At 61.4% G+C, this 57,671-nt stretch carries 46 protein-coding genes (1 of these 46 only partly in view); 25 read left to right on the plus strand and 21 right to left on the minus strand.

Annotated elements, in window-relative coordinates:
- Positions 1 to 1,770, plus strand: partial view of a GAF domain-containing protein gene (locus tag ACFOW7_RS04305; RefSeq protein ID WP_378161408.1) — the 3' portion only. The gene continues 1,026 nt to the left of window position 1, outside the view; 1,770 of the gene's 2,796 nt are visible here — the last part of the coding sequence; its start codon lies beyond the left edge, outside the window; it ends in the stop codon at positions 1,768 to 1,770.
- Positions 1,771 to 2,061: 291 nt separating this feature from the next.
- Here the strand turns inward: ACFOW7_RS04305 and ACFOW7_RS04310 are convergent, their stop codons facing one another.
- Both ACFOW7_RS04310 and ACFOW7_RS04315 read right to left on the minus strand, forming a co-directional pair.
- Entirely contained in the window at positions 2,062 to 2,547 is a 486-nt protein-coding gene (locus ACFOW7_RS04310; RefSeq protein ID WP_378161410.1) for a GNAT family N-acetyltransferase, read from the minus strand.
- A 353-nt stretch (positions 2,548 to 2,900) separates the two neighbouring features.
- Entirely contained in the window at positions 2,901 to 3,686 is a 786-nt protein-coding gene (locus ACFOW7_RS04315; protein WP_378161412.1) for an inositol monophosphatase family protein, read from the minus strand.
- Positions 3,687 to 3,866: 180 nt separating this feature from the next.
- On the opposite strand from ACFOW7_RS04315, the gene ACFOW7_RS04320 reads away from it, so the two are divergent.
- From ACFOW7_RS04320 to ACFOW7_RS04330, 3 genes are all read left to right on the plus strand, one after another.
- Positions 3,867 to 4,607 carry an RNA methyltransferase gene (locus tag ACFOW7_RS04320; RefSeq protein ID WP_378161414.1) on the plus strand — a complete coding sequence of 247 codons (741 nt, stop codon included), beginning with the start codon at positions 3,867 to 3,869 and terminating at the stop codon, positions 4,605 to 4,607.
- A gap of 172 nt (positions 4,608 to 4,779) precedes the next feature.
- Positions 4,780 to 5,310, plus strand: a complete 531-nt coding sequence (locus ACFOW7_RS04325; RefSeq protein ID WP_378161416.1) for a hypothetical protein — start codon at positions 4,780 to 4,782, stop codon at positions 5,308 to 5,310.
- Between the two features lie 192 nt (positions 5,311 to 5,502).
- Positions 5,503 to 6,066 (plus strand): hypothetical protein, encoded by a 564-nt coding sequence (locus tag ACFOW7_RS04330; protein ID WP_378161418.1) that lies wholly within the window; start codon positions 5,503 to 5,505, stop codon positions 6,064 to 6,066.
- 92 nt (positions 6,067 to 6,158) lie between these two features.
- On the opposite strand, the gene ACFOW7_RS04335 is transcribed toward ACFOW7_RS04330, so the two are convergent.
- Complete coding sequence (locus ACFOW7_RS04335; RefSeq protein WP_378161420.1) at positions 6,159 to 7,076, minus strand: SMP-30/gluconolactonase/LRE family protein; 918 nt, start codon at positions 7,074 to 7,076, stop codon at positions 6,159 to 6,161.
- 412 nt (positions 7,077 to 7,488) lie between these two features.
- On the opposite strand from ACFOW7_RS04335, the gene ACFOW7_RS04340 reads away from it, so the two are divergent.
- The 6 genes from ACFOW7_RS04340 (at position 7,489) to ACFOW7_RS04365 (ending at position 13,503) form a co-directional block, all read left to right on the plus strand.
- On the plus strand, positions 7,489 to 7,953 hold the full coding sequence (locus tag ACFOW7_RS04340; protein WP_378161422.1) for a hypothetical protein: 465 nt from the start codon (positions 7,489 to 7,491) through the stop codon (positions 7,951 to 7,953).
- 90 nt (positions 7,954 to 8,043) lie between these two features.
- Positions 8,044 to 10,305, plus strand: coding sequence for a M14 family zinc carboxypeptidase (locus ACFOW7_RS04345; protein WP_378161424.1), 2,262 nt, complete (start codon positions 8,044 to 8,046; stop codon positions 10,303 to 10,305).
- A gap of 316 nt (positions 10,306 to 10,621) precedes the next feature.
- Entirely contained in the window at positions 10,622 to 11,107 is a 486-nt protein-coding gene (locus tag ACFOW7_RS04350) for a hypothetical protein (protein WP_378161426.1), read from the plus strand.
- 343 nt (positions 11,108 to 11,450) lie between these two features.
- Positions 11,451 to 12,383 (plus strand): ZIP family metal transporter, encoded by a 933-nt coding sequence (locus ACFOW7_RS04355; RefSeq protein ID WP_378161428.1) that lies wholly within the window; start codon positions 11,451 to 11,453, stop codon positions 12,381 to 12,383.
- 51 nt (positions 12,384 to 12,434) lie between these two features.
- Positions 12,435 to 12,935 (plus strand): Dps family protein, encoded by a 501-nt coding sequence (locus tag ACFOW7_RS04360; protein WP_378161430.1) that lies wholly within the window; start codon positions 12,435 to 12,437, stop codon positions 12,933 to 12,935.
- Between the two features lie 97 nt (positions 12,936 to 13,032).
- Positions 13,033 to 13,503: an OsmC family protein gene (locus tag ACFOW7_RS04365; RefSeq protein WP_378161432.1), complete on the plus strand. Its 471-nt coding sequence runs from the start codon at positions 13,033 to 13,035 to the stop codon at positions 13,501 to 13,503.
- A 197-nt stretch (positions 13,504 to 13,700) separates the two neighbouring features.
- Here ACFOW7_RS04365 and ACFOW7_RS04370 read toward each other — a convergent pair whose 3' ends face one another.
- Positions 13,701 to 14,468, minus strand: coding sequence for an SDR family NAD(P)-dependent oxidoreductase (locus tag ACFOW7_RS04370; RefSeq protein ID WP_378161435.1), 768 nt, complete (start codon positions 14,466 to 14,468; stop codon positions 13,701 to 13,703).
- Between the two features lie 106 nt (positions 14,469 to 14,574).
- Here ACFOW7_RS04370 and ACFOW7_RS04375 point away from each other — a divergent pair, with 106 nt between their 5' ends.
- From ACFOW7_RS04375 to ACFOW7_RS04390, 4 genes are all read left to right on the plus strand, one after another.
- On the plus strand, positions 14,575 to 15,486 hold the full coding sequence (locus ACFOW7_RS04375; protein WP_378161438.1) for a LysR family transcriptional regulator: 912 nt from the start codon (positions 14,575 to 14,577) through the stop codon (positions 15,484 to 15,486).
- 726 nt (positions 15,487 to 16,212) lie between these two features.
- A complete protein-coding gene (locus tag ACFOW7_RS04380; protein WP_378161440.1) occupies positions 16,213 to 16,812 on the plus strand; it encodes an acyl carrier protein phosphodiesterase in 600 nt (199 codons plus the stop codon).
- Positions 16,813 to 17,197: 385 nt separating this feature from the next.
- A complete protein-coding gene (locus ACFOW7_RS04385) occupies positions 17,198 to 18,022 on the plus strand; it encodes an RNA ligase family protein (protein WP_378161442.1) in 825 nt (274 codons plus the stop codon).
- A gap of 63 nt (positions 18,023 to 18,085) precedes the next feature.
- The gene (locus tag ACFOW7_RS04390; RefSeq protein ID WP_378161444.1) at positions 18,086 to 19,303 is read left to right on the plus strand and encodes an AAA family ATPase; all 1,218 of its coding nucleotides are present in this window, start codon (positions 18,086 to 18,088) and stop codon (positions 19,301 to 19,303) included.
- Between the two features lie 233 nt (positions 19,304 to 19,536).
- Here ACFOW7_RS04390 and ACFOW7_RS04395 read toward each other — a convergent pair whose 3' ends face one another.
- The 11 genes from ACFOW7_RS04395 to ACFOW7_RS04445 all read right to left on the minus strand — a co-directional run bounded on the left by ACFOW7_RS04395 (position 19,537) and on the right by ACFOW7_RS04445 (position 29,157).
- Entirely contained in the window at positions 19,537 to 20,154 is a 618-nt protein-coding gene (locus tag ACFOW7_RS04395; RefSeq protein ID WP_378161446.1) for a DNA-3-methyladenine glycosylase family protein, read from the minus strand.
- A 1-nt stretch (position 20,155) separates the two neighbouring features.
- Positions 20,156 to 21,334, minus strand: coding sequence for an O-succinylhomoserine sulfhydrylase (locus tag ACFOW7_RS04400; protein ID WP_378161448.1), 1,179 nt, complete (start codon positions 21,332 to 21,334; stop codon positions 20,156 to 20,158).
- 136 nt (positions 21,335 to 21,470) lie between these two features.
- Positions 21,471 to 22,076: a LysE family transporter gene (locus ACFOW7_RS04405; protein ID WP_378161450.1), complete on the minus strand. Its 606-nt coding sequence runs from the start codon at positions 22,074 to 22,076 to the stop codon at positions 21,471 to 21,473.
- A gap of 116 nt (positions 22,077 to 22,192) precedes the next feature.
- Entirely contained in the window at positions 22,193 to 23,731 is a 1,539-nt protein-coding gene (gene purF, locus ACFOW7_RS04410) for an amidophosphoribosyltransferase (RefSeq protein WP_378161452.1), read from the minus strand.
- Between the two features lie 80 nt (positions 23,732 to 23,811).
- Positions 23,812 to 24,303: a CvpA family protein gene (locus ACFOW7_RS04415; RefSeq protein WP_378161454.1), complete on the minus strand. Its 492-nt coding sequence runs from the start codon at positions 24,301 to 24,303 to the stop codon at positions 23,812 to 23,814.
- The gene (locus tag ACFOW7_RS04420) at positions 24,300 to 25,076 is read right to left on the minus strand and encodes an SPOR domain-containing protein (RefSeq protein WP_378161457.1); all 777 of its coding nucleotides are present in this window, start codon (positions 25,074 to 25,076) and stop codon (positions 24,300 to 24,302) included. The genes ACFOW7_RS04415 and ACFOW7_RS04420 overlap by 4 nt, the downstream gene beginning before the upstream one ends.
- Before the next feature lie 6 nt (positions 25,077 to 25,082).
- Positions 25,083 to 26,351, minus strand: a complete 1,269-nt coding sequence (folC, locus tag ACFOW7_RS04425; protein ID WP_378161460.1) for a bifunctional tetrahydrofolate synthase/dihydrofolate synthase — start codon at positions 26,349 to 26,351, stop codon at positions 25,083 to 25,085.
- The gene (locus ACFOW7_RS04430; RefSeq protein ID WP_378161462.1) at positions 26,348 to 26,863 is read right to left on the minus strand and encodes a disulfide bond formation protein B; all 516 of its coding nucleotides are present in this window, start codon (positions 26,861 to 26,863) and stop codon (positions 26,348 to 26,350) included. The genes folC and ACFOW7_RS04430 overlap by 4 nt, the downstream gene beginning before the upstream one ends.
- A gap of 43 nt (positions 26,864 to 26,906) precedes the next feature.
- Positions 26,907 to 27,428: a FlgO family outer membrane protein gene (locus tag ACFOW7_RS04435; protein WP_378161464.1), complete on the minus strand. Its 522-nt coding sequence runs from the start codon at positions 27,426 to 27,428 to the stop codon at positions 26,907 to 26,909.
- Positions 27,425 to 27,976, minus strand: coding sequence for a hypothetical protein (locus ACFOW7_RS04440; RefSeq protein ID WP_378161466.1), 552 nt, complete (start codon positions 27,974 to 27,976; stop codon positions 27,425 to 27,427). Before ACFOW7_RS04440 ends, ACFOW7_RS04435 begins: the two co-directional genes overlap by 4 nt.
- Complete coding sequence (locus ACFOW7_RS04445; RefSeq protein ID WP_378161468.1) at positions 27,973 to 29,157, minus strand: patatin-like phospholipase family protein; 1,185 nt, start codon at positions 29,155 to 29,157, stop codon at positions 27,973 to 27,975. The genes ACFOW7_RS04440 and ACFOW7_RS04445 overlap by 4 nt, the downstream gene beginning before the upstream one ends.
- Positions 29,158 to 29,287: 130 nt before the next feature.
- On the opposite strand from ACFOW7_RS04445, the gene guaB reads away from it, so the two are divergent.
- Positions 29,288 to 30,751, plus strand: a complete 1,464-nt coding sequence (gene guaB, locus ACFOW7_RS04450) for an IMP dehydrogenase (RefSeq protein WP_378161470.1) — start codon at positions 29,288 to 29,290, stop codon at positions 30,749 to 30,751.
- Between the two features lie 320 nt (positions 30,752 to 31,071).
- Here the strand turns inward: guaB and ACFOW7_RS04455 are convergent, their stop codons facing one another.
- Positions 31,072 to 31,581 carry a hypothetical protein gene (locus ACFOW7_RS04455; protein WP_378161472.1) on the minus strand — a complete coding sequence of 170 codons (510 nt, stop codon included), beginning with the start codon at positions 31,579 to 31,581 and terminating at the stop codon, positions 31,072 to 31,074.
- A 203-nt stretch (positions 31,582 to 31,784) separates the two neighbouring features.
- Positions 31,785 to 32,594, minus strand: a complete 810-nt coding sequence (locus ACFOW7_RS04460) for an alpha/beta fold hydrolase (protein WP_378161474.1) — start codon at positions 32,592 to 32,594, stop codon at positions 31,785 to 31,787.
- A gap of 160 nt (positions 32,595 to 32,754) precedes the next feature.
- Between ACFOW7_RS04460 and ACFOW7_RS04465 the strand changes: the two genes are divergently transcribed.
- The 4 genes from ACFOW7_RS04465 (at position 32,755) to ACFOW7_RS04480 (ending at position 41,888) form a co-directional block, all read left to right on the plus strand.
- Entirely contained in the window at positions 32,755 to 36,447 is a 3,693-nt protein-coding gene (locus ACFOW7_RS04465; protein ID WP_378161476.1) for a bifunctional diguanylate cyclase/phosphodiesterase, read from the plus strand.
- A gap of 566 nt (positions 36,448 to 37,013) precedes the next feature.
- The gene (locus ACFOW7_RS04470; RefSeq protein ID WP_378161478.1) at positions 37,014 to 37,619 is read left to right on the plus strand and encodes a hypothetical protein; all 606 of its coding nucleotides are present in this window, start codon (positions 37,014 to 37,016) and stop codon (positions 37,617 to 37,619) included.
- Positions 37,620 to 37,957: 338 nt separating this feature from the next.
- Positions 37,958 to 41,395 (plus strand): transcription-repair coupling factor, encoded by a 3,438-nt coding sequence (gene mfd / locus ACFOW7_RS04475; RefSeq protein WP_378161480.1) that lies wholly within the window; start codon positions 37,958 to 37,960, stop codon positions 41,393 to 41,395.
- Between the two features lie 337 nt (positions 41,396 to 41,732).
- The gene (locus ACFOW7_RS04480) at positions 41,733 to 41,888 is read left to right on the plus strand and encodes a hypothetical protein (RefSeq protein ID WP_378161482.1); all 156 of its coding nucleotides are present in this window, start codon (positions 41,733 to 41,735) and stop codon (positions 41,886 to 41,888) included.
- A 76-nt stretch (positions 41,889 to 41,964) separates the two neighbouring features.
- On the opposite strand, the gene ACFOW7_RS04485 is transcribed toward ACFOW7_RS04480, so the two are convergent.
- The 3 genes from ACFOW7_RS04485 to ACFOW7_RS04495 all read right to left on the minus strand — a co-directional run bounded on the left by ACFOW7_RS04485 (position 41,965) and on the right by ACFOW7_RS04495 (position 44,777).
- Entirely contained in the window at positions 41,965 to 43,005 is a 1,041-nt protein-coding gene (locus tag ACFOW7_RS04485) for a hypothetical protein (protein ID WP_378161484.1), read from the minus strand.
- Positions 43,006 to 43,116: 111 nt separating this feature from the next.
- The gene (locus ACFOW7_RS04490) at positions 43,117 to 43,545 is read right to left on the minus strand and encodes a response regulator (protein WP_378161486.1); all 429 of its coding nucleotides are present in this window, start codon (positions 43,543 to 43,545) and stop codon (positions 43,117 to 43,119) included.
- Positions 43,542 to 44,777 carry a GAF domain-containing sensor histidine kinase gene (locus ACFOW7_RS04495; protein WP_378161488.1) on the minus strand — a complete coding sequence of 412 codons (1,236 nt, stop codon included), beginning with the start codon at positions 44,775 to 44,777 and terminating at the stop codon, positions 43,542 to 43,544. The genes ACFOW7_RS04490 and ACFOW7_RS04495 overlap by 4 nt, the downstream gene beginning before the upstream one ends.
- Before the next feature lie 330 nt (positions 44,778 to 45,107).
- On the opposite strand from ACFOW7_RS04495, the gene alaS reads away from it, so the two are divergent.
- The 6 genes from alaS to ACFOW7_RS04525 all read left to right on the plus strand — a co-directional run bounded on the left by alaS (position 45,108) and on the right by ACFOW7_RS04525 (position 54,036).
- Positions 45,108 to 47,729, plus strand: coding sequence for an alanine--tRNA ligase (gene alaS / locus ACFOW7_RS04500; RefSeq protein ID WP_378161490.1), 2,622 nt, complete (start codon positions 45,108 to 45,110; stop codon positions 47,727 to 47,729).
- A 320-nt stretch (positions 47,730 to 48,049) separates the two neighbouring features.
- Positions 48,050 to 49,612: an L-piperidine-6-carboxylate dehydrogenase gene (gene amaB / locus ACFOW7_RS04505; RefSeq protein ID WP_378161492.1), complete on the plus strand. Its 1,563-nt coding sequence runs from the start codon at positions 48,050 to 48,052 to the stop codon at positions 49,610 to 49,612.
- 92 nt (positions 49,613 to 49,704) lie between these two features.
- Positions 49,705 to 50,526, plus strand: a complete 822-nt coding sequence (queF, locus tag ACFOW7_RS04510) for an NADPH-dependent 7-cyano-7-deazaguanine reductase QueF (protein WP_378161494.1) — start codon at positions 49,705 to 49,707, stop codon at positions 50,524 to 50,526.
- Between the two features lie 364 nt (positions 50,527 to 50,890).
- Positions 50,891 to 52,150: a hypothetical protein gene (locus ACFOW7_RS04515; protein ID WP_378161496.1), complete on the plus strand. Its 1,260-nt coding sequence runs from the start codon at positions 50,891 to 50,893 to the stop codon at positions 52,148 to 52,150.
- A gap of 12 nt (positions 52,151 to 52,162) precedes the next feature.
- Complete coding sequence (locus ACFOW7_RS04520) at positions 52,163 to 52,615, plus strand: hypothetical protein (protein ID WP_378161498.1); 453 nt, start codon at positions 52,163 to 52,165, stop codon at positions 52,613 to 52,615.
- Between the two features lie 224 nt (positions 52,616 to 52,839).
- Positions 52,840 to 54,036: an RES family NAD+ phosphorylase gene (locus ACFOW7_RS04525; RefSeq protein WP_378161500.1), complete on the plus strand. Its 1,197-nt coding sequence runs from the start codon at positions 52,840 to 52,842 to the stop codon at positions 54,034 to 54,036.
- A gap of 96 nt (positions 54,037 to 54,132) precedes the next feature.
- Here ACFOW7_RS04525 and ACFOW7_RS04530 read toward each other — a convergent pair whose 3' ends face one another.
- Positions 54,133 to 57,414: a M60 family metallopeptidase gene (locus ACFOW7_RS04530; RefSeq protein ID WP_378161502.1), complete on the minus strand. Its 3,282-nt coding sequence runs from the start codon at positions 57,412 to 57,414 to the stop codon at positions 54,133 to 54,135.
- Between the last annotated feature and the right edge of the window lie 257 nt (positions 57,415 to 57,671).

A 57,671-nucleotide genomic window follows, 5' to 3' on the forward strand; every position in this document is an offset into this window, starting at 1 on the left:
GAGCTGCTGATCGTGGCGCGCGAACTGAACCGGATGCTCGACCTGCGGGCCGCCCAGCAACTGGCGCTCAAAAGCAGCGAAATACGTTGCAGTGGCATTATCGACGCTGCCATGGACGGCATCGTCGCCCTCGACGAACAATGGCGCATCGTGCTGTTCAATGCCGCAGCCGAAAAGATCTTCGGTTATGCCAGCACAGCGGTGGTCGGCATGCCGTTCCAGACCCTGCTCTCCGGCGACCATAACGCCATGCTGCGGGCTTTCGAGCTGTCGGGTGAGGGCCATCGGCGGCTGCCGGGCGACCTCAATGGCCTCAGGGCCGATGGCGAAATCTTCCCGCTCGAAGCCTCGATCACCCGGCTGCCCGATGCCGGCCAGACCGTCTATGCCGTCACCCTGCGCGATATCGGCGACCGCCGCCGCGCCGAAGAGGCGCTGTACCGGCATCTGCAACTGCTCGAATCATTGCAGGACCTGGCCCAGGCCATTCTGGCCGCCCATCTGCCACAGCAGGTGGCGCAGATCGGTCTGCAACGGCTGCATACTCTGGTGCCATTCTGGGATGGCTCCGTCACCGTATTCGATATGGAGGACGAGGAAGCCACGGTCCAGGCCCGCGAGCATCAGCCTGGCAGCCCTTCTTCAAACAGTAAACGGATTTCCTTCGACAACTACGGCCGCGACGATATCGAGCGGCTGCGCGAGGGCCGGCCATGCCGGGTGGCCGATCTCGACAGCCTGGCGCAGCGGCCGCCGCTGCTTGAGCAATGGCGCCGTCAGGGCGTGCGCTCGTATCTGCGCCTGCCCATCGTGGCCGAGGGACAGTTGCTGGGCGCACTCAATCTTGCTTCCGACCAGTTGGGCGGCTTTACCCAGCACCAGCTCGGCATCGCCCAGGCCTATACCGGCCTGATGGCGATTGCCCTGCAACAGGCCCTGCTGCGTCAACGCATCGAGCGGCTCAACCATGTCTATGCGGTCCTGAGCGGCATCAATGCGCTGATCGTGCGCTGCCACGACCGCGAGGCCCTGTTTGACGGCACTTGCCGGATCGCCGTCGAAGCAGGCGCTTTCCGCATGGCCTGGGCCGGGGTGATCGATCCGGCCACCGGCGAAGGCCAGGTGGTGGCCTGTTATGGCGGCGATCAGGAATATATCGATGCGGTTCATCTGACCATCCACCCCGACACGCCGTACAGCGAGCGCCCCGCCTGCCGGGCGCTGCGCACCGGCCAGCCGGTGGTATGCAATGATCTGACCGTTGACCCGTCGCTGGGTGTCTTGCGCCATCCGCTACAAAAGATGGGGATCAATGCAGTGGCCTGCCTGCCTTTGCGGATCGGCGACGAGGTGCCTGCCGTATTCACCCTGTTCTCGGGCGCCCCCAATGCCTTCGACCATGAAGAAATGCGGCTGCTGGGCGAGCTGGCCGACGATATCGGCTTTGCCCTGGCCCATATTGCCGCCACCGAGAAGCTCGACTATCTGGCCAAGCTGCCGGTACAGGCACTCAAGATCGACCGCAGCTTCATCACCGCCATGCTGGAGCAACCCGATGCGATGACCCTGGTGGCAGCCATCGTGTCGCTGGCCCATTCACTGCGTCTGGCCGTGGTGGCCGAAGGGGTGGAAACCGAAGAGCAGGCCCAGGCCCTCAGCCGGCTAGATTGCGATGTGATGCAGGGCTATCTGTTCAGCCAGCCACTGTCGGCCGAGGCGATGCGACAGTTGTTGAAGCAGCACCAGCATATTGCGACGCCGATCTGGTGATACTGTTTCGCCTTGAAAAAGGCGTCCAGACCAGGTCTATTGGAGCGTGCGGTCCGAAGCCAGCAAAGTCTCCACGCCCGCCTCTGTACCGAGAGCAACCGTAGTGCCTCACACCATGTTTCGGCTGATGCAATCTATTGATTTTTACGGTTTTGAGGCTGTTTCTGAACAGAAGCGAAGCATGGGGCTTATTTGGCGTCCGAGCCGAATGCGGACCCGCCTCAGTCGCTGTGTAGAGGCATAAGGGCTGGGAGGGTTTGGACGCCAAGTGAAAGGAGCATTGCTCAAGCCCTAGGGATTGCCATCCCCCAGCGACTTTTTCATTTTCATGCTGGTCGGCACATAGCCGAGTTTTTCGTACAGGGCGAAAGCGCCTTTGTTGTGACCAAAGACATGCAGGCCAATGGCATCGAGCCCCATCTGGCGCACCCGCTGCTCCAGTGCCAGGAAAGCCTGGGTGGCGTAGCCCATGCGGCGCCATTTCGGGTCGATGGCGATATCGTAGACAAACGCCTCGCGCTGGCCGCCCTGCTCGCAGATGCCGAACCACAGCATTCCCACTTCGGTCTGCTCTTCCTCGGCATAGAGGTTGAACAGATAGTGATCAGGTGTGGCCAGCCCTTGCGGCAGCAGTGCCCGGTGTTCCGAGCGGGCCTTTTCCAGCGCTTCTTCCTTGCTCCACACCCCGGCCTTGAGCTTGTCGGTGGCGTAATCGACCACTGCGGCATCGAGATAACGCCGGAAATCGTTTTCCTGCATCGCTCGCAATACAACCATTTTTTCCTCCGAATGCCTGCCGTCGGTTTGTCCGTTTTGGTGCAGCAAACGTGGTGCCCGGTTCAATTACATCTTTCGAGCCAAGTCGCTGCTAGCAGGGGGGCGATATTTGAACATATTAGAAAATAATATCCAAGAGTCTTTTTATTCCTGGCGGTTAGATGCGACACATTGCACTGGCTGAGGGGGCAAACTGGGTCTCTGGCAGAACAGGCGTCAGGATAACGCAAGCCAAGGGGGAAAAATGGTCGATACTAAAATTTTGCGCAAAATACTAACAAGGTACAGAGCCAATAAATGCACATTAATACAAAAAACAGGACAGACCACCCAAGCAGCCTGTCCCGAGACGCTTAGCCCTCGCGATGGGCCTGCACGGTTTGCAGCAGTTGGTAGAACACCTTGGGGGTGCCGGCCACCAGATTGCCGCTTTCCAGATAGTTGGCCTCGCCTTCGAGGTCGGTGATCAGGCCGCCGGCTTCGAGCACCAGCAGGCTACCGGCCGCGATATCCCACGGTTGCAGGCCCAGCTCCCAGAAGCCGTCGAAGCGGCCACAGGCGATATAGGCCAGATCCAGCGCTGCTGCGCCCGGGCGGCGCACGCCGGCGGACTTTTGCAGCACGTCTTTGAACATTTGCAGATAGGCGTCGAGCTTGCCGAATTCACGGTAGGGGAAGCCGGTGCAGATCAGGGCTTCGGACAGGTCACGCGTCTTGGAGACACGGATGCGGCGGTCGTTGAGGAAGGCGCCGACGCCACGGGTGGCGGTAAACAGATCGTTGCGGTTGGGGTCGTAGACCACGGCCTGGGTGACCTGGCCGCGATGTTCGAGGGCGATCGAGATGCAGTATTGCGGGAAGCCATGCAGGAAGTTGGTGGTACCGTCGAGCGGGTCGATGATCCAGGTGAACTCCGAGTTGCCTCGGGCGCCGCCCTCCTCTGCTAGAATCGCGTGCTTCGGATAGGCTTCGAGGATGGTCTCGATAATGGCCGCTTCGGCGGCACGATCGACTTCCGAGACGAAATCGTTGTGCTGTTTGCGCTCGACCCGGATCAGGTCGAGGTTGTTGGAAGCGCGCTGGATAACGGAAGCGGCGCGGCGAGCGGCCTTGACGGCGGTATTGAGCATCGGATGCATGGCGATCCCCGGTCTTTCTGCAACGAGATGGATTCAAGCCTCCCGCCGCAAGCAAATAACCAAGGCGGCCGAAACGATTCGGCAGGCAGGTCGATGCGACGGGAAGCAAAGAACGAAAAAACGGCGTCGGATAGGTTCTGACGCCGTTTGATTTTTGACGATTTTACAGCTTTTCGGCGTATGGATAAACCCGCAACCTCTAACATTCTCAGCCGCATCCGCGTGGTGCTGTCCCATCCCTCCCACCCGGGCAATATCGGCTCGGTCGCCCGCGCCATGAAGACCATGGGCCTGTCGCGGCTGGTGCTGGTCAACCCGCGCAGCTTTCCGAGCCCCGATGCGCTGGCCTTGGCATCGGGCGCAACCGACCTGCTCGACGCCGCCCAGGTCGTCAGCGAACTCGACGACGCCCTGATCGGCTGCACCCAGGTGGTGGCACTGTCGGCGCGGCGGCGAGAATTGACCGTACCGATGCACAACCCGCGCGAACTCGCCCCACTGCTGATCGAGCGCTGTCAGCACGGAGAAGAGGTGGCGCTGCTGTTCGGCACCGAGATGTCTGGCCTGAGCAACGACGAGGTGCGGCGCTGCAACCGGGTGGTGTCGATTCCGGCCAACCCCGACTATTCCTCGCTCAACCTGGCCCAGGCCGTGCAAGTGATCGCCTACGAGCTGCGGATGGCCGTGGACACCGATCTGAGCCATTTGCAGGAGTATCACGAACTCGCCACCCACGATGACGTCGAGCGGCTCTACGTCGATCTGGAAAACACCCTGGTGCAGATCGGCTTTCTTGACCCCGACAATCCCAAGCGGCTGATGCCACGCCTGCGCCGACTGTTGGGGCGCGGGCAACTGGAGAAGGTTGAAGTGGATATTCTGCGTGGCATTCTGCGCGCCACCCGGGAAGGCAGACGGTAAGCACAGTCGTTTCGCCTGCGCCAGTCCGAGCAAGGCTTCGTCTTTTTTCTTCTTATTCAATTGTCCAGATACAAGCCGCGGCGTGCCCGCCCAAGCACGCCGACGCCTTGCTTTTGCTGATGTTCGACGCCGATTTGCCATTTATCGCGTTTTATCTTTTAAGGATTGTTCGATGAAATCTTCCTTATCTCTTCTTCTGGCCATGGCGCCCCTACTGCTCAACGGTTGTGCCGCGCCCGGGCGGCCGGTTCCGCCGATGCTGCACAGCGCCGAGATGCCCTACATTGAACCGACCATCGGCAGACAAGCCCGAGTCGTGTTCGCGCCAGAAACAAAATATCGCTCGATCATCCATACCTATCAGGATGCAGAGACCTGCACAGGACCGAGCTTGATCAAGCATCCCCATGAATTCAGCGTGGAAAAAGCCGTCCCCGCCAACAACAAGTTCGTCTTCACGCTGAAACAGGAAGGTGAATTCAGACAGTACTGCCGCAAAACTCTGGAATTCGTTCCCGAAGCGAATCAACGCTATCTGGTCGAATCGCAGATCCAAGCCCGCGAGCGACAATGCGCGGTCGAGGTCTTCAAAGTGATCCAGGGTGAGCCTGAGCGGCTCGAACGGGTAAAGACCGAGGAAAGAGAAGAGCACCTGAACAAATTCAATGCCATAGGAAAACGCCCTTCCTGCAAGCCGGCCTGATCATGCCCCAGCGCATTGCCAGCCAATTCAGTGTCAACGTGTCCGAACCTCAAAGCGCAGGCATGCATTGCCCCACCAGGTTTGGCAGCGGCGCCGATTTAACTGGAAATGCCCTAGCGTTTAACGCCCGTTGCGAACCTGCCGGGCCATGCCGATTTTTCACCAGATTTCCCTCAAAGATTTGTAATCTCCATGAGAATTTCCCTGCTTCCCCTGTGCCTTCTTCCACTCGCTCTCAGTGCCTGCGGTACGCTGCGACCGTATGTCGAACCGACCGATGGACCAACCTCCCGTATCACCTTTACCGTACCGCGCGACACATCGCTGGCCTCGACGATCGTGAGCTACGAGGATCCGGTCGAATGCGCGCGCATGCAGACGATCAAGGACATTCCCCAAGAGACCGTGACCAGGACCGTGCCGGCAGGCCAGGAATTCGCGTTTACCGTGACGCATCTCACTGCGCGCGGTCACTGCAAGATCACCTTGTCCTTCGTGCCGGAAACGGGGCAGTTCTATCGATTCCAAAGTACGTATAACCGCCACCATGGCCGTTGCTACGCCAATCTGAAACAGGAAAAGCCCGGAAACGGCCAAATCCTTCTCGAACCCGTCAAAGCCGACCAGCGCGACGATAGCCGCAAGTTCTGGCACCAGAACTCTCCCATCTGTCATCCGAAAAAGCCGCAGAACGAGCCGAGCCCCGGCAAGGCAGGCGAGGACCTGACCAGCACGCCCAAGTCTGAGGGCCAATAGGCTGTTCGTACTGAGCTGCCGATGCCACAACAGATTGAAAAGCGCCGGTCGATGGCTCGGCCGGCGCTTTTTGCCATAACTGACGAGCTGCTCTATCTCGGCCAGGCCCCGAATTCCGCCTCCACTACCACCCTGCCGTGTCCACGCTCGGTCACGCGAATGCCACCTCCCGGGAACACCCCACCCGCCAGGGCCGACACCGAAGTCGGCTGATCGAACCAGGCCTGCTTCAGCAGCGTTCCATCCTCGCGCACATGGCTGACCTTGCCGCCCAGAAATTCCGCCACCGCCACCCCGTCGCGGGTCAGGGCGAAGTCGTCGATAAAGCCCCAGGAGTCATAGATCGTCACCCCATCGCGCAATGCCTCACCATCGAAGTGATAGCGCTTGAGTTGCGACACACCGACATAGCTGAGCGGATTGAGCGAAACGTAGAGGCGCTCGCCGTCGATGCGCACGCCATTGGGTTTACACAGCGGGAATTGATGCAGGGTAAGTTGCTCCGTCACCTGACCATGGCTGTCGAGGCGGAGCTTCACCAATCGGCCCGGCAGCAGCGCTGCACCCGAGTCGGCCAGCACCAGATCGCCTGCTGCATCGACCGCCAGACCATTGGGCAGCGCCAGTCCGCTTGGCCGATAGATTTCGCGCAATTCGGCTGCCGGGTCGGACAGATCAAGCGAGAACAGACGCTTGATGGCGAACGGATTGAGCGCGGCATCGGTGCAGATCGTATAAAGCCGCCCATGCCGCTCGGCCATGCCAAGGAAATAGCAGCGCTGCAGCGTACCGTCGAGGCGACGAGCCGGCAGCGCACGGCGCTCGAAGCCATTGCCATCGCCACTTCCCTCATAGACCGCACCGTCGCCGCTGATAAACCAGCGGCCAGCCTCGGTCGTCAGTTGGTTTTCAGCCGCCGGGATCTGCCACAGGATGGGCACGGCGGCATCCACCGGGGCCGCACACAGGCCAAACGCCGCCAGCGCGGCCATTGCTCGCTTCAGCTTCATTGATGTCGTTCCTCTCTTGTTATGGGTGGGGTGCTGCGAGGGCGCAGTGTAGCCCCGGCCCTGGACAGACGGCGCAGCGGTGCGGGCTTTGCAACAGTTGTCCGAACCCAGTGCCGTGACCGGGCAATCAAAGACCGTGTCATCGATGCGACAGAGCGGCCGCCGACGCGGCCTGCATCAGCGGGACAATATTTCATCCATATTAATTAAGGTCTTAGCCAGCGCTAAAAAGCGTTTGGCAGATAACCGTCTATCTGTCCTGCTTTAAGGAGCAATCGGACCGACATGGCGGCAGATGCCATTCCTGTACAAATTTCCTGCAATACGGCGCCGGTCGAGATCGGGCTGGAAAAAGGTCAAGGCTCTTCTACTATCGATTGAGCATGTTTTGACCCCGGGAGCCAGCACGCCGATGTATCTCGCCGCACTTGCCCTGACCGCCGCCCTGGCCGCCGAGCCGGCCACACCGCCGGCCTCCCCGGCCAGACAAGCAGCCAGCGACACCTCACTCACCCTGGACGAGGCCGCCACCCGCTACCGCAGTCTGCGCGTGGTGCCTGGGCGCTTCAGCGGCGGCAAGTGGGAAGACACGGTCGATCGCTGGCTGGGCGAGAAACACCGCGCCATGAACCGGCTCGCCGACAGTCTGGGTCAGCCCGGCACGCCAGTGGCCGAACTGCGCCGGCTGATGGCCGAACCCGACCGCATCGTGCAACGCCAACAAGCCGACTACAGCGAACTGCTGACCCGGCTACCCAAGCTGACCGCCGCTGACGAACTGTGGATCTACCGCTGGCGCGGCGATCACGACTTTCTGGTCTTTGCCGTCGAGCGTGACCAGGTCAAGGCCGTGCAATGGTATCTGGCCGGCGAATAGGAGCGACGTCGGTCCGTTTCCGGCCGTAGCGATGGCCGGGCTCTTCGCTCTTGTCCATGCAACAGAAGAAGCCAACAAGGAGAAAGACGCATGACCAAAGCAACAAAAGGGCTGGTAGGAGGAAGAAAAACCGTCCTGGCGCTGGCCGTTGCCGCGCTGGGCAGCCTCAGCGTCATGGCACATGACTTTGTGCCCAAGAGCGAAGACCCGAACGCCGGGCGTGAGGTGGTAAGGGCTTACTTCAAGGATCTGAAACACGCGCAGCGCATCGTCCACAGCCGCTTCGAAACCCTCGAATCCAAATACGAAACCGGCTATCTGATCGTCAATGCCAACGCCACCGAGCGGGCCGAACTCGAAAGCCTGGGCTATCGGATCGAAGCCGATCCGCAGTGGCTGCACCGCACCGCCGCCATGCTGGCGCGCGAAGCCAGTGCAGCCGATGACGCCACGGCCATCCCGGGCTTTAGCTGCTACGAGACCGTGGAAGAAAGCTTCGCTGCGGCCCAGGCGCTGGTCGCCTCGCGCCCGACGCTGGCGAGCTGGAACAAGATCGGCGAATCGTGGCAGAAAACCACCGGTGCAGGCGGCTATGACCTGATGGTGCTCAAGCTGACCAATTCGGCCATCGGCGGCAGCAAGCCCAAACTGTTCATCAATAGCGCCATCCACGCCCGCGAATACGCCACCGCTCCGCTGACCCTGGCGTTTGCCAAGCATCTGATCAATGGCTATGGCACCGACCCGGATGCCACCTGGCTGCTCGACCATCATGAAGTCCATCTGCTGCTGCAAACCAACCCCGATGGCCGCAAAAAGGCCGAAACCGGGATTCTGTGGCGCAAGAACACCAATACCGCCTACTGCGGCGCCACCAGCAACAGCCGTGGTGCCGACCTGAACCGCAACTTCACCTATCAGTGGAATTCCACTGGGGGCAGCGGTTCGAGCGGCAGCGGTTGCAGCGAGGTCTATCGCGGTCCGAGCGCGGCGTCCGAGCCGGAAACCCAGGCCGTCGAGCGCTATATCCGCTCGCTGTGGCCCGATCGGCGTGGCCCCAACCGCGGCGATCCGGCACCGCTCGATACCAGCGGCATCCATCTCGATATCCACAGCCACGGCCGTCTTCTGCTGTGGCCCTACGGCACGGCCGGCTCGGTGGCGCCCAATGATGTCCAATTGGCCACGCTGGGCCGTAAATTCGCCTTCTTCAATAACCACACCCCGCAGCGCTCGCTCGATCTGTACGAGACCGACGGCACAAGCGACGGTCCGAGTTATGGCGAACTGGGTGTCGCGGCCTTCACCTTTGAGCTGGGCACGGCCTTCTTCGAATCGTGCAGCTACTACAACAGCACGCTGCTGCCGACCAACCTGCCGGCGCTGATCTATGCCGCCAAGGTGGTCCGCACGCCTTATCAGACCCCGGCCGGTCCCGATGCACTGGGCGTGGCGGTCAGCAGCGGCACGGTCGGCCCGGGCACCCCGGTCACGCTGACGGCCCAGATCGACGACACCCGCTACAACAACAGCAATGGCACCGAGCCGACCCAGACGGTGGCCGCCGCCGAGTACTACGTCGATACCCCGCCGTGGGTCGCCGGCGCCGTGGCCCGGCCGATGAATGCCGCCGATGGCAGCTTCAACGCCAACAAGGAAAACGTCACCGCCAGCATCAACACCAGCGGCTGGAGCGCGGGCAAGCATCTGATCTATGTGCGCGGCCGCGACAGCGCCGGCAACTGGGGTGCCTTCAGCGCGGTCTTCGTCAATATCAGCGCAGGCGGCACCGCACCGGTGGCCCGCTTCAGCCATACGGTCAGCGGCCTCAGCGCCTCGTTCACCGATCAGAGCACCGACGATGGCAGCATCACCGCCCGGCGCTGGGAATTCGGTGACGGCAACACCTCCACCGCCACCAACCCGTCCCATACCTACGCCAGCGGCGGCACCTACAACGTCCGCCTGACCGTGACCGACAACGACGGCCTGACCGCCAGCACCACCACGCCGGTAACAGTGGGGCTCGACGATGCCATCACGGTGGTGAAGGGCCAGCCGATCAGCAATATCTCGGATGTGCGCAACGGCTGGAAATACTTCAAGGTCAATGTGCCGGCCGGCGCGACCAATCTGTCGATCGCGATCAGCGGCGGCACCGGTGACGCCGATCTGTACACCCGACCGGGGGCCAAACCCGATCTCAGCACCTATACCTGCCGTCCGTACCGCAGCGGTAACAGCGAAACCTGTAGCTTCGCCACCCCGCCGGCAGGCTGGTACTACATCGGTATCCGCGGCTATAGCGCCTACTCGGGTGTTCGGCTGACGGTGAACTACACCGGCGGTTGATCAAACGATCTCCCCAATGGGCGGCTTCGGTCGTCCCTGCCCCCGTCCTGGACGGGGGTTTTTCTTTCTATATTTATTTTTCTCCATACACAAAAATATACCTTGCACATGTTTTGCATATTTATTGTATTTTTACCTGTCTCCGCGCCTTGCCCTGCCATTGAGCTGTCATTGAATATCTCGATAGTCGCCGTGAAAAATCCGGCCTGGTGACAGGGCCGGCTGGTCTGGTCAGTGAACTATGCTGGGAATAGCCCAAGCGCAGAACAGTCGTGCCAGAACAATATTTCGCAACTCAGCCAGGAGGAAACCTGCCATGTACGATCTACAAGCCTACGCCGCCCGCCAGGAGGAGTCGGTCTATGTCACCCTGACCGGCCTGCTGGACGATTCGAGCCATCAGGCCACCGTCCAGGATTTCTACCCCGGTGGCAGCATCGTCTATCTGGCCGACCCGGGCAGTGCCGAGGTGTTTATCGAGGAAAGCCGGCAGGGCGACCGCGATCTCGGTGCCATGTCGCTGATACCGTGGATCGCCCATCTGACCCTGCCTGACACCGAGCATGAATACCTGACCGTGCTGATCAATGACGAACCGGTATTGAAGGTCAAGATCCACCATCTGCCCGAGAGCTTCCGGGTGATTGCGCTGGGCGGCACCTATGTCGGCTGCGCGATTCTGCCGGCGGAAGCTCCCTACCCGCCGGCCTATCATTCAGTCTTCGGCCCCGCCCCGCGCCGCGATTGTGAACACTGGCGCGACAGCCACTGCGCCCAGGAAAAACACGAGAAATCCTATTGAGTTGCCAGCGGGAGCGTTGACCGGCGCTCCCGCCTGATCCTTCGCTTTAGTGCCTCTTCGTGCAAAGCGGAGTCGAAACCTGGTTGAGCGCTCTGTGCCAGGGCTTTCCAGCCTGACTCCGAATTGGCTGGCAATGCCCTAACTCCTTCTGTGCTCGACGCCGAGTCTCTTTCAAGGCATCAGGTCGTCCTTCCGCTGTATCGACGCTGTCTGGAGATGGCAGGTCGGCCGGGGTATATTTATTGTTATAAACTATGAAATAAATCAGAATAATAAATTTTTCCTTAATTCCAAGCTGTTCTACAGTACCGACAGACCATGTTCTGCCGCGAGGACCTTGCCCATGACCACCGATTTCGCCCTGGCCAAACCACACTGGTCGGCCTTGCTGCGCGAGCATGCCCGCCAGCATCGGGCGGCCGCTGCTGGTCTGGCGATCGGGCTGTTGGCCGTGCTGGGCTTGCTGGTGCAGAGTCTGTGGCAACTGCTGAGCGGCGACGGCTCGCCCGGTCTATATCTGGCAATGTTGGGTGGCACAGCCGGTTTCGCCGCCACCGCCCTGGGAGCCCTGCCGGCGCTGGTACTGCGCGGTTTGCCGCAACGGATCGAAGACAGCCTGCTTGGCTTTGCCGCCGGCATGATGCTGGCCGCCAGCGCCTTCTCGCTGCTGTTGCCGGGACTGGCCGCCGGTGCCGAACTCAGCGGCAGCAAGCCGCTCGGGGCAGGTCTGGTGGTGATTGGCCTGGCGCTTGGCGTAGCGCTGATGCTGGGGCTCGACGAATTCACCCCGCACGAACACGGGCAAGGCGGCCCTTGCGGACCGGGCTATCAGCGCTGTGACCGTATCTGGTTATTTGTGTTTGCGATCGCGCTGCATAACCTGCCCGAAGGAATGGCGATTGGCGTCGCGTTTTCGCAAGGCGATCTGCAAGTCGGTCTGCCGCTGACCACAGCGATTGCCTTGCAGGATATTCCCGAAGGCTTGGCCGTGGCCCTGGCCCTGCGCGGTGCCGGCTTCAAGCCCGGGCTGTCGGTGCTGGTCGCCGCCGCCAGCGGTCTGCTCGAACCCCTGGGTGCGCTGCTGGGTTCTAGCCTGTCGAGTGGACTGGCGTTTGCCTATCCGGTCGGGCTGGGTCTGGCGGCGGGCGCCATGTTATTTGTGGTTTCCCATGAAGTGATTCCGGAAACCCATCGCAACGGCCACCAGACGCCCGCCACGCTGGGCTTGATGGCCGGTTTCGCCCTGATGATGGTGCTGGACACCACATTGGGCTAGGCAGGCAGTCTCTGACTTTCTATGACGTCGTATCTACGCGGAGCTTTGATCATGAGCAGCAAGAAAAGCAAAACATCCACTCCCGCCATCGACATCGGCATCAGCGACGGCGCCCGGCAGAAGATCGCCCGGGGCTTGTCGGCGCTTCTGGCCGATAGCTACACCCTGTATCTGATGACCCATAACTTCCACTGGAACGTCACCGGTCCGCAGTTCAACAGCCTGCATCAGATGTTCATGGCCCAGTACACCGAACAGTGGAACGCACTCGATATGATCGCCGAGCGCATCCGCGCGCTGGGCTATCCGGCGCCCGGCACCTACAAGGAATTCGTCAAGCTTGCTTCGATCAAGGAAGTGGAAGGCGTTCCCAAGGCCACCGAGATGATCCGTCTGCTGGTCAACGCCCAGGAAGCCACCGCCCGGACCGCCCGTTCGCTGTTCGCCCTGGTGGACGAGGCCAATGATCAGCCCACGGCCGACTTGCTGACCCAGCGGCTCGAAGTCCACGAGAAGACCGCCTGGATGCTGCGCAGCCTGCTGGAGGAATAAACCCGAGCTGGCCGACAGTCAGCCCAGAAACACCTATGCTGTGCTGTACAGGCGCCGCGTCGGCCCGACGCGGCGCGGTCTTTTGTGGAGTCCAGTCATGAGCGAAGCCACGTCGTTCACCATCACCCTGACCCAGCAGCAGGACTACCGTTTTCTGATCGATTTCGGCGACGGCCTCCCGAACCTGCTGAGCGACGAATCCCCACCCGTTGGCCATGGCGAGGGTCCGGCCCCTTCGCATCTGCTGGCCGCGGCCGTGGCCAACTGTTTGAGCGCCAGCCTGCTGTTTGCCCTGCGCAAATACAAAAACCATCCCGAACCGCTCAAATCGACCGCCACCGTCCAGATGAACCGCAATGCGCAAGGTCGTCTGCGTATCGGCCATATCGCGGTGAGCCTGGAAATCGGCCAGCCGGAAGACGCCTTGCTCCATCGCGAACGCATCCTGTCCCAATTCGAGGATTTCTGCGTGGTCACCCAAAGTGTCAACCAGGGCATACCGGTCAGCGTGACGGTCAGGGATGCCGAGGGGCAGTTACTTCATGAGACGCGGCGGGAGGCAACCTAAACGTTCACTCCATCAGCAAAGCGGCCCTATCCGCCCAAGCAGGATATGGCCGCCTTTCCACACATTTCTTTATATTATTTAACCTTCCGACTTCTCCAGTCCAACCCAAATATCAGGGCCCGACAGATTGGGCGCTTTGTCAGAAAGGGTCGCAGATTCCAGCCTTCTCAATAAAAGGCTACTATCTGCGCATCCGTTTACTGCACCGTAAATCCACCATCGATCGTGATGCTCTGGCCGCTGAAGTAGCTTGCCGCCTCGGACAGCAGAAACAGCACTGGTTTGGCGATCTCGTCAGGGGACCCGGCCCGGCCGGCGGGTGAGTCGATCATGGCAGCCTGGAGCCGGTCGGGGCCGCCAAAGCCCTGCACGGCCATTGGGGTGGCGACCGGGCCGGGCGATACCGCATTGATGCGGATCCCGCGCTGGAAGTATTCCAGCCCCGCTGTGCGGGTCAGTCCGACCACCGCATGCTTGCTGGCGTTATAGGGCGATAGCGATGGAAAACCGAGTTGGGAAGTGATCGAGGCATTGTTGACGATGGCACCGCCACCGCTCTGCAACATGGCTTCGATCTGGTATTTCATCGACCAGAACACGCCCAGCACATTGATGCGCATGACCTGCATGAAGTCGTCGCTGCCGATTTCATGCAAGGGGGCAGCGACACCCAGGGTGCCGGCGTTATTGAAGGCGCCGTCGAGTCGGCCGAAATGCTGCACCGTCGCAGACACCGCCTCGCGGACCTGCTGTTCAACGCCGATGTCGGTCCTGACCACCAGCGCCTGACCGCCGCTAGCAACGATCTGCTCGGCCAGCTCACGGCAGGCCGTTTCCTGACGCGCGGCCAGCACCACATTGGCCCCGACTCGGCCCAAAGCCAGCGCAGTCGCGGCGCCGATACCGGACGAAGCGCCCGTCACCAGATAGGTTTTGCCGGTCAGATCGGACAGGATATTTTCCATTGCAGTCTCCTAAAGCTCGGTTAAGTAAGCGGGGCGAAGATTACAGTTCGCTTGATTGAGCAACAATCCGCACTTTTTTTGATGATTTGATGAGAGATATTCAACAATGGCCATTGGCAATCTGACCGATCTGCACGCTTTCGCCACCGTGGCCCGCTTGCGCAGCTTCCGCCGCGCGGCGGTGGAGCTGGGGGTCTCACCTTCTGCGCTGAGCCATACGCTGCGCAGTCTCGAAGACAAGCTCGGTCTTCGTCTGCTCAACCGCACGACCCGCAGCGTGGCGCCGACGGCTGCGGGTGAGATGCTGCTGGGTCGGCTGTCGCCGGCACTGCTCGATATTCAGAGCGCGCTCGATGAGGTCAATGCCTTTCGCGATTCACCGCTTGGCACCCTGCGCATCAACGCATCCCGCCCGGCAGCCGAGCTTGTGCTGGCACCGCTGGTCACGGCCTTTCTGCAACGCCATCCCGGGATGGAAGTGGAATTGGTCACGGACGACCGGCTGGTGGATATCGTGGCCGAAGGCTTCGACGCCGGCGTGCGGTTCGGTGAACGTCTACAGCAGGATATGGTGGCGATCCCGCTTGGCCCGTCACAGCGCTTCGTGGTGGTGGCTTCGCCCAGCTATCTGGCCCGCCATGGCACGCCCGAATCGCCACGGGAGCTGGATCAGCATCGTTGTATCCGGCTGCGCTTTCCAAGCGGCTCGATCTATCACTGGGAATTCTCCCGTGCCGAGGAAAGTCTGGAGATCGAGGTCAACGGCCCCTTGACCGTCGGCGAAATGTCACTCCAGGTCAGCGCGGCCGAAGCCGGACTCGGGCTCGCCTATGTCTACCACCAATATGCCGCGCCGGGCCTCACGGCCGGACGCTTGGTGACGGTGCTGGATGATTGGCGGCCGGAGATTCCGGGCTTTTTTCTCTACTATCCCAGCCGCCGTTTGATGCCCGCTGGATTGCGGGCGTTTGTGGAGTTATTGAAGGAACAGAGGGAGCAATTTATTCCCCAACCCTGAAAACTGGGGTTCTGTTTTTTGGAGGGCATTAGTTGGGGCAAGTTAGAAATACGCATAAACTTTAAGAAATTTTCCTGATTGCCAGGGTGAATTCTGGCCTTGAAGGTGTTTGGAAAATTTTCAGAATCAAGTCAGCCACAAAGATCTTCCCATTCACACCATTAGAGCCCGTTATGAACCAAGAGCCATTAACAAAAATGTTTTGGCGTTACTCGAAAAACCCCCAAGCACTTGATTTATCGCAACTTATATGTATCGGAAAATTTATTGCACGAAATTTTAGCAGTGATCGGCATAGGACATCATTACCCAGCCGACTCTGCTCAAAAGATTTTTGTTGGCAGCTCTCGGTTCACAACAGACCCCAGAGAAATAAATATTTCTGCAATTTCATCACAATATATTCAGGCACATTCAGATAGAAATAAAAGTGTTACCCCATCAAGAGCAGCGTGAGAACGAGATATCCCGTAGGGTGTGTTAGGCCAAAAGTCTTAATGCACTCTTGTTTCCGTCCTCGCCAACAATCGAGCAACAGTCCATGACGGAAACAGCGATACCTTACGCCGCTTCGCGGCTAACGACCCCTACGGGTTCTTCGATCCGGACACGCCGCCAGAGACCTCTCCATTTTCCCATCTCAGCCTCTTCCCTATCCTCCCCCCGCCCTCATCTGCCGACACTGAGGATTGCGCATCTCCGCGCAGCAAAGCCCGGCTCAATACGATGAATTATCTTGCCCATCTGCTGCTGTCCGGCAGCGACCCACAGGTCCAGGTTGGCGGCCTGCTTGGCGATTTTCTGAAAGGACCGGTTCCCGCCTCGCTGCCTGCTCGCGTCGCGCAAGGCGTGATCCTGCATCGTGAGATCGACCGCTTTACTGATTCCCATCCCCTGTTTCTGCGCAGCCGCGCCCGGATCAGCCCTGAAAGGCAGCGGCTCGGCGGGATTCTGGTCGATGTGTTCTACGATCATTTCCTGGCGCTCGATTGGGACGCTTACTCGCCCGAGCCGCTCGACCACTTTGCCAGCGCCGCCTATGCCGTGCTGGCAGCGCATCAGCACTGCTTACCCGACAATCTGGTTCAAGCGCTGCCAACGATGCGCAGTCAGAATTGGCTGCTGTCCTACCGCGACCCCACAGGCATCGGCACCACCATCGACCGCATTGCGGCCCGGCGGGCACCACGTTTGGGCCGACTGGTTGGTGGGGTCGAGGAGATGCTGGCGGACTATCAAGGCTTTCGGGACGATTTCCACGCTTTCTTTCCCGCCGTACAGGCGCTGGCGGAGGCCCATCTGGAGAAGCAGGGCGTATCCCATTGATAGGAAATGGAAAGTCGCCTCCCCGCCCTGCCTGACTCGACAGCACTCTATCGCCCACGGGAAAAATCCCGCCCTGGAAAAGAAGTACTGCCACCCTCTTGCCAGTCCGGGTCAGCTCCATTATTCTGCGCGCCGTTCTGGCCCCCGGCCTTTCCTCACGCAGTCCAACCGGAGAATCCAAAGTGCCCCGTCCGTCCACCATCACTGCCTGATGCCGACGCCGCTGCCACCGCAGTGAGTTGGCGCGCCCGCGCGAGCTGCTGCCGTGGACAGAGCACTTTCTCTGCCCTTGCCGTTCCTGATCCTCCCGCATTGCGGTCAATGATCCTGTCGCCTTTGGAGCGCGTCCGTCGTCGGCTTTCCTGTTGTCACAAGAAAGACGATCATGTTGCCCCATATCCTGAAATACCCGCGCACGCCCCATCTGCAAGGCTCCCGCCTGCAAGCCGGCGATGACGGTCACGACCAGCTTCCCTACACCGCCCTGATCGGCCGCCATATCGTGGTCGAAGAGAAGCTCGACGGCGGCAATGCCGGTATCAGTTTCTCCGAAGGTGGCGAGCTGTTACTGCAAAGCCGCGGCCACTATCTGAGCGGCGGCGGTCGCGAGCGTCAGTTCAATCTGATGAAACGCTGGGCCGCCGCCCACGAGCACTCGCTGCTGGGCGTGCTGGAAGACCGTTATCTGCTGTTCGGCGAATGGCTGCACAAGAAGCATTCGCTGTTCTACGACCAGCTTCCCCACTATTTCTGCGAATTCGATATCTGGGATCGCGCCATCGGCGCCTTCCTCGATACCCCGACTCGCCATCGACTGCTGAGTTTGGTGCCGGTCCTGTCGGTGCCCGTGCTGTACGCCGGCCCTGCCCCGGCCCGGCAGGCCGATCTGCTGGCGCTGTTGCAGCCTTCACTGGCCCGCAGTACGACCTGGAAAACCAGCTTTGAAGCAGCCGTCGCCGAGGAGAAGCTCGACTTGACGCGTGCCTGGCGCCAGACCGACCGCTCGGACCTGGCGGAAGGGCTGTATATCAAGATCGAGGAAAACGGCCGCACGGTCGGGCGCTGCAAATGGGTGCGCCATGACTTTGTCCAGGCGATTCTCGATGCGGGCTGTCACCATTCGGAGCAACCGTTTATCGCGAACCGACTGGCCGCAGGGGTCGATCTGTTCGCCCCGCGACTGAGCCATCGCTGGCCCGTGCCGGCGTAATGAACATTTCACTCCGTCGCCAGTCGTCGATCGGACGGCGGAGTCCTTGAGGAATCAGCCATCATGACCACCCCTTCCCCACAACACCCTGACGCCGCGCTGCTGGCACGACTGCGCGCGCCGCGTCCTCTCTATGGCGCCAGCCATGTCGAGCTGGCGGCGCTGGTTCCGGCACCAGGCGAGAGGCCAGACTGGACCCGCCTGCTCGCAGCACTTCCGCCGCTTGAGCTGCTGGCGCTGACGCCGCAAGACCCGATCTATCACGCCGAAGGCGACGTCTGGACGCATACCCGAATGGTGATCGAGGCTTTGCTCAAGCTGTCCGATTATCAAAGCGCCCCGGCTGAGCGCCGTTTCGTGCTGTTCTACGCCGCACTTCTGCACGACATCGCCAAACCGGCCACCACCACGCTCGACCCGATCAGCGGCCGGATCGGCCAGCCCGGCCACTCGGCACGCGGCGCGGTCGATGCCCGTATCCTGCTGTGGCGGGCCGGCGTGCCCTTTCACTTGCGCGAAGCGATCTGCCGCTTGATCGCCGTGCATCAGGTGCCGTTTTACGCCTTCCGCAACAGCCGCTCGGGGGCGACGCCGGAGTTCACCGTGCGACGCCTGTCTCACCAATCCAGCCTGCGCGAGCTGGCCGCGCTTGCCGAAGCCGATATGCGCGGCCGTGACTGTGCCAATGCTGCCGAAGTCTTGGTCGATATCGAGCTGTTCCGTGAACTGGCGCGCGAGGAAGGCTGTTACGACAGCCCGCGCTGTTTTGCCGATCCGTGGACACGGATGCGCTATTTCCGTGGCGACGATGTCCACCCGGATTACGCCTACCACCGCCCGACCGGCTCGACCGTGACGGTCTTGTCGGGCCTGCCCGCCAGCGGCAAAAGCCGCTGGATCGCCCGGGAGCGGCCGGATCTGCCGCTGATCGGCTTTGATGAGGCCCGCAGCGAACTGGGCCTTAAATATGGCGAAAACGATGGCGCCGCCGCCCACCACGCCGTCGACAGCGCCAAGGAACTGCTGCGGCGCCAGGCGCCTTTTGTGTGGAACGCCACCCATCTATCGCGTCAGATGCGGCAAAAGACGCTCGACCTGCTGTTTGCTTATGGCGCCACGGTGGAAGTCGTCTATCTGGAAGCGTCCGAAGCCACGCTCTACGACCGCAACCGCCGCCGCGACACCACGCTTGCCAATGCCGGCATCGAGCGGATGCTGTTTCGCTGGGAAGTGGTGCTGCCGACCGAAGCGCACGAAGTGAGCTATCTGGTCGAGGCTTGAGCGGTCGGGGTCAGAAAAACGGCGCAAGGCAATCAAGGCATTGCGCCGTTTTTAGCTGTGGAAATGGAGAGGAAAGGCGATAGTAATCAGGATAATTACTATGAAATCTTTGCGTTCCTCATAGCGTCCGACCTGGCAAAGCAAACTTGAATGCAAGACCTGATTTGCATCCAGGCAGATATAGCCCGTTTCCGACACCAAGAGAAACGAAAATTTTTCTACTATCTATCCTGTTAATACTGCACCGCCACTGGCTCCAGGCTACGCCACAGAAACCAGGTAGCCAGCGAGCGCCACGGCGCCCAGCGCTCGCCCAGGCGGCGCAGTTCGGCGCGGTCGAACAGCTCGCCGTTGCCATAGTGGCGGGCGGCGGCTTTTTGCAGGCCGAGGTCATCGACCGGAAAGACATCGGGTCGTTGCAGATGAAACAGCAGGAACATCTCGGCGGTCCAGCGACCGATACCGCGCACGGCCGACAGCTCGGCGATCAACGCCTCATCGTCAAGCACGGCCCAGCGGCTCGGGTCGAGCCGGCCATCGAGCCAGCGCTGCGACAGATCGCGCAGATATTCGACCTTGCGCCGCGACAGCCCCAGCGCGCGCAGCGTTTCCTCTTCCGCAGCAAGCAGGGGGGCCGGGGCGATGCCGCCCAGTCCGCCCAGCAATCTTTGCCAGATTGCCTCGGCTGCCTTGAGCGAGAGCTGCTGACCGACCACGGCATGGCACAGGACCGAGAACGGATCGTCATTGGGTGCCGGCCATACCGTGGGATGCGCCGCGATCAAGCGGGCCATCACCGGATCGTCGGCTGCCAGCTTGGCGCTGGCAGCAGCCCAGCTTGCCGCGTCCATGTCAGTCCAGTCCCCGCCGCAGATCGGCGGTCAGATCGTCGATATGTTCCAGCCCCACGGCGATTCGCACCAGATTGTCGCGGATACCGGCCGCCGCCCGTGCTTCGGGCGTCACCCGGCCGTGGGTGGTGCTGGCCGGATGGGTGATCGTGGTTTTGACATCGCCCAGATTGGCCGTACGCGACAGCAGACGCACCGAATCGATCAGCCGCCAGGCCGCTTCCTGACCGCCGCGCAGCTCGAACGACACGATGCCGCCCCCGCCCTGTTGCTGCCGTTGCGCCAGTTCGTACTGCGGATGCGACGGCAGACCCGGGTAATAGACCCGCTCCACCGCCGGATGCGCCGTCAGCCATTGCGCCAGCTTCAGCGCGTTGTCGCAGTGGGCGCGCATCCGCAGACCCAGGGTTTCCAGGCCCTTGAGCAACACCCAGGCATTGAAGGCCGACAGGGTGGAACCTGCCGTGCGGATAAACAGATAAACCGGCTCGACCAGCGCCTTGCTGCCGCAGACTGCGCCACCGAGCACCCGGCCCTGGCCGTCGAGGTATTTGGTGGCCGAATGCACCACCAGATCGGCACCCAATTCAAGCGGCCGCTGCAAGATGGGCGAGCAGAAGCAGTTATCGACCGCCAGCAGGGCGCCGTGGGCATGGGCCACCTCGGCCACCATGGCGATATCGGCGATTTCGGTCAGCGGATTGGACGGGGTTTCCAGATAGAACAGCTTGGTTTCCGGCCGCACCGCCGCCTGCCAGGCCGCACGGTCGGTAGCATCGACATAGCTGACGCTGACGCCGAATTTGCCCAGATAGTTGTTGAACAGCTGGATGGTGGCGCCGAACAGTCCATTGGACGCCACGATATGGTCACCGGCACGCAGATGGGCCATGCACAGCGCAAGAATCGCGGCCATGCCGCTGGCCGTGGCCTGCGCCGCTTCGGCGCCTTCGAGCGCGGCCAGCCGCTGCTCGAACATCGAGACGGTCGGATTGGTGAAGCGCGAATAGATAAACCCCGGCTCACGTCCGCTGAACCGCGCCGCCGCCTGGGCCGCGTCGTCGGCAACGAAACTCGAGGTCAGATACAGCGCCTCGGCATGCTCGCCGAACTGGCTGCGGGTCTGACCGGCGCGGACTGCCAGGGTGTCGGGATGAAAATCGTCGAACTCGTCCTGCATGGGTCGTCCCTCTCGATACGGACAGGCGGTGGCCCGGCCTCGCAAAAATATCAAATATCCTGCAAAACCATTGCAAGACAAATCGCGCTTAATTATAAATATGTATCAAATTATGAATTAAGTGCGTCGATTTGCCTCAACCCAGCGCCAGCTTGACGCCAAACAGGATAAACACCAGGCCCAGCAGGCGATTCACCCACAGGGCAAAACGCGGCATGGCATCTAGGTGGCTGGCGATCCGGTTGGCGCCCACGATCAGACCGGCCTGCCACAGGCAATTGAGCGAAATAAAGGTCACACCCAGCAGCACGAACGCCGCCGGATGGGCCTCACGGCTGACGAACTGCGGAAAGAAAGCCATAAAGAACACGATGGCCTTGGGGTTGAGCAGGGTCACCCACAAGGAACGGCGGAAAGCACCACTACCGTCGGGCACGCTCAAGGCAAAACCGGGTGTGCGGCTCAACAGGCTTTGCAGCCCCAGCCAGACCAGATAAGCCCCGCCGCCATAGCGCAGCAGCTCGAAGGCCAATGGATAGGCACTCAACAAGGTCGCCGCCCCGATCGCTGCCACGGCCATCAAGGTCGCATCACCCAGACTGGTGCCTGCGAGCGCCGCAAAGCCCGAGCGACGCGAACCGGCCGCCGCGCCCAGAATCGCCAGCGTCCCCGGCCCCGGTGACAGAATCAGCAGTACCGACGCCACGACAAAGGCGCCGAAATCATGCACTCCAGCTAACAATTCCCACTCCTTTGCGTCCGGACATTATTCTGCGGTGCAGGGAATTGGCCATTCACCGGCACCGCAGCCCGTTCGGATCGGATTCAAGTCAACGTTGACAACGTCGGATCGGGAGGTCAGATCAGATTCTGCTCGGCCACCCCGATATTGAGATCAAGCAGACGGCTGCCGCCGTCGCTGTCGCGCGACAGAGGGCTCGCGCGGCGGCTTTCGATCTGGTCTAGGTAGGCTTCATCGATATCGCCGGTGACGTATTCGCCCGAGAAGCAGGAGGTCTCGAAGGTGGTGATACGGCCGCCACTGGCATCGGCCACGGCCTGTTCGAGCGCAGCCAGATCCTGATAGAACACGGCGTCGGCGCCGATTTCCTCGGCGATCTGTGCTTCGTCGCGCCCGGTGGCGATCAATTCGGCCCGGGTCGGCATATCGATGCCGTAGACATGGGGGAAACGCACCGCCGGCGCCGCCGAGGCGAAATACACCTTCTGGGCGCCCGCTTCACGGGCCATCAGCACGATTTCCTTCGAAGTGGTGCCGCGCACGATCGAGTCGTCCACCAGCATCACATTCTTGCCCTTGAATTCGACCCCGATCGGGTTGAGCTTCTGCCGCACCGACTTCTTGCGGGTCGATTGGCCCGGCATGATAAAGGTGCGACCGATATAGCGATTCTTGATAAAGCCTTCGCGATACGGCAGCCCCAGCCGGTTGGCCAGTTGCAGCGCGCTGGCGCGGCTGGTGTCGGGGATCGGGATCACCACGTCGATATCGAGCTCAGGACTCACCCGGCGAATCTTGTCGGCGAGGTTGTCGCCCATATTGAGGCGGGCTTCGTAGACCGAAATGCCATCCATCACCGAATCGGGACGGGCGAAATAGACGTGTTCGAAGATGCACGGCACCAGACGCGGCGCGTCGGCGCATTGGCGGCTGTAGCGCTGGCCGTCCATGGTGATGAACACCGCTTCGCCGGGCTCGACATCGCGTTCGAGCTTGAAACCCATGGTGTCGAGCGCCACCGATTCGGACGCGAGCAGGTATTCGTCGCCGGCCGGGGTCGGATGCACGCCCATCACCAGCGGCCGGATGCCGTAGGGATCGCGGAAGGCAACGAGGCCATAGCCCGCGATCACGGCCACCACGGCGTAGGCGCCGCGCACACGCTTATGCACGGCGGCGACGGCTTCGAATACCGTGTCGGGCGACAGTTCGAAGCTCTTGACCCGTTTCTGCAATTCATAGGCGAAGACGTTGAGCAACGCTTCGGAGTCGCTCGACGTATTGATGTGCCGCATATTGCTGCGGTACATGTCGTCCTTGAGCTGCTGGTGGTTGGTCAGATTGCCGTTATGGGCCAGCACGATGCCGAACGGCGAATTGACGTAGAAAGGCTGGGCTTCAGCGAGGTTCGAGGCGGAACCGGCGGTCGGGTAGCGCACATGGGCGATGCCCACATTGCCCATCAGCGAGCGCATATTGCGGGTGCGGAACACGTCGCGCACCAGGCCCGAGCCTTTGTGCATATGCATCACGCCGCTCGCTTCGGCGGTGACGATGCCGGCGGCGTCCTGGCCGCGATGCTGCAATACCAGAAGTCCGTCGTAGAGCAGTTGGTTGACAGGCGTTTTCGCCACCACGCCGAGAATGCCGCACATGATGCTTCCTTGTGGATTGGGTCAGTCGAAGTCGATCGCGCCGGAACCGCTTCCGGCGCGGGGCCAGCCGGAGCCGGTGTTCAATCGTAGCGGATATGCTGCCCCAGTGCCGCCGGCAGGGCCGGTCGCAAAGTCAGCGCCAGTGCTTCAAACGGCGGGCTGAACATCGCATTGCGCCAGACCGGTTGTCTGGGCAGGCTGGTCAGCCCGGCCACCACCACCGCCGCCACCACGATCACCAGGCCGCGAGCCAGTCCGAACAGGGCACCGATGGCGCGGTCGAGCGGGGTGAGGCCGACGGCTTTGATAAATTGATAGACCGTGATGCGCACAATGGCCGAGACGAACCAGACGCCGAGAAAAATGGCGATAAAGCCGGCCAGCAGCCGCAATTCAGCCGTCGGTACCTCGGGCGGCAGCCATTGCGCGGCTTCGCTGGCATAGCGCTGGGCCAGAAAGAAGGCCAGCACCCAGGCCACCAGCGACAGGATTTCCGATACGCCGCCGCGCAGCACTGCCAACAGAATGGACAGGCCGATCACGATCAGGACGGCGTAGTCGAACCCGGTCATTTGCTCACAATCTGGCTGGCGACGCCGGCCGCGGCGAGTTTGGCATGGGCTTTCTCGGCTGCATCGCGGCCGCCGAACGGGCCGGCCCGCAGTCGGGTCAGCGCCCCCTTGTCGGTCGATACGGTAGCCATCGCCACCGATACGCCGGCCGCCCGTGCCTTGGCTGCCAGCGCCTCAACCTTCGATTTGTCGGCAAAGGCCCCGATCTGCAGATAGAAATGGCTCGACGCAGCAGGCTTGTCGGCAGCGCTGTCAAGACCGTCGAGAATCTTTTTCGGATCGCGCGCTTCCTTGGCTTCGGCCTCGCGGGCGATCGATTCGAGCGATTTCTTCGGCTCGGACTTTTCAGCCTTGGGCTCGGGTTTCGGTTCCGGTTTCGGTTCCGACCTCGGCTCGGGCTTGGGCTCGGTTTTTTCGGGTTTCGGGTCCGGTTTGGGCTCCGGACGCGATTCCGGCTTGGGTGTCGGTTTGGGGTCCGGTTTTTCGGCTCGCGGCGCCGGTTTATCGACGGGCGGGGCCATGGGGACCGGTACCACCTGTGCGCCCGCAGCAGGTTGCAGCGGCGGCGGGGCGGCAGGTGGGGTCGGCGCCAGCGAGGGCGCCGAACTGACGATAGTGACCGGCTGGCTGGCCAGGCTGGGAGGTGGACGGTCGTCCAGCACGTTCCACAACACCAGCAGGGCGACCAGCACCAGCGCGACCGCGCCGACCAGACGGCGGCGGGCGCGCTTTTTCAGCACGGTGAGTTCTTCGCTAAGCGGGGAGTCGGCCATGAAACGTCAACGAGCCCGGGCCGCCAGTACGGCGGCCACGGTGTAAGTGGATCCGAAGGCGGCGATTCTATCATTTTCCCCGCAGGCGCGTAGCGCGGCACCGTAGGCGCTGGCGATATCGGGATGAAAATGAATCCGCCCGCGCGCCTGGGCCGCCACGATCAGTTCAGCCAGCGCTTCGGGCGAAGCGGCGCGCGCCATATCGAGCGGCGCCAGATGCCAATGGTCGATCCGGTCCTTGACCAGCTCCACGACGCCGGCGATGTCCTTGTCGGCCATCATGGCAAACACCGCGTGCGTGGTCTCGAAATAGCCCTGATTGAGCAGGTTGGCGGCAAAACCGCGTGCGGCGTGCGGATTGTGCGCCACATCGAGCACCACCGACGGCCGCCCCGGCAATACCTGATAGCGGCCGGCCAGTTCGGCTTCCAGCAGACCGCGCTTGATGGCACCGATCCCGACCGGCAGCCGCTCGTGCAGGGCTTGCACCATCGCAATCGCCACGCTGGCGTTGGCCAGTTGGTAGGTACCACGGAGTGCCGGGAACGGCAGACCGGGCTTTTGCCCGTCGCGGCCCCACCAGCGCCATTGAGTGGTCTCGTTGCGAAAACCGAAATCGGTCCCGATGCATTGCAGATCGGCCCCGATCTGGCGGGCATGGGCCAGCAGGCTCGCCGGCGGCTCGGCGTCGGCGCAGAAGGCCGGCCGGCCGGCGCGGAAGATGCCGGCCTTTTCCAGGCCGATCAGTTCGCGTGTGTCGCCCAGATAACTTTGATGATCGAGATCGACCGTGACCACCGCCGATACATCGGCATCGAAGACATTGACCGCATCGAGCCGGCCACCGAGGCCCACTTCCAGAATCGCCACCTCGACACCGGCATCGATGAATTGACGCATCGCAGCCAGGGTGCCGAATTCGAAATAGGTCAGCGATACGTCTGCTCGCGCCGCTTCCACCGCCCGCAGCGCGGCGACGATCTGCTCATCGGCCGCAGGCACCAGATCGATCGCCACCCGCTCGTTGTAGCGCAGCATATGCGGACTGGTATAGGTGCCGACCTTGAAGCCGGCGGCACGATAGATCGCCGACAGCATGGTGCAGGTCGATCCCTTGCCATTGGTGCCGCCCACCACGATCAGCGGGAAATCGGGCCGCAGGCCCATGGCATCGCGCACGCGCGCCACCCGTTCCAGTCCCATATCGATGGCATTGGGGTGAAGCTGTTCCAAATGGGCCAGCCAGGCGTCCAGGGTCGGAGCATCGAAACTCATGCGCGGCCTCCCGGACGACGGGCAAAGAAGCCGGCCCACAGGGCCGCGAGCGCAAGGCCGATGCAGCCGATCAAGACCCAACCGGGCAGCGAGATGCCAAACAGGCTCCAGTCGACGATGGCGCATTCGCCCGAAGTCAGCAGCACCCGCTTGAGCGTCGCCAGCAGGGGCATGGTGTCGAGCATATGCTGCAAGGTGGTGCCGCAACTGCCGAAGCTGCCGACCGGCTGGCTCTGGATATAGACATGACGCCCGGCCACCGCCACACCGAGCAGCGCCGGCACGGCGGCCAGTACGCCGTAGATCCGCCCGCCCAGCCGACCGGCCGGATCGTGCAGGGCCGCCAGCAGCGCCACTGCGCCCGTCCCGATCACCGCTGCCCGCTGCAACATGCACAGCGGACACGGCGGCAGATATTTGTAATGTTCGAGATAGAGGGCAAAACCCATCATCCCTGCGCAAGCCAGCGCAATCAGAAAAAATACTGCTCTGCGTGTGCCAATCCAGTTCATCGTTTTAATTGGAAGTGAAAGAATTCGGAAAAACTGAGTGACCCTAGTGCCAGTCGGACATCAACAGGCTCAGGATATTCTCGTCAGGGGTCAGGGCAATATCGTGGGCGGCCAGGATACGGTTATCGGTCGGCCGCACGATCTTGAGGTTAAGGAAAATCCGCTCGGGGCTGGCGGCGTAGGTGCCGACCACCACCGCCTGGGCCCGATGGCTGATCGACAGGTCCTTGACCTCGCGCGACAGCAACAGTTCGCCGGTTCCTTCGCGCACGAACACATTGCCGCGCAGTTTCAGCTCGACCACCGGATGACCAAGCTGGGTCAACCGGGTGGAAACCTGCTCGGCCAGCATCCGGCCAAGCGTCGAGGACGAAGTCAGCCGGTTGATATCGACAAAGGTGGCCACGATCAGAGGGGCATCGCGCGGCAGCGGTTGCGGCAACACGGCCACCAGTTGGTCGGTGGCGCTGTAGCTGGCGCGAATCAGCCGGTTGCTGCGGCCGGCTTCGTAGCCGGCGCAACCGTTCAGGCACAGCAGCAGGACAAGGACAAACAGTCGGGTCACGGCGTGGCGGTCAGGTTGAACTGTCGGGTCGGTGTGGGCGGTGGCGGCGGCGCGGGCGGGGCCGGCAGCAGCGAGGCCTCGTAGGCGGCAGCATCGCGCGGATCGACCACATAGGCATCCGTCATCCGGAAAAGATAACGCTGGCCGTCGCCGATCGAGGCCGTCACCACCAGTTGCATGCCTACTGCCAGCCGCACCGGATGGACATCGACCGTCACCTTGAGCGGCGTATCGTCGCGCTGGCTGACCGTCAGGCCCAGCTCGACCAGCGAGCTGAGCAGATATTGATGCAAGGCGCGGCTGAAATGAGTCGGCACCACAGGCGCCACCACCACCAGCGGCCGCGCCGTCAGGGCTTTCTGCTGCGAGGCACGCTGCATCACCCGGTAGGCCGCATCATGGGCCAGCGCCCCCCAGTCGGCCGGAGCACGCAACAATGTAGGAGCCGGCTGGTCGGCCGAGGCCGCAACAGGTACCGGCAGCACACACCCCGGCAGCAGCAGCGTCACAGCCAGGGCAACCGGTAGCGGAAACAGATGACGGCTCATGGCGATTGATCCGGAGCAGGCGGCAAGGCGCCGCCACTATAGCCGAGAAAATTCAGGATGTCGTCGCGCCGGCGCATGGCGTCCTGATAGCCCAGCTCGATCAGATCGCGGGCATAGCCCTTATGGAACAGCAGATAGGACGCCAGTACCGAACCCTGCCGCTTCAAGGCACCCAGCCCGCCGAGCGCAAAACGCATGGCCCAGGGAAAATGCGAAGTATGGCGCGCGGCAATCTGCTCAAGCGGCTTGGACGGGGCGATCACCAGAATATCGACGGTGCGCAGATGGATGTCGGCGTTGCTGCGGATATCCTCGGGAATAAACGACAGGGTGCGATTGACCCGGGCAATCCGCTCCAGATCGACCTCCATCCCATCGATAAACACGCTGTTCATCAAATGACCGGCCACCTGGGCCAGGGTCGGGTAGACCGGCGCATACAGCCGCTCGCCGGGCAGCTCGCGCGGCGGCGACACGCCGATCACCAGTACCTTCTCGGCGCCGAGATGAAGCGCCGGACTCATCGGCGCGACCTGGCGCACCGAGCCGTCGCCGAACCATTCACGATGGATGCGAACAGCCGGGAACACAAAGGGAATCGCCGACGTGGCCATCAGATGCTCGATGCCGATCTCGGCACGCGAGCCGAGTCGCTGTGCCCGGTTCCAGCCTTCGATGCCGGGAGCGGCCTGAAAGAACGAGACCGACTGGCCCGAGTTATAGCCCGAAGCGGTAATCGACAGCGCATGGAGCGCGCCGGCCTCGATGGCGGCGTCGATGCCGTCGAAATCGATCAGCCGCGCCAGCAAAGTGCGCAGCGGCTCGTTATCGAGAAACGATTTGGGATTGCGCCGGCCGAAACCGCCCAGAAACAGCGATAACACCCAATGCAGGAAATAACGGCCGATGGTGACGGCATCGGCACGATAGACCTGCTGGATTTCCAGGTTTTTCCAGACGAATTCGAGCTTGCAGACGCTTTTACGGAAATGACGAGCGCCGGCCGCCAATGAAGCGGCATTGATGCCGCCGGCCGAAGTGCCGCAGATAATCGGAAAAGGGTTTTCAATCCGGGGCGGCAACAGCTTGGCAATGGCGCGCAGCACTCCCACCTGATAGGCGGCGCGCGCCCCGCCCCCCGACATGATCAGCCCGACCAGCGGGCGCCTGGACTCCGACATGGTCTCCTCGTGTGGTCCGGGCCGGCCCGGCGCCGGTGCCCTGGTTCCAGCATAGTTAATCCTATCGGAATACTCCCGCCAATTCGGTTTGCTGTATAATCGTTTTTTGTCGCCAAGGAGTTAGATAATTATGCGGGTTATTCAAAAAGCACTGACCTTCGACGACGTCCTGCTCGTTCCTGCCTATTCCTCCGTTATCCCCCGCGACGTCAACCTGGCGACGCAACTCACTCGCAATATCCGACTCAATCTGCCGCTTGTGTCCGCTGCCATGGACACCGTTACCGAAGCCCGCCTGGCCATCGCGATTGCCCAGGAAGGCGGCATCGGTATCGTGCACAAGAATATGCCGGCCCGCGCCCAAGCCGCAGAAGTCAGCAAGATCAAGCGCTACGAGAGCGGGGTGGTAAAAGATCCGGTCACGATCCAACCGCATATGCTGGTCCGTGAAGTGGTGGCGCTGACTCGCCAGCACCGTATCTCCGGCCTGCCGGTGGTCGAGAAGGACGGCAGCGTGGTCGGTATCGTCACCAACCGCGATCTGCGGTTCGAATCGCGCCTCGACGCCCCGGTCTCCAGCATCATGACCCCGCGCGAGCGCCTAGTGACGGTGCGCGAAGGCGCCAGCATCGATGAAGCCCGCGAATTGATGCATCACCACCGGCTCGAACGTGTGCTGGTGGTCGACGAGAACTTCAAGCTCAAGGGTCTGATCACGGTCAAGGACATCATCAAGACCACCGAGCACCCGTTCGCCGCCAAGGATATGCAGGGCCGCCTGCTGGCCGGCGCGGCAGTCGGCGTCGGTGGCGACACCGAAGAGCGTGTCACCATGCTGGTCGAGGCCGGCGTCGATGTGGTGGTGGTCGATACCGCCCACGGCCACAGCCAGAACGTGCTCGACCGGGTACGCTGGGTAAAGCAGAACTTCCCCGATATCCAGGTCATCGGCGGCAATATCGCCACCGCCGCCGCTGCCCGCGCTCTGGTCGATGCCGGCGCCGATGGCGTCAAGGTCGGCATCGGCCCCGGTTCGATCTGTACCACCCGTATCGTCGCCGGTGTCGGCGTACCGCAGATCACCGCCGTGGCCAATGTGGCCGAAGCCCTCAAAGGCAGCGGCGTGCCGCTGATCGCCGATGGCGGCATCCGCTTCTCGGGCGATATCGCCAAGGCCATCGCGGCAGGCGCCCATGTGGTGATGCTGGGCGGCCTGTTCGCCGGTACCGAGGAAGCCCCCGGTGAAGTCGAGCTGTACCAGGGCCGCTCGTACAAGAGCTACCGTGGCATGGGCAGCCTCGGCGCCATGCAGCAAGGCTCGGCCGACCGCTACTTCCAGGACACCACCCCGAGCGCCGACAAGCTGGTGCCCGAAGGCGTCGAAGGCCGCGTGCCGTACAAGGGCCCGGTCACGGCCGTGATCCACCAGCTGATGGGCGGCCTGCGCTCGTCGATGGGCTATCTCGGCTGCCCGTCGATCGCCGAAATGCACAGCAATGCCGAATTCGTCGAGATCACCGCAGCCGGTATCCGCGAATCACACGTCCATGATGTGCAGATCACCAAGGAAGCCCCGAACTACCATATCGACTGATCGCGACTGCGGGAGCCCTCTCCCCTCGCCATCGATGGCCGGCCTGATGCCGGCCATTTTCATTGGAGTGTCGATGAGGACCGGATACGGCGCATTACGGACAGGTTGGACCAAAAGGAAAATTTCAGGAAAACATACTGCAAACATCGAAGCTTATGTAAAGAGAATATAAATATATTTCTCACAAGATCGGGTCCCAGCCCCACCTCCGCATCTGCCTCCACAATCACCCTATCCAGCCTCTCTCAAGCCCCCTCCCTGCCCTATCCCAGCCAAAGAAAAACCGGCCCGCAGGCCGGTTTGGCACGACAAGATATGGCTCAGTGTTCTTCAGGCGTGGTGGCCCGGCGCAGCAGACCTTCCACCAGCCCCAGCCGGTCACGCACGGCGCCTTCGAGGGTACAGTCGGTGCGGCTGATCTTGCCATCGAAGATATCGCTGCGCGTCTCGTAGGTGCCGACCCGGGTAATGGTGCATTTACGTACCAGCACGCCGTCTTCCTCACCTTCGGGCTTGGCGCTCGGGCCCCGGAATTTGTACGTCACCTTGGTATCGATGGTCTCGGTCAGATTCATCGTGTACTTGGTCTTGCTGGTGCCATCGAGCTTCATGGTGCCCTTCAGGGTGGTGGTGCCGCTATGGACGCCGCCTTCCTTCTGGCAGTTTTCGAGCTTGATCGTCACATCCATCACGCCGGTGTCAGCGTCATAGCCGCCTGTTACGGTGCGGGTACCGTTACCGCACTGATTCTTCATATCGACCTTGCCGGGTGCCGCAAAGGCAACGCCGCAGGTAAGGGCCAGGAAACAGGCAAACTTTAGACTGCGCATGGTAACGACTCCTGTACGGGGAACAGTGATTGTTGCACTTTGGTACAGCAATCTAGCGCTATACCTCTGGCACCGCAACCCAGCCGTTACCCGACAAGGCGGTAATAATCACCTTGGCAGGAACTTTCAAAATAAATGTTTTTGGCAAAATCTGTGCAAGCCTTCATGACCTATTCACACAGAAAATATAATAAGCGGAATCATCAAATATCCGCGCCTTTCACCCCGAGCCGCCCCAGCATCGTATAAACCGCCTCAGCCGTCGCCTGCGGACGCTCGAAGGGGAACAGATGGCCGCCGTCGATGCGCATCAGCTCGATCCCGAAATCGCGCCGCATATGAACAATGTCGGAGCGCCGCACATATTCGGAACTGCGTCCGCCGATAAAGCCGGTCGGCACTTTGAGCCGGCCGCGCAGACGCGGGAAGAAATGCGGCAGGCCGCAATAGATGCGGTATTCGACCTCAGGCTCGAACTTGAGCCGCACGCCTTCCTCGCACGGCACAGTGCCGGTGGTGACATAGTCGTTGAGGCATTCAGGATCGAAGCTGGCGAAGGTATGTTTGGCCTGGAAATGCGCCGTCGCCGCTTCGATGCTGGGCCAGTGGCGCCGCCGGCGCAGCGAACCCTGCCCCGGCGTCATCCGCTCGATAAAGCCAAAGCGCTTGCCCAGCCACAGCGCAGTGGACACGGGACGGCCGAAGATCGGCGAATCGAGCAGCACCACCGCCCGGAACAGCTCGGGCCGTTGCAAAGCCGCCATAAAAGACAGGAAGCCACCCAGCGAATGCCCGACGGCCAAGACCGGGCCTTGATAGCGCTGCTCGATAAAGTCGACGGTCTGCTCGACCAGATGCGGCCAGCAGTCGGTCACGGGATAACGCGGATCGTGGCCAAGCGTCTCGATATAGCCGATGTCGTAATGCGGCGCGAAATGGCTCAGGAACTTGCGATAGGTGCCGGCCGGAAAACTATTGGCATGCGAGAAATGCAAAGCGGGCTTGTCGTTCATTGCAGGAGCGGACAGGTCATCGATAACGCTAAGAATACGCCATCCTTCGCAAGCAAGCGCATGCTTGATTAGTAGAAACCACAGGCCATGGCGCATAACAGGCTCTATAAATGGGGAGAGCCGTTTTGAGCCCCCCACAACAATAGGTAGCTGGCCCACCATGGAGGAATTGCCCGTCCCGACCATCAACCGCCGTTATGCCGGCCTGATCTGCCTGGCCTACGGCGCAGTGACCGGCTTAGGCAATCTGGTCTTCGGCCCGGCCGGCGGCCATCGTTATGGCTGGGCCTTTATCGCCATTACCGCCGTCGCCCTCTACAGTCTGTTGCGCACCTCACCGGCGCCGGCCGACCCGGCGCACAGCCGGCCGATCCGCCAGCTCTACCGCCTGCAAGTGCTCTTTCTGCTCACCACCCTCGCCCTCTACGCCGGCGCCATGCTGAGCTGTCAGCAGCTCAGCGACAGTCTGCGCGCCGAGGTGGAGCGTTCGCTGCAAACCACCGCCACCTTGCAGGACAACAGTTTCCGCCGCTGGCTGCTCGAACGCAGCCAGGACGCCCGTACCCTGCTCGACCTTGGCAATCTGGGCGACAGCGCCCGTCGTCTGCTGCGCCAGCCGGGTCAGCACGATGCCCTGTCAAAGCTGCAACTGACCGGCATGGCCGCACTGCACGATTTCGAGCGCATCACCCTGTTCGATGCCCAGGGTCGCCATGTCGCCGACAGCGCCGCCGCAGTCCAGCCCGGGCAGCGCAGCGAAGAGGTCAGCGGACTGCTGAACCGCCGTCCCGATTGGCTCAGTCACGACCAGATCCATATCGAAGTGTCCGACCAGGGCATCGATCTGTATCTGCCGCTGCACAATCTCGATAACCAGCTACTTGGCCTGCTGCGCTGGCGGGTGCAGCGCAAGGAGCTGCCGCTCCAGCTCGACCCGCTGCAACCGGCCGACAGTCTCCCGATCATGCTCAGCCTGTGGTATCGCGACAATGAGCGGGCATTACAGTTCGACCACCAGGGCATCTACCCGGTCAGCGACCCGCAACAGCTCGGCTGGCAAGCTACCCGACAACCGGCACCGCTCGGTCTGCTCCATGGCCTGGATCATCACGGCAGCCCCGCTTATGCCATGGCACGGACCGGCAGCGATCGCTGGACCATCCTGGCGCGGATTCCGGCCGCCTCCTTCGAAGGACCACAGGCCCGGATCGGGTTTGCCGCCTTTGCGCTGGCGAGCGTGCTGGCGCTGTGCTTTGCCTGGCTGATCCATATGATCGTGCGCCAGCAATATCTGGCCGCTGCCTACCGTGAACGGCTCGAAGCGGCCGCCGCACGGCGGCAGAGCGATTTTCTGTCGCGCTATGTCAACGATGCAGTGCTGCTGATCGACGCGCACGGCCGGATCCAGGAAGTCAATGAACGAGCCGAAACCCTCTACGGCCTGTCGCGCCAGCAGTTATGCGGCCAGCCGATCACCGAGCTGTTTGTGGGCGAGCCGCCGCTCGATGCCGCTGACGGTCAGCCGGTGGAAACCCTGCAACGGCGCGGCGATGGCGGGATCTTCCCGGTCGAATTGCGGCGCTGCCGGCTCGACGACTCAGGCAAGAGCGTGCTGGCGATCCGCGATATCAGTGAACAGCAGCGCACCGCCGACCGGCTCGCCCGCACCGCCGCCCTGCTGCGGCTGCTGAGCCGGGTCAATCAGGCCATTCTGCGGGTCGAATCGCCTGCGGCGCTGTTCAATATCGTCTGTGAGACCATCGGCAGCCAGACCGCGCTGGCGCTGGCCTGGATCGCCGACGTCGAGCGCGGTTTCGAGCCAAGCCGTCCCAATCTGCAACACAGCAGCGCCGCCGACCTGTCCCGCGCCATTCTCGCCACCGTTTCGGGCCATAGCGCCGGTCTGTCGGGCCCGGTCGAGCGGGTGCGGCAAAGCGGGCGCTACTATCTCTGCAACGATGTGGCACTCGACCCCGAAGCGGAAGCCTGGCGCCCGTTTGCCGAGCGTTTCCAGGTCCGCTCGATTGCCGCATTTCCGCTGCTGCGCGACGGCAAGCTGGTCGCGGTACTGGCGCTCTATGCCGACCAGCCGCAGCTATTCGATGCCGAGCTGGTCGATCTCCTCAATGAACTGGCCGACGATATTGGCTTTGCCCTGGCGAGCTATCAGCGGGCCGACCGGTTGCGGCTGGCCAATCAGATCTTCGAGCATGCCCTTGAAGCGATCATGGTGACCGACCTCGATGGCCGGATCGAATGGGTCAACCCGATGTTTACCCGCATCACCGGCTATTCACTGGAGGAAGTGGTGGGGCAGACGCCGCATATCCTGCATTCGGGCCGGCAGGACAAGGATTTCTTCCGCGAAATGTGGCGCCATCTGCTGGCGGAAGATCAATGGCGCGGTGAGATCTGGAACCGGCGCAAAAACGGTGAGCTGTTCGCCGAATGGCTGACCATCACGGCCGTGCGCAACGAGCAGGGTGAGCTGGAACACTATGTGGCGATCTTCGACGACATTACCGAGCGCAAGGCCGCACGCGACCATATCGAGCGGCTGGCCCATTACGACGCCCTGACCGGCCTGCCCAACCGGTTGCTGCTGACCAATCGGCTTGAGCAGACCATCTCCATGGCCGAACGCCAAGGCGATATGGTGGCAGTGATGTTTCTTGACCTCGACCGCTTCAAATACATCAACGACACCCTCGGACACGCGGTCGGCGACAGCCTGCTGAGTCAGGTAGCCAAGCGGCTCAGCCACTGCGTGCGCGACAGCGACACGATCGCCCGATTGGGCGGCGACGAGTTTGTTCTGGTACTGCCTGGCATCCGTCAACCGAGCGATGCCGCCCAGGTCGCGGCCAAAGTGCTGACGGCGGTGGCGCAGCGCTACCATATCGAAGGCAATGAGCTGACGATTACCGCCAGCATCGGTATCAGCCTCTACCCAGCTGATGCCACCGACCGCGAAGCACTGATCAAATACGCCGACGCCGCGCTCTACCGCGCCAAGGAACGCGGCCGCAACCTTTACCAATTCTTCACCCCTGACATCAACGCCAGTGTGACCGAGCGGCTCCAGCTCGAAAACGACCTGCGCCGGGCGCTGGAGCAACAAGAGCTGCATCTGGTCTACCAACCGCAGGTCCGGCTCAGCGACGGCCGGCCGGTCGGGGTCGAGGCGCTGCTGCGCTGGCACCACCGTGAACACGGCCTGATTTCACCGGCCCGCTTTATCCCGGTGGCCGAAGAATCGGGCCTGATCGTCGAGATCGGCCGCTATGTGATGTTCGAAGCCTGCAAACAGGCGCGGCACTGGCTCGACCAGGGGCTGCGGCTACGGATGGCCGTCAATATGTCGGCCTTGCAGTTTCTGCGCGATGACCCGGTGCAACTGGTCGAACAGGCGCTGACCGCCAGCCGGCTGCCGGCTGAACTGCTGGAAGTCGAGGTGACCGAAAGCGCAGTGCTACAGGATGCCGAGCGGGTGATCGAGGTGCTGAAACGGTTGCATCGGCACGGCGTCATGTTGGCAGTCGATGATTTCGGCACCGGCTATTCCTCGCTGTCCTACCTCAAACGCTTTGCCATCGACCGCCTGAAGATCGACCAGACCTTTGTACGCGACCTGCCCCACGACAACGACGATGTCGCCCTCTGCCGCGCCATCGTCAGCCTGGCGCAAAGCCTGTCGCTGACCATCATCGCCGAAGGGGTGGAGACGCTTGAACAGGTCGAATTCCTGCAACAACTGGGCTGCCAGGAAGCCCAGGGCTACCACTTCGGCCGTCCGATGGCGCCAGAACAGCTGACCGAGTGGATGGCGGCGCAGAAGATACTGGAGAGTTGAGGCGTTGGGTGGATGGAGGTCGAAGCAGGAAATTTTATATTTAATTTACGATCTTCTTCAGAACTGACAATGCGCAGTGATTTTATTTTCAAAATAAATGAGTCATAACCCTTCCAAATAAATCATCCCGCCAAAAATAAATCCACCGGTATTTTCCGCCCACTTTATTCCAGAAACAATTCTTCATACCTCAGCAACAAAACCCCTTCCCTTCGATGTCACGGACTTGACATATCCCGACACCAACCCATCGATTTTCAACAAATTTTGGCAACCCGTCATTCATCCGAATGAAACAGAAACCTGTCGGCTCGCCTTATAAGCATAACAAGAAGCAATGAAATAAATCGTAGTTCAATTTCAGCCAACATTTCACGCGACCTCAAGCGGAAATTCCTGCTGCAATCGGCAGCAATTCTTCTACCATGACAGAGGTGGATTAAAAGTTGGCATGACAGGCACTCAGCACACCAGCGATCCGCCACCTTGCCGATTTGTCCCGCCAGCGCCGGGCTAGCAATCCAAACCTTCAAAAATAAACACGGCAATCAGAATTGGAGAGGAAAATGCAATACTATTCTTGGTCCATCAGCGACGATTATCCCGAGCGACTCACCTTGAAGTTCGAAGGCCCGGGTTTTCTGGGGAAATCGAGCTTTACCAGCGAACGGCGGCTCAATTTGGCCTGTCCGATTGAATTCTCCACTCGATATAAACGCGGTCGCGAACATATTCTGCTCTATGACCAGGTCGTCACCACGGTCGGTCTGGCAGTCAGTCCGACTTTTGCTGAACTGATTATTGAAGAGCTGTCAGACAATGAAGTCGAGCTGCTCGACACCCTGATCGTCACCGATAGCGGCCGGATTCGCAGCTACCGGCTGGTCAATATCCTCAACAAGGTCGATGTGCTCGACGAACGTCATACCCAGTTTGTCCATATCAACGGGGTCAAGACCGCTTCGCCACATCATTGCGTTTACGATCTCAATAAATTGCGCGGCTTTGATATTGGCCGGGTCAATGGCTGCAATACCATCCTGCTGTCGGAGAATTTCGTATTGGCGATCAAGCATGCCAAATTGACCGGATTCTCTGCCCATCCGCTCGATCCCAGTCAGATTTCCTCCGATCGTCTATTGCGTCAGCAAAGCTATGCAACGCTGCGTTGAGCATTGGCGGGTCCGCCGCTCCCTCATGTGCCTGTGCGGCGGCAAGATTGGTCGAGGAATTGGAATAGGTGGACGCCTGATTCAGTCAGCCTGAAAAAGGGAGTTCATTAGGAGTGGATAACTACTGGAAAATATCACGCCAATCCGTTTACAAGAACCAGCAAGTCATACAGTTAAAAATATAAAATATATGATTTATCACCCCAATATTGGACACAGCTCGTCAACCAAGCCGAGCTGTGTGCATGAATGCAGCGCCCACACCGCCGCGACGGGCGACGCCCCCGACAAGCTCACTTATAATTCCGGCTTCCGCCGTTTCCGGTCTGCCCTGTCCCATGCGCTTGCTGCCCGCCATTTCCCTGCCGCCCGCCGGTCAACGCACCCGGCTCGTTCTGCCGCCCGGCTCGGCCGATGCCAGCCTGCTGGCCGATCTGGCCCGACCGGGCCAGCAGACGGTGATCCTGACCGACAATGCCCAGACGGCGGTAAGGCTCAAGGAAGAACTGCCCTATTTCCGGCCCGAGCTGCGGGTAGCCCTGCTGCCCGACTGGGAAACCCTGCCCTACGACAGCTTTTCACCCCACCACGATCTGATTTCGGAGCGGCTGGCGACCCTGTGGCAAATCCGCCAGAACCAGGTCGATGTGGTGCTGATCCCGGCCCAGACAGCCTTGCTGCCCTTGCCGCCGGTCGAATATCTGGCGGCCTATACCTTTTTCCTCAAACAGAAAGACCGGCTCGACCTCGATGCGCTGCGGGCCGATCTGGCGATGGCCGGCTATACCCATGTCACCCAGGTGTACGGGCCAGGCGAATTCTCGATCCGGGGCGGCCTGATCGATCTGTATCCGATGGGCTCGCCGCTTCCCTATCGGATCGATCTGTTCGACGACGAGATCGACAGCATCCGCACTTTCGACCCCGACACCCAGCGCAGTGTCTATCCGGTCAAGGATATTCGCCTGCTGCCGGCGCGCGAATTCCCACTCGACGATGCCGGCCGCGCCAAATTCCGTTCGCGTTTTCGTGAGGTGTTCGAGGGCGACCCAACCAAGTCACGGATTTACAAGGATATTTCCAACGGCCTGATTCCACCCGGGGTCGAATACTACCTGCCCTTGTTCTTCGACCAGACCGCCACGCTGTTCGACTATCTGCCGGCCGATGCGCTGCTGGTCAGCCATGGCGAGCTGATGCTGGCATGCGAAGCCTTCTGGACCGACACCCGTTCGCGCTATCGCATGCTGGCGGGCGACCGTGACCGGCCCTGCCTGCCGCCGGAGCAGTTGTTTCTGGCCACCGATCGGCTGTTCGGTCTGCTCAAGCCCTACCGTCGCATCGAACTGAGCCGGCAGGCAGCGGCCGTCGAGGACGCAGCGGAAACCGCCTGGCGTGAAGCGGCAGCTCCGCTGCCCTCGCTGCTGGTCGATCGGCGGGCCGACAATCCGATCAGCCGGCTGGCTGATTTCGTCAACGGCTTTCCAGGCCGGGTCTTGCTGCTGGCAGAGAGCCTGGGCCGGCGCGAAACCCTGGCCCAGTATTTCGCCGAATACGGCCTGAAGACCCCGACCATCGAGCACTGGGCCGAATTCACCGCCAGCGACAGCCGGGTCTTGCTCGGCGTGTCGCCCTTGATGGCCGGTTTTGTGGCCAACACCGCCTCGGTGGCCATCGTCACCGAGGCCGACCTCTATGGCAGCCCAGGTCCGGGCCAGCGTCGCAAGGGGCAGAAACGCAGCAATCCCGAAGGCATGCTGCGCGATCTGTCCGAACTCAAGATCGGCGACCCGGTCGTGCATGAACAACACGGTATCGGCCGCTATATGGGACTGATCGGCATGGACCTGGGCGAAGGCACCAGCGAAATGCTGCTGATCGAATATTCAGGCGGCGACAAGCTGTATGTGCCGGTCGCGCAACTCCATCTGATTTCACGTTATTCGGGCGGCGCGCCCGATGCGGCACCGCTGCATAAACTCGGCAGCGGCCACTGGGAAAAGGCCAAGCGCCGTGCCGCCGAGCAGGTGCGCGATACGGCCGCCGAACTGCTCAATCTGTACGCCCGCCGCGCGGCTCGCCAGGGCTATGCCTTCAAGCTGACGCCACATGACTACGAAGCGTTCTGCGCCGGTTTCGGCTTCGAGGAGACCCCCGACCAGGCCGCTGCCATCGAAGCGGTGGTGGCCGATATGACTTCGGGCCAGCCGATGGACCGGCTGATCTGCGGCGATGTCGGCTTTGGCAAGACCGAAGTGGCACTGCGGGCGGCGTTTGTGGCGGTGGCCGACGGCAAGCAGGTGGCGGTGCTGGTGCCCACCACCCTGCTGGCCGAGCAGCATTTTCAGAACTTCAGCGACCGCTTTGCCGACTGGCCGGTCAAGATCGCCGAATTCAGCCGCTTCCGCTCCAAGAAGGAAACCGACGCCGCCATCAAGGGGCTGGCCGACGGTCAGATCGATATCGTGATCGGCACCCACAAGCTGGTGCAGGAAGGGGTCAATTTCGCCCGGCTGGGCCTGGTGATCATCGACGAGGAGCACCGCTTCGGGGTGCGGCAGAAAGAGCAGCTCAAGGCGCTGCGCAGCGAAGTCGATGTGCTGACCCTGACGGCCACCCCGATTCCGCGCACGCTGGCGATGAGTCTCGAAGGCTTGCGCGATTTCTCGGTGATCGCCACTGCGCCCAGCCGTCGCCTGGCCATCAAGACCTTTGTGGCCAGCTGGTCCGATGGGGTGATCCGCGAAGCGGTGCTGCGCGAACTCAAGCGCGGCGGCCAGGTGTTCTTCCTGCATAACGAGGTCGAGACCATCGAGAACATGCGCGAAAGACTGGCCCAACTGCTGCCCGAAGCCCGTATCGGCGTGGCGCACGGCCAGATGCGCGAGCGCGAGCTTGAACATGTGATGCGCGACTTCTACCAGCAGCGCTTCAATCTGCTGCTGTGCACCACCATTATCGAAACCGGCATCGATATTCCGAACGCCAACACCATCATCATGAACCGGGCCGACAAGTTCGGTCTGGCACAACTGCACCAGATGCGCGGCCGGGTCGGCCGCTCGCACCATCAGGCCTATGCCTATCTGCTGGTGCCCGATGTGAAGTCGCTGACTCCGGCGGCGCAAAAGCGGCTCGAAGCGATCCAGACCATGGAAGAACTCGGCTCGGGCTTTTATCTGGCGATGCACGATCTGGAAATCCGCGGCGCCGGCGAAGTGCTCGGCGATTCGCAGTCGGGCGAAATGCAGGAAATCGGCTTTGCGCTGTATTCGGCCATGTTGAACGAGGCAGTCAAGGCGCTCAAGAAGGGCATCGAGCCTGATCTCAACGCGCCGCTTGGGGTGGCCACCGAAATCAATCTGCACTCACCGGCGCTCCTGCCCGACGATTACTGCCCCGATGTGCACGAGCGGCTGGTGCTCTATAAACGGCTGGCCAATTGCGAGAGCGCCGAGGAACTCGACGAGATGCAACAAGAGCTGATCGACCGCTTCGGCCTGTTGCCCTCACCGGCCAAGATCCTGCTCGACTGCCACCGCCTGCGCCTGTTTGCCCGGCCGCTTGGCGTCGCCAAGCTGGACGCCTCCGACTCGACCATCGTGGTGCAGTTTGCCGCCAAGAATAATATCGACCCGATGAAGGTCATCAAGCTGATCCAGAGCAAGCGCAACTACAAGCTGGCAGGCCAGGACCGGCTGAAGGTAGAGACCCAGTTGCCCGACCCGGCCTTGCGGGCGGCCCGAGTCAAGGAATTGCTGCAGGAATTGCAGTAGTCAACCTCGCCGGACAAGCCCTCGCCCCCAAGGCCACGTAGCGCTGGGAATTTCATATTTCTTTCAATAAAAGAAATTCTCAGCGTCTTATCTGGCACTGAATATTCGCTATTTTTTATTTTCACGAAAAACTCGTCCGACGAGAGAGGTCGTCCATCGAGCGCCTGAGGCGCTGACCGAGCGCTCCGATGCGGGCAAGGTGCCCTGTGGAGACGATTGGCGCATTTCCAGACACTTGGGCGTCAGCGGGTCCGAACCTCAAAGCGCTGGCACCTGGCGCTGGCCCAGATGGCCGGATGGTCTTGGGATGCCCGGCGCAAACTGGAACATAAGGGCCATGTGTTCGCTGGAAACCCTGATCCGTGTGGTACCAGCACTGGGACTGGTGGCGGGACTGGACGACCTGTTTGTCATCAAGCGCCCATCCATCGCCCAGATGGAACAGGCTGAAATGGCCAGCCAACGCCAGCGCGCACCACGCAAGAAAAGCTGATGAGCCGAAAAGCTCGTTCCTTCAGAGCGCCCAGGCCCGACTTCCCCCGGGCGCCCAATCCGATGCAGCGCGCCTGCTAGACCGCCTCGGCAGGTATGCCCAGCTCAGCCAACCACTGCACACATTCCGCCTCCGACAGTTCCTGCTCGATCACCACGCGCGGCGGCATGGCCTCGATCGGTGGGCCGTAGAACGTGGTATCCCAACTCCGGCGGGCGAAGATCGGGGGCCAGAGCAGCATCACCGGTTCGCCCTTGATCGTCGGAATATGCGACACCGGCCCCTCCCCCCAGATCGAGGACAGCAGATCGGGCTCGGTCGCAGTCGGGCTGCCGTAATGCCACCAGGCGTCGTCGGAACCCCAGTCCGAGTATTCCCCCTGCGCGATGGCAGTGATGGCCGGATCAGGCGCTCTGCCGCCAGGCAGGCTGGTGCCGACTGTGCACTGGAACAGGGAAAACAGATGGAAGCAGTTGCCGACGTTCTGATAGCGGATACGCAGCCCCTTCTTGTCCTGCGGCATCAGCACCAGCAGATTGCCGCTTTGCCGGATCAGCGCCTCATGGACCCAGCGGGTGCCGTGGGCATAGACCTCAAGCGCCCGCAAGCGCTGACATAGCTCGCTGTCGCGGGCCAACTCCTGCCGTACCGCCTCGGCCCGGGCCAGATGGGCCACGGTCGCCTGACAGAGTCTGGACAGACAGGCCGCAATCTCCGCTTGACCCGCCGTCAGTTCGGGCGCTTCTTCCGCCTCGGCATTCCACTGCGGCAAGCGGGCGATCCAGTTCTTCAGCAAGTCGGTCAATGCGCCGACCGTCCGCTCGGCGCCGCCGCATGACTCGATAATCGAACCAATGGTGATGCTGGCCCAACTGGCTCCGGCAGGCGACAGGGTCGGCAGCGACTTGGCCAGTTCGATGATGGTAGTTTCTTCCTGCAAGGCCAGATCGACGAATGGCTGCCAGATCTGGAGCAGTTGCATGCTCGGCTGCTCGCCACGCTGTAGCGCACACGCCTCGATAAAGGCTTTGATAACCCGATGTTGGGCCTCGGCAGCCGGAATCTTGGGAGGCGGTGGCGGCGGATTGATAGCGGAATGGGACGGATTGTGAGTCATGGCAATGGGCACCAGGGTTCGGAAAACCTATCGAAACGAGGCCACATTATGCCTGTGTCCTAGCAGTGCCGCTGCCCACTTCCCCAGTTAAAGATAGGAGGGGCCGGCCGCTCAGTCGTCGGGCAGCCGATTCACTACCCCCCAGAACAGCCCCAAGGCCCGGATCACATCAATAAACGCATTCTGCTCGATCGGCTTGACGATATAGGCGTTCACCCCGTCCTTGTAGGAAACCAGCATATCGCCATGCTCACGCGAGGAGGTCAGCATCACCACGGGCAGATGCGACAGCCTGGGATGGGCCTTGATCACCTTGAGCGTGGCCAGACCGTCCTGACGTGGCATCTTGATATCGAGCAGCACCACCGCCGGCAGCGGCTCGCCGCGCTCCAGGCAGGTTTCCAGATGGCTCATCGCCTCGATGCCATCAGGCACCAGATGAATCTCATTGACGAGATTCGAACGCTTGAAGGCCCGCAGTGCCAGTTCGGCATCGAGCTCATCGTCTTCGGCCAACAGGAAATGCCGCAAGGCGCTCATGCTGCCTCTCCCGGCAGCTCGATCCAGAAGCAGGCACCCTGGTCGGGCGCCGCCTCGCAACCGACCCGGCCGCCGTGGCGAACCACGATATTGCGCACATTGGCCAGTCCAACCCCGTGCCCTTCGAAACGACTCGATTCATGCAGGCGCTGGAACAGGCCGAACAGCTTGTCGGCCTGGTTCATCTCAAAGCCGACGCCGTTGTCGCGCACGCTGAGCCGGACAAAGCCGTCTGGCAGCAGCTCTAGAGTGACCTGGACCTTGACCGTATCGCGCAGCCGCGAATATTTGAAAGCGTTGCCGATCAGATTGGCCAGGGCCATCCGCAACAGCATCGGATCGCCATAGAGCGTGCCCTGCTGCGGCAGACTCAATTCACATGGCCGGCCTTCGAGCACGCTGCGGGCCTCTTCGGCCACTTCGGCGATCATCAGGGCGGCATCGAGCGTCTGGGCATGCGGCTCGGCCCGGGCCAGCCGGGAGAATTCGAGCACCGACTCGATCATGCTGGCCATCTTGCGGCTCGACTTGATGATGATATTGGCGCAGCGGCTTGCTTCGGCCGAACCGGCCACCTCGGGCAATTCGAGCAGCAGCTCGCAGAAGCTGCTCATATGGCGCAAGGGCGCGCGCAGATCGTGGGCGACCGAGTGGGAGAAATTGTCGAGCTGACGATTGGCGTTGAGCAGATCGCGGGTGCGCGCCTCGACTTCGGCTTCGAGCCGATGGTTGAGCGTGCGCAATGAATTCTCAAAACGCATCCGGTCGATCTCGGCACCGGCGCGGGCAGCATAGACCTGGACCACGGTGCGCCGCTCGGAGGTATCGATAAACGCCTTGTCGTCGAGCAGCACCACCAGCCCGATCGCATGACCGCCCGTGTCGAAGATCGGCGCACCCAGATAGCTTTCCACGCCCATCTCGCGCAATAGCGTGTCCTTGGGAAACAGATCGGCCACTCCCTGCGGATAGATGCACATGCACTTGCCGTACACACTCTCGCACGGCGTATGGGCCAGCTCGTAGCGCATATTGGGTACAAGCTGGCCGTCGACGCACAAAGACACCGTTTCGACATGAAACTGGTCTTCGCTGACCAGACCGACCAGGGCATAGCGGACAGCGAGCTGCTCGCACAAGGCCCGGGTCATGAAGTCGAAGTAGACCTGCCCTACGCTGGTTTCCTGCGCAATCGCCAGCAGGGCTTTCTGTAGCAGCATCGAGTCGGACATGATCTATCTCATAAGGCCATGAAAAATATATTTTATTTTTAACTCTAGACGGCAAAGGCCGAGCTGGTGAGGGCCTTGGGGCAGGCCGCGTCTTCACGCGACAAACGGTCGGGCAGCGGCTGAGGGCTCGCCGGTCACAGCACTGGCGTTTCGTCATATCTGCTGCAATGGTGCCGGGAGGAGTTTTCCTTTTTTCTTATAAGCAGCAACAGTATTTGCGTCTGTTTGGCTGATATTTTTCTATTTCTGCCGCAGCCGGCCCTTCTATCCACTTCGGCACCGGTTCTAAGGCATAATCGCGCTTTAGCTCAAATAGCCCTCCCCATCGTCATGCGTACCTCAGAAATCCGCCAGAAATTCCTCGACTTCTTCGCCTCCAAGGGTCATCAGGTGGTGGCGTCGTCGAGCCTGGTCCCGGTCGGCGATCAGACGCTGCTGTTTACCAACGCCGGCATGAACCAGTTCAAGGACGTCTTCCTCGGCTTCGACAAGCGCCCCTACAGCCGCGCCACCACTTCGCAGAAATGCGTGCGCGCCGGTGGCAAGCACAACGATCTGGAAAACGTCGGCTACACCGCCCGCCATCACACCTTCTTCGAGATGCTGGGCAACTTCAGCTTCGGCGACTATTTCAAGCAAGACGCCATCCGCTACGCCTGGGAATTCCTGACCGCCCCGCAATGGCTCGGTCTGCCCAAGGAAAAACTGATGGTGACGGTGTACGCCAGCGACGACGAAGCCTACGACATCTGGCACAAGGAAATCGGCATCCCGGCCGACAAGATCGTGCGCATCGGCGACAACAAGGGTGCCCCCTACGCCTCGGACAACTTCTGGCAGATGGGCGATACCGGCCCGTGCGGTCCGTGCACCGAAATCTTCTATGACCATGGCGACCATATCTGGGGCGGCCCGCCCGGATCGGCCGAAGAAGACGGCGACCGCTTCATCGAGATCTGGAACAACGTGTTCATGCAGTTCAACCGCGACGAGACCGGTACACTGCACCCGCTGCCCAAGCCCTCGGTCGATACCGGCATGGGCCTGGAGCGGATCTCGGCCGTGATGCAACACGTTCACGCCAACTACGAGATCGACCTGTTCGTCGATCTGCTCAAAGCCGCCGCGCGGGAAACCGGCGTGCCCTACAACCAGGAAACCCCGTCGCTCAAGGTCATCGCCGACCATATCCGCGCCTGTTCCTTCCTGATCGCCGACGGCGTGCTGCCTTCGCCCGATACGCGCGGCTATGTGCTGCGCCGTATCATCCGCCGTGCCATCCGCCACGGCTACAAGCTCGGCCAGAAGGGGCTGTTCTTCCATAAGCTGGTGCCCGATCTGGTGCTGGCGATGGGTGACGCCTACCCCGAACTCAAGAGCGGCCAGGATCGCATCGTCGCCGTGCTCAAGGCCGAAGAGGAACTGTTCGCCCGCACGCTCGACAACGGCATGGCCCTGCTCGAAGGCGCGCTCGAAGGCGGCAAGCAGCAGCTCGACGGCAAGACGGCCTTCAAGCTCAACGACACCTTCGGCTTCCCGATCGACCTGACTGCCGATATCTGCCGCGAGCGTGGCATCGAGATCGATATGGCCGGTTACGAAGCCGAACTCGAAGCCCAGCGTGAACGCAGCCGCAACAGCAGCCAGTTCACCATGAACACCCAGGTGGCCTACGAGGGCGCCGACACCCAGTTCCAGGGCTATAGCGAAAGCAGCGTCGAGGCCAGAGTGCTGGCGCTCTATCATGAAGGTCAGGCGGTCGAGACGCTCGAAGCCGGCGAAGAAGGCATGGTGGTGCTCGACAGCACCGCCTTCTACGCCGAAGGCGGCGGTCAGGTCGGCGATGTCGGCCAGCTCGACAGTCAGGCCGCCCGCTTCGAGGTGATCGATACCCGCAAGATCAAGGGCGCCGTATTCGGCCATCTGGGCCGGCTCAGCGGCGGCACGCTCAGGCTCGGCGACAGCGTCACCGCCCGGATCGACCGCGACAAGCGTCAGGCCACCGCCCGCAACCACTCTGCCACCCATCTGCTGCACAGCGCCCTGCGCAAGGTGCTGGGCGAGCATGTGGCCCAGAAGGGTTCGCTGGTCAACAGCGAACGTACCCGCTTCGACTTCGCCCATGGTCAGCCGGTCACGGCCGATGAGCTGTCGCGCATCGAAGCGCTGGTCAACCAGGAAATCATGCGCAACCACCCGGTCAGCGCTGCCCATATGCATTACGACCAGGCCATCGCCTCGGGCGCCATGGCGCTGTTCGGCGAGAAATATGGCGATGAGGTGCGGGTGCTCAAGATGGGCGACTTCTCGACCGAACTGTGCGGCGGCACCCACGTCGAGCGCACCGGTGATATCGGCTTCTTCAAGATCGTGGCCGAAGGCGGCGTCGCGGCCGGCATCCGCCGCGTCGAAGCGGTGACGGGCGAAGGCGCGCTGGCCTATGTCCATCAGATGGAACGCGAGATCAAGACCGCCACCGCGCTGGTCCAGGCCCAACCGGGCGATCTGGTCGGCAAGCTGGAAAAGATCCAGGACCAGGTCAAGACGCTCGAAAAGGAACTGGCCCGACTCAAGGCCAAGCAAGCCGCCAGCGAAGGCGACCGGCTGGGCGAGCAGGCCGTCGAGATCGGCGGCGTCAAGGTGCTGGCCGTCCAGGTCGAAGGCGCCGATGCCAACGCGCTGCGCGAAATGATCGACAAGCTCAAGTCCAAGCTCGGCCGCAGCGCCGTGGTGCTGGCTGCCGTGGCCGATGGCAAGGTGTCGCTGGCCGCCGGCGTCAGCGCCGACCTGACCGGCACTCTCAAGGCCGGCGAACTGGTCAACGCGGTGGCCCAGCAAGTCGGCGGCAAGGGTGGCGGCCGGCCCGATATGGCCATGGCCGGCGGCACCAATCCCGCCGCCCTGCCCGCTGCACTGCAAAGCGTGGCCGACTGGGTGCGGGCCAAGCTGTAAACGGTAGACTTATGCGTAAAGCGCATGGCTCTGGAATTCATCTGCAAGTCTTCATCTTGCAATGTTTCCAATAGTCATGCGTAAAGCGCATAGCTGACCTGATCACGCCGCGCCCGGTTTCCGGCGCGGCGTTCGTCTTCTCGGCACGACAGAATAAACGGGCAGACACGTCTGCCCAAAAAATAGGCAATCCGGTTTTTCTCCGTCGTCTCAAGCACTTGGGCCGCTTATCCACAAGCGCCCCACAGGCTTGTCCGTGCGGGCTTGTGGAAGGCCGCCTTGTCCTTTTCGATCCAACCGACTTCCTGGGAGCCGACGCAATGCCTTTGACACCTGCCCTGCTGGCCGAACTCGGCCTGACGCGCTACGCCGCCGAACCGATCTGGCCGTCGGCGCTGGTCGCCGGGGAAGCCCATTACGCCGACGAGGAGGCCCGGGCGCTGACATCGCCGATCCACGGCCTGACCCTGGGCCACTTCGCCCCGGCCTCGGCCGGCATCGTCAATCTGGCGATCGAGGCGGCCCATGGTGCCTATCTCAAATGGCGCAGTGTCCCGGCGCCGCTGCGCGGTGAACTGGTGCGGCGTATCGGCATCCTGGTGCGGCAGCGCAAGACTGCCCTGGCCCAGCTGATCACGCTCGAAGCCGGCAAGATCACTGCCGAGGCCGAAGGCGAAGTGCAGGAATGGATCGATATCTGCGATTTCGCCGTCGGCCTGTCGCGTCAGCTCCATGGCCTGACCATCGTCTCCGAGCGGCCGCAGCATCGGATGATGGAGCAATGGCATCCGCTGGGTGCAGTCGGCGTGATCACCGCCTTCAATTTCCCGATGGCGGTCTGGGCCTGGAATGCCATGCTGGCGCTGGTCTGCGGCGATGGGGTGGTATGGAAACCGTCGGAGAAAACCCCGCTGTGTGCACTGGCAGTGCAGACACTGGTCGATGAGGTGGTGGAGTCGATGGGCACCGAACTGGTGCCGGTCCACCCTTGCCATCTGGTCCTGGGTGAACGCGAAGTGGGCGAGCGGCTGGCGGCGCATCCCTTGCTGCCGCTGATTTCCGCCACCGGCTCGACCCGGATGGGCCGCGCCGTCGCGCAGACCGTGGCGGGCCGGCTCGGCCGCAGCCTGCTTGAGCTGGGCGGCAATAACGCGATGATCGTCACCCCGTCGGCCGATCTGGAACTGGCCCTGCGCGCCATCGTGTTTGCCGCCGTGGGCACCTGTGGTCAGCGCTGCACCAGCCTGCGCCGGCTGATCGTCCATGAAAGCCTGATCGAGCAATTGCTGCCGCGGCTGGTGCGTGCCTTCAGCAGCCTGCCGATCGGCGACCCGCGTTATCCGCATACGCTGGTCGGCCCGCTGATCGACGCCGACGCCTACTGGGCCATGCAGGCCGCCCTGCAAGCGGCCCAACGGCAGGGCGCGACCTTGCTGTGCGGCGGGGAACGGGTCGAGCAGGATGTGCCCGAAGGCGGCTATTACGTCCATCCGGCACTGGTGCGGGTGCCGGGCAATCTGGAAGTGGTCAATGAAGAGACTTTTGCGCCCATCCTCTATGTGATGAGCTATGAAGAGCTGCACGACGCCATCGATCTGCATAACGCCGTGCCGCAGGGTCTCAGTTCGGCCATCTTTACCGACAGCCTGCGCGAGGCGGAACAGTTCCTAAGCCCGGCCGGTTCGGACTGTGGCATCGCCAACGTCAATATCGGCACGAGCGGCGCCGAGATCGGCGGTGCCTTCGGTGGCGACAAGGACAGCGGCGGCGGCCGCGAATCGGGTTCGGATGCCTGGAAAAACTATATGCGGCGCGTCACCAACACCATCAACTACGGCGACCATCTACCGCTGGCGCAAGGGATTCGTTTCGATATCGGATAATCTGCCCCCGCGCTCCCGCCTCGATCAGGCGGGAGCGTTTATTCACCCCCGAGCCATCCTCAAGTATTTTCCCTGTACACAAGCTGCCAGCCATGACCGTCGAACACTCCCCTCTCGGCCGAACCACCACCTATGCCGACCAGTACGATCCCAGCCTGTTATTTCCGATTCCGCGCCAGGCCAAGCGCGATGAGATCGGGGTCGGGGCCACGCTGCCGTTTTTCGGCGCGGACATCTGGAATGCCTATGAGCTGTCCTGGCTCAACCCGCGCGGTAAACCACAGATTGCCCTGGCGAGCTTCACGGTGCCCGCCGACAGCCCCAATCTGATCGAATCCAAATCGTTCAAGCTCTATCTCAACAGCTTCAACCAGACCCGGCTTGACGAGCCCGAAGTGCTGCGCCGGCATCTGAGCGACGATCTGAGCGCTGCTGCAGGCGCCAAGGTGGCGGTCCGATTGGTGTTGCCGGAGGCATTTGGCCAGGAAAAGCTGGCGGAACTGGAGGGGGTCTGCATTGACCGGCTCGATGTCGAGATCGAGCGCTACAGCCCCGACCCGACACTTCTGGTGGCCCTGGACGAGCCGGTGGTCGAAGAGGTGCTGACTTCCAATCTGCTCAAGTCCAATTGTCTGGTCACCGGCCAGCCCGACTGGGGCAGCGTGCGCATCCACTATCGGGGACGGCCGCTCGATCAGGCGGCCTTGCTGCGTTATCTGGTGTCGTTCCGCCAGCACAACGAATTCCATGAGCAGTGCGTCGAGCGCATCTTCATGGACATCCAGCGCCAGTGCCAGCCGGAGGCGCTGTCGGTCTATGCCCGCTATACCCGGCGCGGCGGGCTCGATATCAATCCGTTCCGCACCAACTTCAGCCAGCCGGCGCCGGCCAATCTGCGTACCGCCCGGCAATAACTCGGTCCAGCGGATCAGCGAAACATTTGCTGCCGTTGGTACGACTGCTCCCTCGCCCTTCCCTTCGCTTGACTATTCTGACCCTATCGCCTGTCCGGATCCTGGACAGGCGTAGTGGTTTGCCTCGTCCCGTGGCAATAGCCTATCAGCGAGATTCGGAGCAGATTTATCATGATATTTTATATAATCATTCATTACCGCCGTGGTATTAGTAGCCTATTGTCCAGTTTTTTTAATTTATTGAGATAAGCCAGATATTTACCGCCATGCTTGAGTTTCCCGGCTCACTTTTCTAACGTTCAGCAAAGGCGCCCTGTTTGGCTGGTCCGGGGCGCCGTCTTCTCCCGCGGCAAAGGAGCCAGCGATGGGTAAATGGCTGTCCCTGATAACGCTCGTCGTCCAGAGCGCCGTCTGCGCCGAGGACACGGAGCGCTGGCGCCTCGGCGGCTTTGGCACCCTAGGGATCACCCATTCCGACACGCCCTACGCCCAGTATCGCGGCAGCGCCCAGCAATCGAACGGCATCTTCAAGGAATGGTCGTTCAAGAACGAAACCGTGCTCGGCGTGCAGGGCAGCGTCAGTCCGCTCGACAGTCTTGACCTGACCATCCAGCTGCTTTCCCGCCACAACTACAAAAACAATTTCGACCCGCAGCTCGACTGGGCCTATATCGCCTGGCGCGCCCGTCCCTCGCTGACCTTGCGGGCCGGTCGCTTCATCACGCCGATGCTGATGGTGTCGGACTACCGCAACGTCAACTACAGCAATCCATGGATTCGACCGCCGCTCGAATTCTATGGCCTGTTGACGCTCAACAATGTCGATGGGGTCGATGCACTCTACCGCGGCAATCTGGGCGAGATGACCTATGCCTTGCAGGGCTTCTGGGGCAAGTACGATCTCTATATCAATACGGCACGGCTGATCGAATATCACCGCATGATCGGCTTTAACGCCACCTTGCAGCGCGACCCCTGGATGGTTCGGCTGGCCTATATGGACAGCGATCATTCGCTGGCAGACAGCAACGGCAACAAGATGAATATCTCCCGGGCGCAGATCGGCCCACCCGGTTGCGGTGGCCTGGGTTGCGAGCGGGTCTATCCAGGCTTTGCCCGGCTCGCCGAGCAGTTCGATGTCGAACACAAGCCGTTTCGGGTGCTGGCCATCGGCGGCAGCTACGACGACGGGAAATGGCTGATCCAGAGCGAATTGGCTTATCGCGACAATGGCGACTCGCAAGTGGCGTCGGGCAGTGCCTGGTATCTGAGCGTGGCGCGCCGCTTGGGCGACTGGTTGCCCTATGCCGTGGTGGCACGACACAAAGCCAATACGCGCGAATATATTCTGCAACCATCGCCTGAATTCGCTAATCGACCAGCACTGGTATTGCGCAATTCCTCGACCGATCAAAGCAGTCTGTCGATTGGTCTGCGCCGTGAGCTGGGCAAACATGCGGCGATCAAATTCCAGCACGACTGGCTAAAGCCCGAGCACGGCCGCTATACCAGCACTTTTGGCAACGGCAATCTGCTGCCCAATTCCGCCCTGCCGCCTAATACGCGGCTGTCAGATTTCGGTTCGGTACGGATCATCGCCGTGTCGCTCGACTTTATCTTCTGAGCGGAGCCAACCATGCCCACCGATACCGCGCTGCGCTCAACCCCGCAAATCCGTCGTCGGCTCTGCCTGCTCCTTGCCGTGGCTGCGCTACAGAGCACCTGTGCCGCCGACTGGGTAGTCGTCGCCAGCAGCCAGAGCCCGCTGAGCAAGCTGAGCCGCGAACAGGTGGCCAATCTCTATCTGGGCCAGATTCACGAACTCCCCGGCAGTGGCCGTATCGTGCCGGTCGATCTGGCGGAAGAGTCACCCTTGCGGCAGCAGTTCTATTCCCAGGTCGCCAACAAGACGCCTGTTCAGGTGCGGATGCACTGGTCGAAGATGATTTTCAACGGCAAGGGAAGACCGCCACAGGAAGTGCAGAACAGTAACGATATGAAGCGGCTATTGAATGCCAATCCGTCGAGTATCGGCTATATGGACAGGTTGGTGGTCGATGGAACGTTGAAGGTGCTGTTGATACCTTGAAGGCGTCCACACAATGCAAAACCATCCGCCTCACCATCGGCTCCAGCACCAACTCCTTACCCTTTCACAACAAAACTTCCATTAATTCCCAACATTGGGAGATCCTGCTGCGATTTTGTTATCACCAACAAAATACACCAGCATTATTCCAAGCCGCATTCATTGCAGACCTTATAATTATCCTACAGCGCCAAAATGAAACCCCTCGTCGCTGGAGGTAAACAATGGCTACTGCGATTTGTCCCCGCTGCACCAACAACCCCGAACTCGCCCGCCTTATCCAAGCAAGCGGCACAGCAAAACGCTGCACTCTCTGCAAGACCAGGCAGACAGTTCTGACAGCCGAACAAATCGGCAGCATCCTGAATAAGAATCTGCGGGAGATTTGGGGAAAGCCGGAAGATTCCGGCCACAACCATACCTTGTCGCTACGCGAAATCGTGCAGAAAGCCGTTGGCGATTCCGGCGAATGGGTCGATGAGATTATCAATGGCCTGATCCGTGCCGAGAAACACAATCTCGACAAGAGAAGCACTGCCTTTTGGAAAAAGCAGGGCCAGTACGTCAAGAAAGAAATCAATGCGCAGGAACACTACAAGGAATGGAAACGGGTCGAGGAGGAATTACGCTATAGCCGGAAATTCTTCAGCGAACGAGCCAAGGATTTCTTCGATACCCTGTTTGGCGATATAGACGATCTTGTCGTGGTCGCGCATGGTAAGCGCCAGCGGGTCGTTCAGGACATTCCAAAATCCGAGGTCTTCTACCGGGCGCGGCTGTGCAAGCCTTCTGAACTCAAGGCCATCCAGCAAGACCCGGTTGGCCATCTCGGCCCGCCGCCACGCGACAAGGCGAGTGCGGGCAGGATGAATGCCGAAGGGGTGGTGGTGCTGTATATGGCTTTTGATGAGGAGACCTGCCTGGCGGAAATGCGTCCTCCTCTTGGTTGTCAGTCAGCGATCATTCAAGTGAAGACCAAACGGGACTTGCGGATACTCGACTTCTCCCTGCTGGAGAGAGTTCACTGCGAAATCAATTATTTCCACCAAGATTTTCTAAGTGAAGTGAAGAAACGTGGATTTCTGCGGGCACTTCATCAGTTGATTTCCCAGCCCGTGATGCCGGGCATGGAAACCGACTATATCATGACCCAGGCGATGGCCGAATATCTTTCCAGTGTGCACTGCCATCCGGTCGATGGCATTAAATTCTCATCCGCCCACAGAAAGAATGGATTCAATCTGGTGCTGTTTCCCAACAAGGAAATTACTGGCAAGAAGAAGCCTGAGATGGGCAGTCTGTTTGGCGTCGAATATGTGGAGGACAGCCTGAAATTCAAACAGACTGCCGATATTATTTACCAATACAAGAATCTTTCTTTCTATCTTCTCAACGACGGACAGATAGGATTCGCCCAATAGCGCTGTAAGCTCCTGCTTGCAAAAACAGACTGCCCGGCTTGACCGGGCAGTCTGTCTATTCAAGAACTATTCAACACACTATTCCGCTATTCATCGTTAACACTTCCCCGCCCGGCAAACCGAGGGATCGATCGGGCTGGCCGGCAATTTCAGGGCTTCGATCTTGGCGCGAGTTTCGGCGTTGGTCTTGAAGCCCCACTTATCGAAGAACGGCAGCAGGTTGTAGCCCGCCACCTTGCTTGCGGCCAAGGCAAACATATTGCGTCGGGCATCGACGCTGCTCGGATAGCTTTCGTCCTTGAGCAGGCCCGCCTTGCCCAGATCGCGATAGGCGGCATGGAGACGCGGATAGAAATCCTTGTTCTTGTAGGCCAGATTGAGCTGCCAGAACATCACCAGCTTGAGCCACACATCGTCCATCGCATCGAAGTCGCGGTTGGGCTGCTTGAGGTAAGCATCGGCCCGGGCATAGTCGCCAGCTTCGTCGATCCGCTCGCGCTGGCCGTTGAGGGTCTGGATATTGAGCGAATGCAGATTGTTGGTGACTTCGGTCAGACCGGACCAGGTCCATTCCCCCATCTGCGAGTTGTGGCCCAGCTCGTGCCACTCGCCCCAACCGCCCGGATAGGGCTTGCCGTCGAGCTTGACCCAATCGGGCGCGACCGAGACATCGGTCATGATCGGGTAGCCGCTGTGCATCCAGCCGGCCGAGATCTGCACATCGGGCACATAGCGATGCGGCCGCAGCGTCGGGCGATGTTGCGGCTCCAGATTGAAGCCCATGCCCATGAAGCGGTCGAAGGCTTCGGCCATCCGGTCCCAGCGCGCCATGACCTCGGCGGGCTTGCTGACGCTGCGGGCAACTTCGATCGGAACGGTAATGATGACCCGGCGACCGGCCAATTCGGCCCAGGGTGACGGCGATTGCTTGATCCGGTTGTTCCAGTCGGCTTCGCTGGTTTCGCCGGTCTTGAAGTAAGCAGCGCGGGCAGCACCAACAATCTCCACGGCCACCTGGCCCTGCTCCTTATCGGGCACCAGATAGATCAGACCGCCGAACGGGGCCGAGATCACGTTATCGCCTTCTTGCAGCGCCTTATGGTTGTAGACCCAGGGTGCGCGCTGCCACTCGCTGTGGTGGCCGATGCCATCGCTATGGGCACCGATCATCACCTTGAAGCCGGCATGCTTGGGCATGCGGATGGTGATGTTCTCGCCCGGCGCCGCGTAAAGACCGGTGCTCAGACGCTGCGAACCGCCTGCGGTGTCGAGCGTCAGGCGCACCGAACCGGCCCGCTCCTTGCTCGAGACCACGCCCGGGAATTTACTGGCCAGCGGATCGGCCGCCTGATTGGCCTTGAGCGTCTGATGCTGGTAGTACTGCACCATAAAGTCGCAATCGAAGCTGCGACCGGGCTGGCCTGCCTGGGCGCCGCAGTCGAACTTGCCGGTCTTGCCCAGAATGGCCGATGACACCTTACCCTGGGTCGCGCTGACCAGACCGGTCAGGGTCGGATGCTCAGGGTTGCCCTCGAACAGCTTGAAGGCGCTCTTGGTCAAGGCCGCTTCACGGGCCTTGTCGTCTGCATAGCGGCTCAGTCCTGGAATATCGGCCAGCCGGATCTTGCCCATCCGATAAGCCACCCACTGCTCGAATGCGCTCGGCGGATAAAGCGCCCGCACCTCGTCGGCGTTCTGCACGGCACCGCCCTTGCCATCACCCCAGGTTTCCAGGGTCATGCCAGCCTTGCGCAGCAGTTGCACCATCGGGTAGTCCAGATACTGCACACCACGCGGCGCCACTTTCTTGGCGATCACTTCCCACGGATAGTCGATCATCTGCCAGAAGCGACGCGCCACCAATACCGAGCCACCTTGCTTCAGATAGGTTTCCAGCAAGGCGGCTTCGCTATCGCTGACTTCATAGTCGAGGATCACCAGCGGATAGCGCGCCGGGTCGAGCTGAGCTGCGGTGAATTCGGTGGTCGTGGTCAGCACGACCGGCTGGGCAGCCGCCACCGCCTTGACCGGCGATTGCTTGACCAGCACCTGGAGCTTCTGACCGCGCGCCACGGCCCGGTCATAGCCATTGGCGTTGCTTTCGGTGAGCCAGCCCAGGACGTTGGACAGGAAGACCTGATCCTGACCGCTGCCATGGCTGCCCAACAGTTCGCCGAACTGCTGATGACCGTAGACAAACAGCCGTCCCTTGCCCAAGCGGGCACCAACGGCCAGATGGTCGCTGCCAGCGCCGCTGACCACCGGGAAGGCACGCTCGTTCATCACCTTGATCCCGCCAGGAATCACCGAGTTGTAGACCGGCGCCACCGTGACATTGCGATACAGCCGCTTCATATCGGCGTCGATGGTGCGCAGGAAATTCTCTTCACCCAGCACTGAAACCGATTCAGCCGCCATGCCACGGTTCGGGCCTGGGGTCGGCGTCGGAGTGGGTGTCGGCGTCGGGGTGGGTGTCGGCGTCGGGGTGGGTGTCGGCGTCGGGGTGGGCGTCGGCGTCGGGGTGGGCGTCGGCGTCGGGGTGGGTGTCGGCGTCGGAGTGGGTGTCGGCGTCGGGGTGGGTGTCGGCGTCGGAGTGGGTGTCGGCGTCGGAGTGGGTGTCGGCGTCGGAGTGGGTGTCGGCGTCGGAGTGGGTGTCGTCACCGGTGTGGCGGAGAGCAGAACCCAGCCGATGCCATCGGGGGCGAATTGGGCGCGCACGCGCTTGCCATCAAGCAGCATGACCGGCACCAGGAAATGGCCGTCGCTGCCCGAATAGAAAGCCGGGTTGCTGGTGGCGCTGGCGTTGTCGATCCGCACCAGACGCAGGCGCAAGGGCTTGCTGTTGGCGATGACGCTGAATTCGACCCGCAGATGTTGAATCTTGCCCGAAGCACCGATCGGGGCAGCGACATCGGGGAGGATCAGGCGACCGTTCTGGATCGAGATCACATTGTCGTTGACCGTCGGGGCGGCCTGGGCTTCGGCCAGTTGGAATTCGATCGACTGCGTCTGCGGCAGCAAGGTCAGTTCGACCTGATGGCGCTGCACGCTGCCGTCGGCGAGTCGCACCTCGAGCGTGGGCAGCAGCAGTCGGCCATCGCCCAGACTCAGCGAACCACGACCGGGCTGATTGCTGCCCGGATCACCTTTTTCCAGCCTGAAACGCGGCGGTGTGCTGTTCGGTACATGGCGCAGGATGGCGTCGTACTGCGTTACCCAACCGGGGCCGGTGACATCGACGGCCGGCAGGCACAGGCGGCCGTCGTTAAACCAGGTGGGCATATCACAGTCAGCAGCGCTGGCCAGAGGTTGGAACAGGCCGGCGACGGCGGCAGCAAGCAGCACCGGACGCGGCTGAAACAAGGTGATACGGGGCATAGAGGGCTCCTCGATTATTCATGGCGATTACGACCGCATAGCCGCCATCGCAATGATTGTGCCAATGTCCTATAAACCCTTGTGGGAAAACGGGAGTTCCATTAGTGAATCCGTAATTTTTCACAGTCCAACGTCATCAAATTGTCAGTCAGTGACAATTTTTGTCACTCCATTTGCATTAACAGGGATCGGAAGGGGGAATAAGCGTGCAGGACCGAGGACCGGCCAGTCGGGTCAAAAAGCCGATGAAGCCGGTC

Origin of the sequence: Chitinimonas lacunae, from assembly GCF_042650885.1 — a bacterium.
Classification (GTDB): domain Bacteria; phylum Pseudomonadota; class Gammaproteobacteria; order Burkholderiales; family Chitinimonadaceae; genus Chitinimonas_A; species Chitinimonas_A lacunae.

Coding starts and splice junctions, on each gene's coding strand:
- ACFOW7_RS04420 (WP_378161457.1), bottom strand. CDS start 25,076: ATGGCCGACTCCCCGCTTAGCGAAGAACTCACCGTGCTGAAAAAGCGC.
- ACFOW7_RS04355 (WP_378161428.1), top strand. CDS start 11,451: ATGACCACCGATTTCGCCCTGGCCAAACCACACTGGTCGGCCTTGCTG.
- ACFOW7_RS04490 (WP_378161486.1), bottom strand. CDS start 43,545: ATGAGCGCCTTGCGGCATTTCCTGTTGGCCGAAGACGATGAGCTCGAT.
- ACFOW7_RS04525 (WP_378161500.1), top strand. CDS start 52,840: ATGGCTACTGCGATTTGTCCCCGCTGCACCAACAACCCCGAACTCGCC.
- ACFOW7_RS04520 (WP_378161498.1), top strand. CDS start 52,163: ATGCCCACCGATACCGCGCTGCGCTCAACCCCGCAAATCCGTCGTCGG.
- ACFOW7_RS04360 (WP_378161430.1), top strand. CDS start 12,435: ATGAGCAGCAAGAAAAGCAAAACATCCACTCCCGCCATCGACATCGGC.
- ACFOW7_RS04415 (WP_378161454.1), bottom strand. CDS start 24,303: ATGACCGGGTTCGACTACGCCGTCCTGATCGTGATCGGCCTGTCCATT.
- ACFOW7_RS04465 (WP_378161476.1), top strand. CDS start 32,755: ATGGAGGAATTGCCCGTCCCGACCATCAACCGCCGTTATGCCGGCCTG.
- ACFOW7_RS04455 (WP_378161472.1), bottom strand. CDS start 31,581: ATGCGCAGTCTAAAGTTTGCCTGTTTCCTGGCCCTTACCTGCGGCGTT.
- ACFOW7_RS04385 (WP_378161442.1), top strand. CDS start 17,198: ATGTTGCCCCATATCCTGAAATACCCGCGCACGCCCCATCTGCAAGGC.
- ACFOW7_RS04350 (WP_378161426.1), top strand. CDS start 10,622: ATGTACGATCTACAAGCCTACGCCGCCCGCCAGGAGGAGTCGGTCTAT.
- ACFOW7_RS04370 (WP_378161435.1), bottom strand. CDS start 14,468: ATGGAAAATATCCTGTCCGATCTGACCGGCAAAACCTATCTGGTGACG.
- amaB (WP_378161492.1), top strand. CDS start 48,050: ATGCCTTTGACACCTGCCCTGCTGGCCGAACTCGGCCTGACGCGCTAC.
- ACFOW7_RS04320 (WP_378161414.1), top strand. CDS start 3,867: ATGGATAAACCCGCAACCTCTAACATTCTCAGCCGCATCCGCGTGGTG.
- ACFOW7_RS04340 (WP_378161422.1), top strand. CDS start 7,489: ATGTATCTCGCCGCACTTGCCCTGACCGCCGCCCTGGCCGCCGAGCCG.
- ACFOW7_RS04310 (WP_378161410.1), bottom strand. CDS start 2,547: ATGGTTGTATTGCGAGCGATGCAGGAAAACGATTTCCGGCGTTATCTC.
- ACFOW7_RS04395 (WP_378161446.1), bottom strand. CDS start 20,154: ATGGACGCGGCAAGCTGGGCTGCTGCCAGCGCCAAGCTGGCAGCCGAC.
- ACFOW7_RS04400 (WP_378161448.1), bottom strand. CDS start 21,334: ATGCAGGACGAGTTCGACGATTTTCATCCCGACACCCTGGCAGTCCGC.
- ACFOW7_RS04445 (WP_378161468.1), bottom strand. CDS start 29,157: ATGTCGGAGTCCAGGCGCCCGCTGGTCGGGCTGATCATGTCGGGGGGC.
- mfd (WP_378161480.1), top strand. CDS start 37,958: ATGCGCTTGCTGCCCGCCATTTCCCTGCCGCCCGCCGGTCAACGCACC.
- folC (WP_378161460.1), bottom strand. CDS start 26,351: ATGAGTTTCGATGCTCCGACCCTGGACGCCTGGCTGGCCCATTTGGAA.
- purF (WP_378161452.1), bottom strand. CDS start 23,731: ATGTGCGGCATTCTCGGCGTGGTGGCGAAAACGCCTGTCAACCAACTG.
- ACFOW7_RS04515 (WP_378161496.1), top strand. CDS start 50,891: ATGGGTAAATGGCTGTCCCTGATAACGCTCGTCGTCCAGAGCGCCGTC.
- ACFOW7_RS04530 (WP_378161502.1), bottom strand. CDS start 57,414: ATGCCCCGTATCACCTTGTTTCAGCCGCGTCCGGTGCTGCTTGCTGCC.
- ACFOW7_RS04315 (WP_378161412.1), bottom strand. CDS start 3,686: ATGCATCCGATGCTCAATACCGCCGTCAAGGCCGCTCGCCGCGCCGCT.
- ACFOW7_RS04470 (WP_378161478.1), top strand. CDS start 37,014: ATGCAATACTATTCTTGGTCCATCAGCGACGATTATCCCGAGCGACTC.
- ACFOW7_RS04335 (WP_378161420.1), bottom strand. CDS start 7,076: ATGAAGCTGAAGCGAGCAATGGCCGCGCTGGCGGCGTTTGGCCTGTGT.
- ACFOW7_RS04330 (WP_378161418.1), top strand. CDS start 5,503: ATGAGAATTTCCCTGCTTCCCCTGTGCCTTCTTCCACTCGCTCTCAGT.
- ACFOW7_RS04485 (WP_378161484.1), bottom strand. CDS start 43,005: ATGACTCACAATCCGTCCCATTCCGCTATCAATCCGCCGCCACCGCCT.
- ACFOW7_RS04460 (WP_378161474.1), bottom strand. CDS start 32,594: ATGAACGACAAGCCCGCTTTGCATTTCTCGCATGCCAATAGTTTTCCG.
- queF (WP_378161494.1), top strand. CDS start 49,705: ATGACCGTCGAACACTCCCCTCTCGGCCGAACCACCACCTATGCCGAC.
- ACFOW7_RS04440 (WP_378161466.1), bottom strand. CDS start 27,976: ATGAGCCGTCATCTGTTTCCGCTACCGGTTGCCCTGGCTGTGACGCTG.
- ACFOW7_RS04390 (WP_378161444.1), top strand. CDS start 18,086: ATGACCACCCCTTCCCCACAACACCCTGACGCCGCGCTGCTGGCACGA.
- ACFOW7_RS04480 (WP_378161482.1), top strand. CDS start 41,733: ATGTGTTCGCTGGAAACCCTGATCCGTGTGGTACCAGCACTGGGACTG.
- ACFOW7_RS04375 (WP_378161438.1), top strand. CDS start 14,575: ATGGCCATTGGCAATCTGACCGATCTGCACGCTTTCGCCACCGTGGCC.
- ACFOW7_RS04325 (WP_378161416.1), top strand. CDS start 4,780: ATGAAATCTTCCTTATCTCTTCTTCTGGCCATGGCGCCCCTACTGCTC.
- ACFOW7_RS04380 (WP_378161440.1), top strand. CDS start 16,213: ATGAATTATCTTGCCCATCTGCTGCTGTCCGGCAGCGACCCACAGGTC.
- ACFOW7_RS04345 (WP_378161424.1), top strand. CDS start 8,044: ATGACCAAAGCAACAAAAGGGCTGGTAGGAGGAAGAAAAACCGTCCTG.
- guaB (WP_378161470.1), top strand. CDS start 29,288: ATGCGGGTTATTCAAAAAGCACTGACCTTCGACGACGTCCTGCTCGTT.
- alaS (WP_378161490.1), top strand. CDS start 45,108: ATGCGTACCTCAGAAATCCGCCAGAAATTCCTCGACTTCTTCGCCTCC.
- ACFOW7_RS04365 (WP_378161432.1), top strand. CDS start 13,033: ATGAGCGAAGCCACGTCGTTCACCATCACCCTGACCCAGCAGCAGGAC.
- ACFOW7_RS04495 (WP_378161488.1), bottom strand. CDS start 44,777: ATGTCCGACTCGATGCTGCTACAGAAAGCCCTGCTGGCGATTGCGCAG.
- ACFOW7_RS04430 (WP_378161462.1), bottom strand. CDS start 26,863: ATGAACTGGATTGGCACACGCAGAGCAGTATTTTTTCTGATTGCGCTG.